At 54.2% G+C, this 57,435-nt stretch carries 52 protein-coding genes and 1 tRNA gene (1 of these 53 only partly in view); 30 read left to right on the top strand and 23 right to left on the bottom strand.

Features of this window, described 5'->3' with window-relative positions; genetic code table 11:
* Nucleotides 1-739 precede the first annotated feature (739 nt).
* The 7 genes from tssB (at nucleotide 740) to dkgB (ending at nucleotide 10,953) form a co-directional block, all read left to right on the top strand.
* A complete protein-coding gene (tssB, locus tag KO1_RS03670; RefSeq protein WP_004099108.1) occupies nucleotides 740-1,228 on the top strand; it encodes a type VI secretion system contractile sheath small subunit in 489 nt (162 codons plus the stop codon).
* A gap of 65 nt (nucleotides 1,229-1,293) precedes the next feature.
* Nucleotides 1,294-2,826 carry a type VI secretion system contractile sheath large subunit gene (tssC, locus tag KO1_RS03675; protein ID WP_004099110.1) on the top strand — a complete coding sequence of 511 codons (1,533 nt, stop codon included), beginning with the start codon at nucleotides 1,294-1,296 and terminating at the stop codon, nucleotides 2,824-2,826.
* A gap of 359 nt (nucleotides 2,827-3,185) precedes the next feature.
* A complete protein-coding gene (locus KO1_RS03680; RefSeq protein WP_004099111.1) occupies nucleotides 3,186-3,677 on the top strand; it encodes an Hcp family type VI secretion system effector in 492 nt (163 codons plus the stop codon).
* Between the two features lie 188 nt (nucleotides 3,678-3,865).
* Nucleotides 3,866-6,499, top strand: coding sequence for a type VI secretion system ATPase TssH (gene tssH / locus KO1_RS03685; RefSeq protein WP_004099113.1), 2,634 nt, complete (start codon nucleotides 3,866-3,868; stop codon nucleotides 6,497-6,499).
* Nucleotides 6,500-6,664: 165 nt separating this feature from the next.
* A complete protein-coding gene (gene tssA / locus KO1_RS03690) occupies nucleotides 6,665-8,269 on the top strand; it encodes a type VI secretion system protein TssA (RefSeq protein ID WP_017146585.1) in 1,605 nt (534 codons plus the stop codon).
* 336 nt (nucleotides 8,270-8,605) lie between these two features.
* On the top strand, nucleotides 8,606-9,967 hold the full coding sequence (locus tag KO1_RS03695) for a VasL domain-containing protein (protein WP_004099130.1): 1,362 nt from the start codon (nucleotides 8,606-8,608) through the stop codon (nucleotides 9,965-9,967).
* A 182-nt stretch (nucleotides 9,968-10,149) separates the two neighbouring features.
* Complete coding sequence (dkgB, locus tag KO1_RS03700) at nucleotides 10,150-10,953, top strand: 2,5-didehydrogluconate reductase DkgB (protein ID WP_004099132.1); 804 nt, start codon at nucleotides 10,150-10,152, stop codon at nucleotides 10,951-10,953.
* A 29-nt stretch (nucleotides 10,954-10,982) separates the two neighbouring features.
* Here the strand turns inward: dkgB and yafC are convergent, their stop codons facing one another.
* Nucleotides 10,983-11,885, bottom strand: a complete 903-nt coding sequence (yafC, locus tag KO1_RS03705) for a DNA-binding transcriptional regulator YafC (RefSeq protein WP_004099134.1) — start codon at nucleotides 11,883-11,885, stop codon at nucleotides 10,983-10,985.
* A gap of 104 nt (nucleotides 11,886-11,989) precedes the next feature.
* On the opposite strand from yafC, the gene KO1_RS03710 reads away from it, so the two are divergent.
* The 3 genes from KO1_RS03710 (at nucleotide 11,990) to KO1_RS03720 (ending at nucleotide 14,937) form a co-directional block, all read left to right on the top strand.
* The gene (locus tag KO1_RS03710) at nucleotides 11,990-13,180 is read left to right on the top strand and encodes an MFS transporter (RefSeq protein WP_064406841.1); all 1,191 of its coding nucleotides are present in this window, start codon (nucleotides 11,990-11,992) and stop codon (nucleotides 13,178-13,180) included.
* A gap of 103 nt (nucleotides 13,181-13,283) precedes the next feature.
* Nucleotides 13,284-14,081, top strand: coding sequence for an endonuclease/exonuclease/phosphatase family protein (locus KO1_RS03715; RefSeq protein WP_024359141.1), 798 nt, complete (start codon nucleotides 13,284-13,286; stop codon nucleotides 14,079-14,081).
* An 85-nt stretch (nucleotides 14,082-14,166) separates the two neighbouring features.
* Nucleotides 14,167-14,937, top strand: a complete 771-nt coding sequence (locus tag KO1_RS03720; RefSeq protein WP_004099138.1) for a class I SAM-dependent methyltransferase — start codon at nucleotides 14,167-14,169, stop codon at nucleotides 14,935-14,937.
* Nucleotides 14,938-14,991: 54 nt separating this feature from the next.
* Here the strand turns inward: KO1_RS03720 and mltD are convergent, their stop codons facing one another.
* Entirely contained in the window at nucleotides 14,992-16,359 is a 1,368-nt protein-coding gene (gene mltD / locus KO1_RS03725; protein WP_004099139.1) for a murein transglycosylase D, read from the bottom strand.
* 71 nt (nucleotides 16,360-16,430) lie between these two features.
* The gene (gene gloB, locus KO1_RS03730) at nucleotides 16,431-17,186 is read right to left on the bottom strand and encodes a hydroxyacylglutathione hydrolase (protein ID WP_004099140.1); all 756 of its coding nucleotides are present in this window, start codon (nucleotides 17,184-17,186) and stop codon (nucleotides 16,431-16,433) included.
* A gap of 32 nt (nucleotides 17,187-17,218) precedes the next feature.
* Here gloB and KO1_RS03735 point away from each other — a divergent pair, with 32 nt between their 5' ends.
* A complete protein-coding gene (locus KO1_RS03735; RefSeq protein WP_004099141.1) occupies nucleotides 17,219-17,941 on the top strand; it encodes a class I SAM-dependent methyltransferase in 723 nt (240 codons plus the stop codon).
* Here the strand turns inward: KO1_RS03735 and rnhA are convergent.
* Complete coding sequence (rnhA, locus tag KO1_RS03740; RefSeq protein ID WP_004099142.1) at nucleotides 17,938-18,405, bottom strand: ribonuclease HI; 468 nt, start codon at nucleotides 18,403-18,405, stop codon at nucleotides 17,938-17,940. The two genes, KO1_RS03735 and rnhA, sit on opposite strands and share 4 nt — an antisense overlap.
* 65 nt (nucleotides 18,406-18,470) lie before the next feature.
* On the opposite strand from rnhA, the gene dnaQ reads away from it, so the two are divergent.
* The gene (dnaQ, locus tag KO1_RS03745; RefSeq protein ID WP_085955793.1) at nucleotides 18,471-19,202 is read left to right on the top strand and encodes a DNA polymerase III subunit epsilon; all 732 of its coding nucleotides are present in this window, start codon (nucleotides 18,471-18,473) and stop codon (nucleotides 19,200-19,202) included.
* Between the two features lie 132 nt (nucleotides 19,203-19,334).
* Nucleotides 19,335-19,411: transfer RNA gene (locus tag KO1_RS03750), tRNA-Asp, on the top strand.
* A 211-nt stretch (nucleotides 19,412-19,622) separates the two neighbouring features.
* Here the strand turns inward: KO1_RS03750 and KO1_RS03755 are convergent.
* Nucleotides 19,623-20,393 carry an amidohydrolase gene (locus tag KO1_RS03755; protein ID WP_004099144.1) on the bottom strand — a complete coding sequence of 257 codons (771 nt, stop codon included), beginning with the start codon at nucleotides 20,391-20,393 and terminating at the stop codon, nucleotides 19,623-19,625.
* Between the two features lie 179 nt (nucleotides 20,394-20,572).
* Entirely contained in the window at nucleotides 20,573-23,017 is a 2,445-nt protein-coding gene (fadE, locus tag KO1_RS03760) for an acyl-CoA dehydrogenase FadE (protein WP_004099146.1), read from the bottom strand.
* A 238-nt stretch (nucleotides 23,018-23,255) separates the two neighbouring features.
* Between fadE and lpcA the strand changes: the two genes are divergently transcribed.
* Together lpcA and KO1_RS03770 are read left to right on the top strand one after the other, a co-directional pair.
* Nucleotides 23,256-23,837, top strand: a complete 582-nt coding sequence (lpcA, locus tag KO1_RS03765; protein WP_004099149.1) for a D-sedoheptulose 7-phosphate isomerase — start codon at nucleotides 23,256-23,258, stop codon at nucleotides 23,835-23,837.
* Nucleotides 23,838-24,046: 209 nt separating this feature from the next.
* Nucleotides 24,047-24,814 carry a class II glutamine amidotransferase gene (locus KO1_RS03770; protein ID WP_004099151.1) on the top strand — a complete coding sequence of 256 codons (768 nt, stop codon included), beginning with the start codon at nucleotides 24,047-24,049 and terminating at the stop codon, nucleotides 24,812-24,814.
* Here the strand turns inward: KO1_RS03770 and dpaA are convergent.
* Entirely contained in the window at nucleotides 24,785-25,525 is a 741-nt protein-coding gene (gene dpaA, locus KO1_RS03775) for a peptidoglycan meso-diaminopimelic acid protein amidase (RefSeq protein ID WP_004099152.1), read from the bottom strand. The genes KO1_RS03770 and dpaA overlap by 30 nt on opposite strands.
* Nucleotides 25,526-25,938: 413 nt before the next feature.
* On the opposite strand from dpaA, the gene KO1_RS03780 reads away from it, so the two are divergent.
* From KO1_RS03780 to nqrM, 7 genes are read left to right on the top strand one after another with little or no spacing between them, the layout of a single operon-like run.
* Entirely contained in the window at nucleotides 25,939-27,282 is a 1,344-nt protein-coding gene (locus KO1_RS03780; RefSeq protein WP_032727843.1) for a Na(+)-translocating NADH-quinone reductase subunit A, read from the top strand.
* Between the two features lie 3 nt (nucleotides 27,283-27,285).
* Nucleotides 27,286-28,524, top strand: coding sequence for an NADH:ubiquinone reductase (Na(+)-transporting) subunit B (locus tag KO1_RS03785; RefSeq protein ID WP_004099158.1), 1,239 nt, complete (start codon nucleotides 27,286-27,288; stop codon nucleotides 28,522-28,524).
* Complete coding sequence (locus KO1_RS03790) at nucleotides 28,517-29,311, top strand: Na(+)-translocating NADH-quinone reductase subunit C (RefSeq protein WP_004099160.1); 795 nt, start codon at nucleotides 28,517-28,519, stop codon at nucleotides 29,309-29,311. The genes KO1_RS03785 and KO1_RS03790 overlap by 8 nt, the downstream gene beginning before the upstream one ends.
* The gene (locus tag KO1_RS03795; protein WP_004099162.1) at nucleotides 29,304-29,942 is read left to right on the top strand and encodes an NADH:ubiquinone reductase (Na(+)-transporting) subunit D; all 639 of its coding nucleotides are present in this window, start codon (nucleotides 29,304-29,306) and stop codon (nucleotides 29,940-29,942) included. The genes KO1_RS03790 and KO1_RS03795 overlap by 8 nt, the downstream gene beginning before the upstream one ends.
* Nucleotides 29,943-29,948: 6 nt before the next feature.
* On the top strand, nucleotides 29,949-30,545 hold the full coding sequence (gene nqrE / locus KO1_RS03800) for an NADH:ubiquinone reductase (Na(+)-transporting) subunit E (RefSeq protein ID WP_004099164.1): 597 nt from the start codon (nucleotides 29,949-29,951) through the stop codon (nucleotides 30,543-30,545).
* A gap of 11 nt (nucleotides 30,546-30,556) precedes the next feature.
* Nucleotides 30,557-31,780: an NADH:ubiquinone reductase (Na(+)-transporting) subunit F gene (gene nqrF / locus KO1_RS03805; protein ID WP_004099166.1), complete on the top strand. Its 1,224-nt coding sequence runs from the start codon at nucleotides 30,557-30,559 to the stop codon at nucleotides 31,778-31,780.
* Between the two features lie 2 nt (nucleotides 31,781-31,782).
* On the top strand, nucleotides 31,783-31,998 hold the full coding sequence (gene nqrM, locus KO1_RS03810) for a (Na+)-NQR maturation NqrM (RefSeq protein ID WP_004099168.1): 216 nt from the start codon (nucleotides 31,783-31,785) through the stop codon (nucleotides 31,996-31,998).
* 32 nt (nucleotides 31,999-32,030) lie between these two features.
* Here the strand turns inward: nqrM and KO1_RS03815 are convergent, their stop codons facing one another.
* Entirely contained in the window at nucleotides 32,031-32,888 is an 858-nt protein-coding gene (locus tag KO1_RS03815) for a glycerophosphodiester phosphodiesterase family protein (protein WP_016809611.1), read from the bottom strand.
* 160 nt (nucleotides 32,889-33,048) lie between these two features.
* Here KO1_RS03815 and dinB point away from each other — a divergent pair, with 160 nt between their 5' ends.
* The 4 genes from dinB to prfH all read left to right on the top strand — a co-directional run bounded on the left by dinB (nucleotide 33,049) and on the right by prfH (nucleotide 36,473).
* Complete coding sequence (dinB, locus tag KO1_RS03820) at nucleotides 33,049-34,104, top strand: DNA polymerase IV (protein WP_017146578.1); 1,056 nt, start codon at nucleotides 33,049-33,051, stop codon at nucleotides 34,102-34,104.
* A gap of 2 nt (nucleotides 34,105-34,106) precedes the next feature.
* Nucleotides 34,107-34,562: a GNAT family N-acetyltransferase gene (locus KO1_RS03825; RefSeq protein ID WP_064406842.1), complete on the top strand. Its 456-nt coding sequence runs from the start codon at nucleotides 34,107-34,109 to the stop codon at nucleotides 34,560-34,562.
* Nucleotides 34,563-34,737: 175 nt separating this feature from the next.
* Nucleotides 34,738-35,877, top strand: coding sequence for an RNA ligase RtcB family protein (locus tag KO1_RS03830; protein ID WP_023320365.1), 1,140 nt, complete (start codon nucleotides 34,738-34,740; stop codon nucleotides 35,875-35,877).
* On the top strand, nucleotides 35,874-36,473 hold the full coding sequence (gene prfH, locus KO1_RS03835) for a peptide chain release factor H (RefSeq protein WP_016809608.1): 600 nt from the start codon (nucleotides 35,874-35,876) through the stop codon (nucleotides 36,471-36,473). Before KO1_RS03830 ends, prfH begins: the two co-directional genes overlap by 4 nt.
* Nucleotides 36,474-36,529: 56 nt before the next feature.
* Here prfH and pepD read toward each other — a convergent pair whose 3' ends face one another.
* Complete coding sequence (gene pepD, locus KO1_RS03840; protein ID WP_004099176.1) at nucleotides 36,530-37,987, bottom strand: cytosol nonspecific dipeptidase; 1,458 nt, start codon at nucleotides 37,985-37,987, stop codon at nucleotides 36,530-36,532.
* Nucleotides 37,988-38,244: 257 nt separating this feature from the next.
* On the opposite strand from pepD, the gene gpt reads away from it, so the two are divergent.
* The 3 genes from gpt (at nucleotide 38,245) to crl (ending at nucleotide 40,510) form a co-directional block, all read left to right on the top strand.
* Nucleotides 38,245-38,703, top strand: coding sequence for a xanthine phosphoribosyltransferase (gene gpt / locus KO1_RS03845; protein ID WP_004099178.1), 459 nt, complete (start codon nucleotides 38,245-38,247; stop codon nucleotides 38,701-38,703).
* Nucleotides 38,704-38,809: 106 nt separating this feature from the next.
* Nucleotides 38,810-40,054 carry an esterase FrsA gene (gene frsA, locus KO1_RS03850; RefSeq protein WP_004099186.1) on the top strand — a complete coding sequence of 415 codons (1,245 nt, stop codon included), beginning with the start codon at nucleotides 38,810-38,812 and terminating at the stop codon, nucleotides 40,052-40,054.
* A 57-nt stretch (nucleotides 40,055-40,111) separates the two neighbouring features.
* A complete protein-coding gene (gene crl / locus KO1_RS03855; RefSeq protein ID WP_004099188.1) occupies nucleotides 40,112-40,510 on the top strand; it encodes a sigma factor-binding protein Crl in 399 nt (132 codons plus the stop codon).
* 82 nt (nucleotides 40,511-40,592) lie between these two features.
* Here the strand turns inward: crl and KO1_RS03860 are convergent, their stop codons facing one another.
* The 13 genes from KO1_RS03860 to gabD all read right to left on the bottom strand — a co-directional run bounded on the left by KO1_RS03860 (nucleotide 40,593) and on the right by gabD (nucleotide 55,957).
* Nucleotides 40,593-41,099: a serine acetyltransferase gene (locus KO1_RS03860; protein ID WP_004099190.1), complete on the bottom strand. Its 507-nt coding sequence runs from the start codon at nucleotides 41,097-41,099 to the stop codon at nucleotides 40,593-40,595.
* A gap of 2 nt (nucleotides 41,100-41,101) precedes the next feature.
* Nucleotides 41,102-42,520 (bottom strand): DUF4832 domain-containing protein, encoded by a 1,419-nt coding sequence (locus tag KO1_RS03865; RefSeq protein WP_004099192.1) that lies wholly within the window; start codon nucleotides 42,518-42,520, stop codon nucleotides 41,102-41,104.
* A gap of 2 nt (nucleotides 42,521-42,522) precedes the next feature.
* Nucleotides 42,523-42,933: a hypothetical protein gene (locus KO1_RS03870; RefSeq protein ID WP_004110797.1), complete on the bottom strand. Its 411-nt coding sequence runs from the start codon at nucleotides 42,931-42,933 to the stop codon at nucleotides 42,523-42,525.
* Complete coding sequence (locus KO1_RS03875) at nucleotides 42,930-44,045, bottom strand: glycosyltransferase family 4 protein (RefSeq protein WP_004099196.1); 1,116 nt, start codon at nucleotides 44,043-44,045, stop codon at nucleotides 42,930-42,932. Before KO1_RS03875 ends, KO1_RS03870 begins: the two co-directional genes overlap by 4 nt.
* Nucleotides 44,042-45,256 (bottom strand): glycosyltransferase family 4 protein, encoded by a 1,215-nt coding sequence (locus KO1_RS03880; protein ID WP_016809607.1) that lies wholly within the window; start codon nucleotides 45,254-45,256, stop codon nucleotides 44,042-44,044. Before KO1_RS03880 ends, KO1_RS03875 begins: the two co-directional genes overlap by 4 nt.
* A complete protein-coding gene (locus KO1_RS03885) occupies nucleotides 45,237-46,262 on the bottom strand; it encodes a glycosyltransferase family 2 protein (RefSeq protein ID WP_004099199.1) in 1,026 nt (341 codons plus the stop codon). The genes KO1_RS03880 and KO1_RS03885 overlap by 20 nt, the downstream gene beginning before the upstream one ends.
* On the bottom strand, nucleotides 46,255-47,637 hold the full coding sequence (locus KO1_RS03890; RefSeq protein ID WP_004099201.1) for a hypothetical protein: 1,383 nt from the start codon (nucleotides 47,635-47,637) through the stop codon (nucleotides 46,255-46,257). Before KO1_RS03890 ends, KO1_RS03885 begins: the two co-directional genes overlap by 8 nt.
* Entirely contained in the window at nucleotides 47,628-48,845 is a 1,218-nt protein-coding gene (locus tag KO1_RS03895; RefSeq protein ID WP_024273758.1) for a lipopolysaccharide biosynthesis protein, read from the bottom strand. The genes KO1_RS03890 and KO1_RS03895 overlap by 10 nt, the downstream gene beginning before the upstream one ends.
* Nucleotides 48,846-48,850: 5 nt before the next feature.
* A complete protein-coding gene (locus KO1_RS03900) occupies nucleotides 48,851-50,938 on the bottom strand; it encodes a GumC family protein (RefSeq protein ID WP_004099205.1) in 2,088 nt (695 codons plus the stop codon).
* A gap of 1 nt (nucleotide 50,939) precedes the next feature.
* A complete protein-coding gene (locus KO1_RS03905; RefSeq protein WP_004110802.1) occupies nucleotides 50,940-51,494 on the bottom strand; it encodes a polysaccharide biosynthesis/export family protein in 555 nt (184 codons plus the stop codon).
* A complete protein-coding gene (locus KO1_RS03910) occupies nucleotides 51,491-52,777 on the bottom strand; it encodes an outer membrane beta-barrel protein (protein WP_004110804.1) in 1,287 nt (428 codons plus the stop codon). Before KO1_RS03910 ends, KO1_RS03905 begins: the two co-directional genes overlap by 4 nt.
* Complete coding sequence (locus KO1_RS03915; RefSeq protein ID WP_004099218.1) at nucleotides 52,767-54,170, bottom strand: undecaprenyl-phosphate glucose phosphotransferase; 1,404 nt, start codon at nucleotides 54,168-54,170, stop codon at nucleotides 52,767-52,769. The genes KO1_RS03910 and KO1_RS03915 overlap by 11 nt, the downstream gene beginning before the upstream one ends.
* Nucleotides 54,171-54,508: 338 nt before the next feature.
* The gene (gene gabD, locus KO1_RS03920) at nucleotides 54,509-55,957 is read right to left on the bottom strand and encodes an NADP-dependent succinate-semialdehyde dehydrogenase (protein ID WP_053064632.1); all 1,449 of its coding nucleotides are present in this window, start codon (nucleotides 55,955-55,957) and stop codon (nucleotides 54,509-54,511) included.
* A gap of 225 nt (nucleotides 55,958-56,182) precedes the next feature.
* Between gabD and KO1_RS03925 the strand changes: the two genes are divergently transcribed.
* Nucleotides 56,183-56,434, top strand: coding sequence for a zinc ribbon domain-containing protein (locus KO1_RS03925; RefSeq protein WP_004099220.1), 252 nt, complete (start codon nucleotides 56,183-56,185; stop codon nucleotides 56,432-56,434).
* 40 nt (nucleotides 56,435-56,474) lie between these two features.
* On the opposite strand, the gene foxA is transcribed toward KO1_RS03925, so the two are convergent.
* Nucleotides 56,475-57,435, bottom strand: the final stretch of a protein-coding gene (gene foxA / locus KO1_RS03930) for a ferrioxamine B receptor FoxA (protein ID WP_126468324.1). The gene runs 1,148 nt beyond the window's last position; 961 of the gene's 2,109 nt are visible here — the last part of the coding sequence; its start codon lies beyond the right edge, outside the window; its stop codon occupies nucleotides 56,475-56,477.

Here is a 57,435-nt window from a genome sequence, read left to right on the forward strand (position 1 = left end):
GCTTAACGCTTAACGCTTAACGCTTAACGCTTAACGCGGGCTGAAAAATTACAGACCCGGCAGTCTGTCAGGCAGACGGATAGCCAATCATAATGTGTCTGTCATCGTACAACGATCGCCGCTTGCAAGGCCGGAGAACACAGATATGTTCTCCGGCCTTTTTACTTTTTGTCGCCGCTTCAGGAGCTCTTTCCGGCGGAACATTCGCGGTCCTCGAGGCTGTTATTTGGTATCAGGCTTCATCATTTTATTCATTTAATACAGAATGATTTAAAATGAAACTATCTTTTCTAATTTTAATAACGTTTGATATATCTATCCCGAGAATATATTTCGCTTAAATGTTTATTATATTACGATGATGAACTGATTCATTAATGTGATTTTTATCATTTATTAGCGTTTATGGTTATTATTTAATGGAGTGAAAATATATTTTTCAGAGTGGTCAGCTAGCATTGAATTTCATGTTAAGAACTTTGAGAATGAGATGAAGTACTATAAATTCATATGAATCATAGTTAATCCCTTTGTTTTTTAAGTGGTATTTTTTAATTGTGAAGGTTTTTGAAGTTTGTTTTAGTTGAGAGCTTTTTGTGAGATATAAAGACTTCTTTGCAAGTATAATATTAATCGAGACCGTAGTGCGTCTATCTTCAATTATTGCAATTTGTATTAGTGAGGTGATATTTTGTTTTTGCTCACCGTCTGGTGGGTATATATCCTGAGGAGGAGTAATATGGGTAATAGTTTTCAAAATGAGGTGCCAAAATCTCGAGTTAATCTTCAATTGGATCTTCACACTGGCGGGGCGGGAAAGAAAAGCGAGTTACCGTTAAAGTTACTTGCGGTAGGCGATTTTAGTAACGGAAAAGAACAACGGTCTTTATCTGAAAGAAATAAAATAAATATCAATAAAAACAATTTTGATAGCGTAATGGCTGAACTCTTACCTACGGTCGATTTGCTGGTCGAAAGCACTCTGTCAGGAGAGGCCCGGATAGAAAATATTAAACTTAACTTTGGTAGCGTCAAAGATTTTGAACCAGAACAGGTTGCTCGCAATATCCCATCGCTTCGTGCATTGATTTCTATGCGTAATTTACTACGCGATCTCAAAGCCAACTTGCTGGATAACGTCGAGTTCCGTCGTGAACTGGAAAAGATTATGAAAGATCCTGCGATGAGTAGTGAACTACGCGCAGAGCTAACGGCACTCGCACCGTAAAAAAGTAATGGACAACGACCGGAATAAATACGGTTCATCAAGGAAATGAAGAGGAGGGCATGCTGATGTCTGTACAAGAACATGACGCACCGGTAGCGCAGGCGCAGGCTGTGACCAGAGAAAATGTTTATCAGTCTCTGTTTAAAAAAATTCACCTGACGCCGGTTTCTTCTCTGAAACAACTCGGAGAGTGGCAGGATAGTGAAGCAATGGCGGAAGCATCAACGGAGGAGAGGGTCTCTGCAGCCATCCAGGTATTGCTTTCCTGCGTGGCGAAATCCGGAAAAAATGTTGAAAAGTTAGATAAATCACTGCTGGATTTTCATATCAGCGAGCTGGATCAAAAAATCAGCCAGCAGCTGGATACCGTGATGCACCACCCGGACTTTCAGGCGCTCGAATCGCTCTGGCGCGGCCTGTGGTTTCTCGTCCAGCGAACCGACCCTCGAAAGAATACCAAAATTGAGCTTCTGGATGTCAGCAAGGAAGACTTACGTCAGGACTTTGATGATGCGCCGGAAATTGTCCAGAGCGGGCTTTATCACCACACTTATGTGCAGGAATATGACACTCCCGGCGGCGAGCCAATAGCCTCAGTGATTTCCAGCTATGAGTTTGATAACAGCCCGCAGGACATCGCGTTGCTGCGTAATATCTCTCGTGTGGCCGCGGCTTCGCATATGCCGTTTATTGGTTCTGTCGGACCTGAATTCTTCCTTAAAAACTCAATGGAAGAGGTGGCTGCCATAAAAGATATCGGTAGTTATTTCGATCGTGCCGAATATATCAAATGGAAAAGTTTTCGCGACACTGATGATTCCCGCTATATCGGTCTTGTAATGCCCCGTGTACTTGGCCGTCTGCCGTATGGCCCGGATACGATTCCCGTCCGCAGTTTCAACTATGTGGAAGAGGTGAAAGGGCCCGATCACGAAAAATATCTCTGGACCAACGCGTCATTCGCCTTTGCGGCGAATATGGTGAAAAGCTTTGTTAACAACGGCTGGTGCGTACAAATTCGCGGACCGCAGGCGGGGGGAGCGGTCACCGATTTACCGATCCATCTTTACGACCTCGGTACCGGCAATCAGATCAAGATCCCCTCGGAGGTGATGATCCCGGAGACCCGTGAATTCGAATTTGCCAACCTTGGATTTATTCCACTCTCTTATTACAAAAATCGTGATTACGCATGCTTCTTTTCGGCTAACTCGGCACAGAAACCGGCGCTGTATGAGACGGCGGATGCCACTGCTAACAGCCGCATTAATGCCCGCCTGCCGTATGTCTTCCTGCTGTCGCGAATTGCGCACTATCTGAAGATTATTCAGCGCGAGAATATTGGTACCACCAAAGACCGACGTTTGCTGGAACTGGAGCTTAATACCTGGCTGCGTAACCTGGTGACGGAAATGACCGATCCTGGTGATGCGCTTCAGGCATCGCATCCGCTGCGCGATGGAAAAGTGGTTGTGGAAGATATTGAGGACAATCCGGGCTTCTTCCGTATCAGGCTTTATGCCGTGCCGCATTTTCAGATTGAAGGAATGGATATCAGCCTGTCGCTGGTATCGCAAATGCCGAAGGCTAAATCGTAAGCCACAGGCGCGATGAAAATCTCTCGTCTGCTGCGGGCTGAGGAGATCGACCTTCCTCTCAGCGGCAATTTCGTTGGGAAACCTTCAGTAATAATGGCTTTGCTCAACTCGCCATCTGCCCTCCCTCGGAGTGGCTGCTGTGGCGTTAGATAGCGCGGTGCTGGCGTTGAAAAAACTAAAGATGCCATTCCTGCGCCTGTGTTTCCCCAACGATACGTTGATGGTACGGAAGTATCAGATGGGCTCTCTTCTGCTTGCGACCTGAATACGCGTGCGGAAGAGAATACGGTGGACGCGGAGCAGAACATACCGTCGGAGGCGGCGGTACCTCAATCACACTAACAAGGAGAGTAATTCTCATGGCAATTCCTGCTTACCTTTGGCTGAAAGATGACGGTGGCGCGGATATCAAAGGTTCCGTAGACGTACAGGGACGTGAGGGCAGCATCGAGGTCGTGGCGCTGGACCACGATGTGTATATCCCGACGGATAACAATACCGGCAAACTGACCGGCACCCGTACCCATAAGCCATTTACCTTCACTAAGGAAATCGACGTATCCAGCCCGTATCTCTACAAGGCCGTCACGACGGGTCAGACTCTGAAAACGGCAGAGTTCAAGTTTTACCGGATAAATGACGCCGGTCAGGAAGTTGAGTATTTCAACATTACGCTGGATAACGTCAAGCTGGTCAGAGTGGCTCCGCTGATGCACGACATTAAGGATCCTGCGCGCGAGAGGCACAATCATCTGGAGCGTATCGAATTCCGTTACGAAAAGATTACCTGGACCTACAAGGACGGAAACATCATTCATTCCGATGCATGGAATGAACGTCCTTCGGCCTGATAACCGCGGCAGACAGGCAACTGTCTGCTTTTTTATGCGTATTTGCTGATAAGCCGGTCCTTCCGGTGGGGCAAACCCTATCACATTCTGACAGAAACCTGCCAGGCACAGGGTTACGGCTACGGGCGGTAGCGTGCCTGAACAGGATTCAGTAAAGGAAAAATCACTACATTGAAGAAGGGATATCTATGACCGTAAACCAGCCAGCTGCACTGCTACGCCGCCTCAACCCGTTCTGCGCCCGCGCGCTGGACTCCGCCGCATCGCTGTGCCAGACCCGCGCTCACGCCGAGATTACTATTGAGCACTGGTTATTGAAGCTGCTGGAACAGGGAGAAGGGGATATCACCGTCATTGCCCGGCGCTATGAGTGGGATATGGAGATTCTCTGGCAAGCGTTGCTGGGGCATCTTGAAACGCTTCCACGCTCGGTACGTGAGCGTCCGCAGCTTTCTAAACGCCTGACGGCGCTGATGACGCAGGCATGGTTGTTCGCTTCGCTGGAGAGCAACGAGCCGCAGATCCGTAGTCAGCACTTGCTGATGGCGCTGACGGAGAAGTCCGAACTGCTGGCTTGCGACGATCTGTGGGTGTTGTTGAGCGTGGGTCGCGTCCAGTTAGGGCGGCTGCGCGCGCTACTGGACGAGCAGTCGGAAGAGTGTCCGGTGCGGCAAAGGCAGGCAGGCGAACCGCTGGTGGAAGATATAAGTACAAATTCTTCTGCGCTTGCGGCGGATGATAGACAAGATGATGCGCATCGAGCTGTCCTTAAACGTTTCACTTCGAATATTACAGAAAAGGCCCGGATGGGCCAGATCGATCCGGTGTTTGGCCGCGATGTTGAGATCCGCCAGATGGTGGATATTCTGTCGCGCCGTCGCAAGAACAATCCGCTGCTTGTGGGCGAGCCTGGCGTCGGCAAAACCGCGCTGGTGGAAGGGCTGGCGCTGCGTATTGTAGATGGCAACGTGCCGGATAGCCTGAAAATCGTGCATATTCACTCGCTGGATCTGGGGCTGCTACAGGCAGGGGCTGGCGTTAAGGGGGAATTCGAGCAGCGGCTAAAAAACGTCATCGACGCGGTGCAGGCATCGCCGGAGCCGGTGCTGCTGTTTATCGATGAAGCCCATACTATCATCGGCGCGGGAAATCCTGCGGGCGGCGCAGATGCGGCTAATTTACTGAAACCTGCTTTGGCCCGCGGTGAGCTACGCACTATCGCAGCGACGACCTGGAGCGAGTACAAACAATATTTTGAGCGCGATGCCGCTCTGGACCGCCGTTTTCAATTGGTCAAAGTGGACGAGCCTGATGAGGACACGGCCTGCCTGATGCTGCGCGGGCTGAAGACCTACTACGCGGAGCACCATGGGGTGCACATCCAGGATAGCGCCATTCAGGCCGCGGTACGTCTGTCACGGCGTTATTTGTCCGGACGCCAGCTGCCTGACAAGGCGGTAGATCTGCTGGACACTGCCGGGGCGCGTGTCCGGATGAGTCTTGATACCCTGCCGGAGCCGTTAACTCAGCTTCAGGGACATCTGGCCGCGCTGGATATTGAGCAGAAGGCGCTTGAAAAGGATCGCGCGTTTTATCCTGCATCCGCGCAGGCTCGACTGGCAGAGCTCGCCGACCAGCGGGATCAACTCCAGCAAAAGGCGGATCAGCTGGAGTATCAGTACCAACAAGAAAAAGCGCTGGTGCAGCAGATTATAGCGCTACGCCGGGAAAGTCCGGACAGTGAACGGTTACCTCAACTACAACAGCAGCTGCTACAGCAACAGGGATTAACGCCATTGCTGGCGCTGGATGTGGATGCCCGGGCCGTCGCTACCGTCGTAGCTGACTGGACCGGCGTACCGCTCACTTCCCTGCTGAAAGATGAGCAGAGCGAGCTGCTGAATATGGAACAGATGCTCGCCAGGCGGGTGGTAGGCCAGGATGGTGCGCTAAAGGCTATTGCGCAGCGGTTGCGGGCGGCAAAAACCGGGCTCACGCCGGAAAATGGCCCGCAGGGCGTATTTCTGCTGACCGGTCCTGGCGGCACCGGTAAGACCGAAACTGCGCTGGCGATGGCGGATGCGCTGTTCGGCGGCGAAAAGTCGCTTATTACCATCAATCTCTCAGAGTATCAGGAACCACATACGGTTTCTCAGCTCAAGGGAGCGCCGCCGGGTTATGTTGGCTTCGGCCAGGGTGGCGTATTGACGGAAGCCGTCAGAAAACGTCCGTATAGTCTGGTTCTGCTCGACGAGGTAGAAAAGGCGCACCGCGACGTCATGAACCTTTTTTACCAGGTGTTCGATCGCGGTTTTATGCGCGATGGGGAAGGCAGGGAAATCGACTTTCGCAACACCATTATCCTGATGACCGCTAATCTCGGAAGCGATCACATTATACAACTGCTGGAAAAGAGGCCGGCGGCCACGGACGGGGATCTGCAGGAACTGCTGTATCCGCTGTTGCGGGAGCACTTCCAGCCTGCGCTGCTGGCGCGTTTCCAAACGGTAATTTACCGCCCTCTCGGGTGGGAGGCGATGCGGTCCATTGTGGAAATGAAGCTGGCGGCAGTGAGCCGCCGCCTGCGCGAACATTACGGTATGGAGACGGTGATCGGGGCCAGTCTTTACGATCAACTGGCCTCCTCCTGTCTGCTGCCGGATACCGGGGCGCGTAATATCGACAGCTTACTGAACCAGCAGATTCTGCCTGTACTGAGCCAGCAGCTGCTGGCGAATCAGGCGGCGCGACGGCAACCCAGGCTGCTGGCGCTCGGCTGGAGTCAAGAGGACGGTATCGTACTGGAATTAGATACGGAATAACGGGGATGGCGATGAATGCGCTGTGCTCTGGGCGTTACGACTGCCGTTTCCCGTTCATCCCGAAACCCGTCATGGCCGATAGTGATGCAAGCCTTCCCCTCGCCGGGAAAATATTCCGGACCGGAAAAAATCATAACCGATAGCCTAAGTGAGGGGGCGATGCGAATGAGTGAATTACTGCAGCAGTTAACCCGCAGCTGTTTTCCCGATCGGAATGCGCTTGAGGCGGGACAACAACAGGCGGCGCTGTGGCAGACGTGGCTGCTGCCAGTGACGACGGAGTCTCCGGTCGGGAGAGACCCCGTCTACCACGACGATTTCCAGCTGATGCGCGACGAGCTGAATAAGCTTTCCGGCGCGGATACCGCTCTGATTTGTCAGCTTGCGGAATCCCTGCTGCTCACTCAGGCAAAAGATGTACGCATCGCCACCTGCTATATCTGGGCGCGATTGCACCGCGACGGCGAACGCGGATTAGCGGAAGGTCTCGCCCTACTGGCCGGGCTGGTGCAGCGCTTCGGGACGCAACTGCTTCCCTCTCGTCCGGCGGGCCGGAAAATGGCGCTGGAATGGTTAACTGGCGAAAAGATACTCGACAGCCTGGCGCGTTACCCGGAAGTGGCAAAAGAAGACTTTGCCAATATTGTCGCGGCTCTCAATCTGCTGGACGCTTCTTTTTCTACATGGCCGGAAGAACAACAGCCGCCGTCCCTGATACCGCTGATCCAGGCGCTGGAGTCGCGGCTGGCGCAGTCGGGCGGGATGAGCGCGGTGGTGCCGCAGAACAGCGCGGCAACCGCTTCACCTCCGACAAATTCGCTACAGATACAGTCCATCAGTTCCGGGCGCGACCTGCTGGATCAGGCAAAAGCGCTGGCCCGCTACCTGAACGCGCAGCCGCAGGGCTGGCTGGCGGCGCATCGGTTGATGAAAACTCTGCGCTGGGACACCGTGCATGAACTGCCGCCTGATGTGGATGGCAGAACCCGACTGGCTCCGCCGCGTAGCGAGTCACGTACTCAGCTTAAACGGTTGTACTCGCAACAGAACTGGACCGAGCTGCTGGAACAGGCCGACCTGATGTTCAGCGCCGGGGTCAATCATTTCTGGTTTGATATTCAATGGTATTTGTATCAGGCGCTGGGCAAAGCGGGCGCGCCGTGGGACAAGTGGACGGCAATTATCCGCCAGGACCTGATGCTGTTGCTTGAGCGTTTACCTGGGCTGGAGAGCCTGGCGTGGAACGACGGCACGCCGTTTGCCGATGAGGTGACCCGCAGTTGGATTACCCGGCAGGTGCTGCCGCAAGATGAGGGGAACTGGCTTAGCAGGACGCCAACGGCCCCGGTGGAAGAGCCGGACAACGATGTGCTGGCGCTGGAACCGGAGGCGCTGGCGCTGGCGGACCGCGAGGGCGTTGATGCTGCGCTGGGCTGGCTCCAGTCCCGTGCGGGGATCGTCACGGCACGCCAGCGTTTGCTGTTGCGTCTGTTGATGGCTCGCATAGCGGAGCAGTACGGTAAAAGCGAAATGGCGCTGCTGCTGCTGGAAGAGCTGCATGGCGCTGCGCAGGGGCTGACGTTGACACAATGGGAGCCGGAGTTAATTTTCGAAGTCACGGCACGACAGCTGAAGCTGCTGCGCCTGCGGGCGCACCGCTATGCAGATAAAGCCCATCTGGCGCGGAAAATGGAAAATCTGCTGGCGGCGCTGGTGGCGATGGATCCTGCGCGGGCGGCAGTACTTTGTGATACGCAATATAAAGACTGAGAACTCACCCGGTATCGAGTTTAAAGGCGCCAATCCTGACGTTATTGCAAAGCCGAAATACGCTACCGATAAGAAGCCGACAGAGACTATGCCCGGCTTACCCTGACCGCGCGCCATTGAGAAGATAAATAGCAAGCAGCGGCTGTTTCCGCTAAAGGATAAAAATAGTATGGAAATCGCTTCGTTAAACCCAATGCCGACGTTTAATTTCAATCATGAATGGCCGCGAGCTCAGGGCAGTGAAAAGGATCGGCGGCTTCTTTCAGGGAGTCATAATATGCAATGTACTCACTATTGCCGGGCGATTATGCATTATTTGCAGCAACAGGAGCGTATATGAAGACGCCGCACTCTTCATTTATCAGCCCGTTCCGCACGGGCGGCGATCCCTGTACCTTTCGGGAGGCCGGCGAACTGCAGGCCGAAATAGGCAAACTTACGCATCCGGCGCGGCCGGATGTGGACTGGGGCAGGGTAGAGAGCCTGAGTCTGGCTCTGTTTCGGCAAAACGGCGTGGAGTTGCAAACGCTGGTCTGTTACGCGCTGGCGAGGACCCGGCAGTATGGGATAGCAGGAATGGTGGACGCTCTGGATGCCCTCGCGGCATTGATAAACCAGCGCTGGGGAGATTTCTGGCCGCTGCAGGTCCATTCAAGGATCGCGCTGCTGGCGTGGCTTGCCGAGAAGATGAAGCAGGCGCTGCGCGCGCAGGATCTTCAGTATCAGGATCTGGCGCAGATTAACCACTGCAGCCAGCACCTGACGGAAATAGAGAACGTGCTGCGGCGGTGCGAGGTCTGGCATATGTCAAAACTGGAGCAACTGGCCGTTCAGTTGCGAAATGCGGCGATGCGCCTGGAGCGGCTGGCGCCGCAGGGCGAAAAAACGGCGGCGAAGAAAATCGCCAGGGAGCGCCCCTGGCCGAGAGATGTAAAAAATGGGGCCAAAAAAACCGCTGAAGCGCAGGCATCGCGAAAGCATGACGAAAGCTTGTTATTGAAGAAAACTACGGAGAGTCCTCGCCAGCGGCGGGTATGGCCCGGCTTTATCGCCGGGATGCTGACGATGGTTTGCCTGGGAGGTTGCGGTTTCTGGGGTTGGTCATGGCTGAACCCGCCAGAAATGGGCCTACGTGAGGCACAGACCGCGACGTCGGTGTTGGCGTTGCCCTCAGCGCCGGGGAGGGATGGCAACAAGATGCTGAGCTGGGCGCAGGGAATGGCGACGACCCGCGCGCAGCTGAAGAGGCTGAATGACCTGCCGCCGCTGTGGCCCCTGCGCCAGGAAGAGGCGCTGCTCCTGGCCCTTGAACGCCGCTGGCCGAATAATTCGCAAATTAAGGCGATGAGCGCCGAGTGGCGTAAGCAGCGGGAAGCCAGCGCGCTGCCGGTGCCTGACTTACAGCGCTATGCCCAGGCGCAGGCGAAGCTACGGCAGCTTTCGCTAAGGCTGGATGCGCTGGATGAACGCAAGGGGCGGTATATGACTGCTTCTGAGTTGAAATCGGCAATTTTCAGCATCCGGCAGCTGTTACAGACGCCGCCGCTGGAAGAACAGCTCAGGCAACTGGAGGCTCAGGTACGAGCCGGAAGTCTCTCACCGGTGCTGCAAATGCAGATTGATTTTCATTTTAAGCAGTTGCTAAGCCGCTACGCTATTTTGCTGGATAGCACGGAAGTGAAACCGAACCCTCAGTAGTAGGATGTCGGCTGCGGTAGAGTAAAAACAGACGGGAAAAGTTGGCCCAGGATTTTTTCAGCCCGCCATTTGATTATTGCTGTTTTAGCAAAAATCCTCTGCGTTAAACGATCTTTTTCTCGATCCTCTCGTTGGTCATAATGTTTCTCATTAACCGCTATTGATAAATAATGAGGAAAATCATGACAATCCCTGCATTTGGTCTTGGGACCTTCCGTCTGAAAGATGACGTAGTGATCGCATCTGTAAAAACAGCGCTTGAGCTGGGCTATCGCGCCATTGATACCGCGCAAATCTATGACAATGAAGCGGCCGTGGGCCAGGCTATCGCAGAAAGCGGCGTCGCGCGCGATGAACTGTTCATCACCACCAAGATCTGGATTGAAAATTTAAGCAAAGATAAGCTCATCGCAAGCCTGAAAGAGAGTCTGCAGAAGCTGCGCACCGAATATGTCGATCTCACGCTGATCCACTGGCCGTCGCCAAACGATGCGGTTGCCGTGGAAGAGTACATGGCTGCTCTGCTGGAGGCGAAACGCCAGGGACTAACTCGCCAGATGGGTATCTCTAACTTCACTATTCCGCTGATGGAGCGCGCCATTGCTGCCGTTGGGGTAGAGAATATCGCGACCAACCAGATTGAACTGTCGCCTTATTTGCAAAATCGTAAGGTCGTCGATTGGGCCTCTGAGCATGGCATTCACATTACCTCTTATATGACTCTGGCTTATGGTAAAGCGTTAAAAGATGAAGCCATTGCCCGGATTGCGGCGAAACACAATGCCACTCCGGCGCAGGTTATCCTCGCGTGGGCAATGGGTGAAGGCTATGCGGTGATCCCATCTTCGACCAGGCGCGAAAACCTGGCAAGCAACCTGAAAGCTCAGGAGCTGCAGCTTGATGAAGACGATCGCCTGGCGATCGCCGCGCTGGACTGTCACGATCGTCTGGTTAGCCCCGAAGGTCTGGCGCCTGAATGGGATTAAGCTAACCCCCTCTGTACTCTACAACCCTCTTACAGCTCCTGCGGGAGCTGTTTTACATGCTCACTAAGAAAGTCGATAAAAGCCCTGATCCGCGTGCTTACCGCCCTGTCGCTGTAGTACACCGCGCTAAACGGCATTTCAATCGGCAGCCGTTTGTCAGCCAGCAGTTCGACAAACGCCCCTTCAGCAATTTCTTTATCCACCATATAGTCCGACAGACAGGCTATACCGTTACCGGCCAGACACAGCTGCTTGAGCGTTTCCCCGCTATTGGAAGATATCTCGCTTTCGATTTCCAGCAGTTGGCCATCGCAGCAGGAAACTGGCCAGGTATTCAGGGATACGGGCTCGCTAAAGCCGAGGCACTGATGATGTTTTAGCTCGGCGACGCTTTGCGGCGTTCCGTGCCGGGCAAGATAGTCCGGCGAGGCGATAATTTTGCGGTAGCTATTGAACAGCGGCCGGGCGCGCAGGCTGGAATCGGTTAGCGTGCCGGCGCGGATCGCGACGTCCACTTTCCGCTCAATCAGATTGATAAAGGTCTCTGACGAGACCAGCGAAAGGCTCATTTCCGGGTAGCGCTCACGGAAGGGCCTGATCAAAGGCATCAGAAAATGCAATATCACCGGCGTCGCGGCATCAACGCGAAGTAATCCTCTTGGCGTCGTTCGGCTCTCCAGAAGCTCATTTTCGGCGGCGGCCATCTCCTGAAGCACAACCTGCACTCGGCGGAAATAACGCTCGCCCTCTTCGGTCAGGCTTAGCTGGCGGGTAGTACGGTTAAGCAGGCTGACGCCGAGCTTTGACTCCAGCTTTTTTACCGCCCGGCTGACGGCGGAATTAGCCTGACCAAGCTGTTCGGCAGCGCGACTAAAACTGCCGCTCTCTACCACGGCGACAAAAATGGCGATTTCTTCTGAGGTAGCTCTCATTGTTGCACCTGTGGCAAAATTATATTGATACTTTGGCTATTTTTGTCATTAAAACATCTCTTCATACTACGTGTCATCTTAATCCTGTTGATACGGAGTACATTATGCCGCTGGCGCTACTTGCCTTAACTATCGGTGCCTTTGCGATTGGCACGACTGAATTTGTCATTGTGGGCCTGGTGCCTGACATCGCTGAGCAACTAGCTATTTCGCTACCCTCTGCAGGGCTGCTGGTTTCTATCTATGCGTTGGGCGTAGCGATAGGTGCTCCTGTGCTCACCGCGCTGACCGGGCGTATGCCGCGTAAGCAGCTACTGCTGGCGTTAATGGCGCTGTTTACCGCTGGCAATCTGCTGGCATGGCAGGCGCCGGGTTACGAGACTCTGGTTCTGGCGCGCCTGCTGACCGGGCTGGCGCATGGGGTATTCTTTTCGATCGGTTCGACAATTGCGACCAGCCTGGTCGCGAAGGAGAAAGCGGCCTCGGCGATTGCGATGATGTTCGGCGGGTTAACCGTTGCGCTGGTGACCGGCGTGCCGCTAGGCACCTTCATTGGCCAACACTTTGGCTGGCGTGAAACATTCCTGGCCGTGTCTATTCTTGGCGTAATCGCGTTAATGAGCAGCCTTATTCTGGTGCCTGGTAACATTCCGGGCCGCGTCAGCGCGGGTCTGCGCGCTCAGCTTAAGGTTCTGACCCATCCGCGTTTACTGATTATCTACGCGATCACTGCTCTGGGGTATGGCGGCGTATTTACGGCATTTACCTTCCTGGCGCCGATGATGCAGGATCTTGCCGGATTTAGCCCATCGGCCGTCAGCTGGATCCTTCTGGGCTACGGTGTTTCAGTGGCGATAGGTAACGTATGGGGCGGAAGGCTGGCGGATAAACATGGCGCCGTGCCCGCGCTGAAGCTGATTTTTGCCGCCCTGGCTGCGCTACTGGCGATCTTTCAATTTACGGCCAGTGTGCATTATGCTGCTCTGGCGACGGTTTTGGTGATGGGGATCTTTGCTTTTGGTAACGTTCCGGGACTGCAGGTGTACGTGGTGCAGAACGCGGAGCAATACACTCCTGGCGCGGTTGACGTTGCCTCTGGCCTGAATATTGCAGCATTTAACATTGGCATTGCGTTAGGTTCGGTGATTGGCGGGCAGATCGTAGCGCATTATGGTCTGGCCCAGACGCCGTGGATCGGCGCTCTGATTGTGCTGGTGGCGCTCTTACTGGTCGGAATTAGCGGCCGGCTTGATAAGCCAGGGCTTCGCGCTAACGGCCCTGGCGTAGAAGGCTAAAGGTTTCTGGCAAATTGCATTGAAAGTGTCTACAAAAATCCCTATAACAGAAGAACCAGCTGCAGTCGGGCTGGTTTCCTGTTATCGAGGTTTGATGCCTAAATTGCGAAAGAATACCTATGCCATGCGCTATGTCGCCGGACAGCCTGCGGAGAGAATTTTACCTCCGGGGTCGTTTGCAGGCATGACTCCGGCTTTTCCGGCGGGAGTACCGTTAAGTTCGGATGAAAAAATCCGCGTACTGGTGTGGAACATCTTCAAGCAGCAGCGCGCCGAGTGGAAATCAGTTCTTAACAACTTTGGTAAAGATGCGCACCTGGTGTTGTTACAGGAAGCGCAAACTACACCTGAATTAGTGAAGTTTGCCACGTCCAACTACCTTGCAGCGGATCAGGTTCCGGCGCTGGTGCTGCCCCAGCATCCTTCCGGCGTGATGACGTTAGCCTCTGCGCATCCTATCTACTGTTGTCCTCTGCGTGAACGCGAGCCTATCCTGCGGTTGGCGAAGTCGGCATTAGTGACCGTGTATCCGTTACCGGATTCCCGCCTGCTGATGGTGGTCAATATTCATGCGGTTAACTTCAGCCTTGGCGTCGATGTCTACAGCAAGCAGCTGCTGCCGATTGGCGATCAGATCGCCCATCACAGCGGGCCGGTGATTATGGCAGGCGACTTTAATGCCTGGAGCCGCCCGCGAATGAATGCCCTGTACCGCTTTGCGCGCGAAATGTCGCTGCGCGAAGTTCGTTTCTCTGACGATCAGCGCCGCCGTACGTTTGGCCGCCCGCTTGATTTTGTCTTCTATCGTGGGTTAAGCGTACACGATGCTTCCGTACTGGTGACGCGTGCCTCCGACCACAACCCTCTACTAGTCGAATTCAGTCCCGGCAAGCCTGATTAATTAAGGTATGTCAGGCCTGCCACGGGGCAGGCCTGCGTATGCATGGTGCTGCCTTTATTACTCAAAAAAACCGAAGGACAATGCAATGACAACACGCTCTCATCATGACCATGTAGAAATGCAGTTTGGCTCACAGGCCAGCGCCTACCTGACCAGCGCCGTACACGCCTCCGGGCGCGATCTGCAACGTCTGGCCGAAAGGCTGGCGGATTTTCCTCAGGCGCACGTGCTGGATATGGGATGCGGCGCCGGCCACGCCAGCTTTGCGGCGGCAGGGCAGGTTGCACAGGTGACGGCGTATGATTTATCCAGCCAGATGCTGGACGTTGTGGCTCAGGCCGCACGTGATAAAGGTTTTGCTAATATTACCACTCAGCAGGGATATGCCGAGTCTTTGCCTTTCGCTGACGCCAGCTTTGATGTAGCGATCAGTCGTTATTCTGCGCATCACTGGCACGATGTCGGTCTGGCGCTGCGTGAAGTGAAGCGAGTGCTGAAGCCGGGCGGAGTAATGATTATTATGGATGTGATGTCGCCCGGGCATCCGGTTCGCGACGTCTGGCTGCAGACCGTTGAGGCCCTGCGCGATACTTCCCATGTCCGCAACTATTCCAGCGGCGAATGGCTGGCAATGACGAGTGAGGCGGGTCTGGTGATTAATCATCTGCTGACCGACCGCTTGCCGCTGGAGTTTGGCTCATGGATTGCGCGCATGCGAACGCCAGCGGCGCTGGCGGAAGCGATTCGCTTATATCAGGAGAGCGCATCGGCTGAGGTTAAGGCCTATTTTGCCCTGCAGCACGATGGTTCGTTCACCAGCGATACGATTATGTTTGAGGCCCACAAGGCGGCCTGACGCCGGGATAAAAAAAGGCACCGCATGGGTGCCTTTATCATGCCTGATGAATCATCAGGATTCTGGTCTGTCGCTGTTTTTCACGAACAGCGTCAGCTGATCGCCGGGCTTCAGGTTGCCAGTATCGCTATTCCAGCGCATGACATCACGAATGTTGACGCCATGGCGTTTCGCAATGCTCGACAGGGAGTCGCCTTTGCGCACGCGATAAGTGATGCTATCGCTGTTGTTAGCCAGACGCTCGGCGCTGCTGCCTGCGCCAATCACCAGATTCTGACCAACCTTCAGGTTAGAACCGCGAATACCGTTCCACTGCTGCAGATCTTTGGTTGATACGCCGAGACGCGACGCAATGCCGGAAATCGTATCGCCGGAACGCACCTTGTAGCTACGGCTGGTTAACGGCTTGTTGTCAGCCAGCAGCGTCGGCTGCACGGCTGCAATATCGCCGGAAGCCAACGATTCGCGCAGCTGTGCGGCGTGCTTCTGCGGCACCAGCACGTAGTTTGGCCCATTCGCGCCCAGGGTTGATCCTTTGACGCCAGCATTGAAGGTCTTCAGCTTGCTGACCGGCATTCCTGCCATATCGGCTAACTGTGAAATCTCAACCGGGCTGTCGAGACGTACGCGCGCCAGAGCCCGGCTTTCGTCTGCCGTCGGCAGCCTCACGCCGTAGCGCTTGCTGTTCTTGAGGATATCGCTCAGGGCCAGCATTTTCGGTACGTATATTTTGGTTTCATGCGGCAAAGACAGCGACCAGAAATCGGTGGGTTTACCACGCGCTTTGTTCGCTTTGATCGCCTTCATGACCCGGCCTTCGCCGCTGTTATACGCCGCAACGGTTAACAACCAGTCGCCGTCGAACATTTTGTTCAGACGTTGCATCATGTTTAACGCTGCCGTGGTTGAGGCAACGATGTCACGACGCGCATCGTAACTGCGGGTCTGTTTCAAACCATAATTGCGCCCGGTGCTCGGAATGATCTGCCAGATGCCTGCGGCATTGGCGCCAGACGTTGCGTGCGGGTCAAAAGCGCTCTCCACTATGGGTAGTAATACCAGTTCCATCGGCATGTTACGTTTCTTAACTTGCCCGGCTATCCAGTACATATACGGCTCTGCCCGTAAAGTTACATCGTGGAGATAGCTCTTATTTCTTAAATACTTCTGTTTTTGTTCGCGAATCCGGACGTTTTCCGGAATTCCCATCTTTAGCTCGTCGCCTATCGAAGTCCACAGATCCTGGTCTTGCGCGTAGAAGGTTCCATCATCTAACCAGCGCGCTCGACTTGTGAACTTGCTTGCTTCCCCTTGACTCGCTGCAGAAAGGCTCTGTGCGTGCTGTTGTACGGTGCCATCGTTCTTAGACGCCTGGCACCCCACCAGCAGGACAGAGGCGAGTAAAATCGCTCGTGCCTTCATGTGTGTGTCAATAGTTGCTTAAAAGACGAGCAAGGATAACGGTGAAGTCCCCCGAAGACAAGAATTAAATCTCAGAAGTCGTCTTTCTTTGACCTTAACCACGCAAATCTCTGAACAGAGTGTTGCAAATTTGTTTCTTTGTTTATTTCTTCAATTAAATCATGATCATCTGTACGTAAAAATAAATTTATACGACGTTCATTTTTCAGAGTTACGGGTAGTGTCTTTTGTTTTTTTGCGCGTAACTCATTAACTTTGCGATAGTAATCATTTATATCCTTATCATGGGGCAAGATGCTCATTGCAAACTTCATATTTGCTAAAGTGTACTCATGTGCGCAACATATTAACGTTTCATCAGGAAGGGCGTTAATCTTTTTAAATGATTGATACATCTGGTCTGGTGTGCCTTCAAAGAGTCTGCCGCAGCCGCCGGAAAACATTGTATCGCCACAAAATAGATAAGGTTTACTGTAGAAACAGATGTGTCCTAAAGTGTGACCTGGCGTAGCAAAAATAGAAAATTCGCGGCCCAAAACGGACAGGCTTTCTCCGTCCTTTACGATGCAGGTTGCTCCCTTATCCTGGGTTTCTGCCGGTCCGTAAACCGCTATTGCCGGGAATTTTTCACATAGTTGTTTTACGCCGCCAACGTGGTCGTGATGGTGATGCGTTAAGAAGATGGCTTCCGGCTGCCAGCGGTTTTGTTCTATCGCGGCGAGCACCGGCGCGGCTTCTCCCGGGTCGACTATCAGACAGCGGCCGCTATCTTCACTGAGAACCCAGATGTAGTTGTCCTGAAATGCGGGAATACTGATAAGATTCATAAATTACCTCTAAAGCGTAGCGGAAGGTTGCGATGAAGCCGGCAAGGATACCTCAGACAGTTACAGCGCCAGAGCACTGGTCCAGCATGCCCTGGGGCGAATACTACCGCGAATCGCTGGAACGGCAGATGAAACCGTGGCTGGCTAAATTATATGGCTTTCATTTACTTAAGATTGGCAATCTGAGCGCGGAAATCAATACGGAGTCCTGCGCGATTTCCCATCAGGTGAATGTCTCTTTACAGGGTAATCCCGTGCAGGTAAAGGCCGATCCGCTGCATTTGCCTTTTGCCGAGAAGTCGGTTGATGCCTGCCTGCTGGCGCATACCTTACCCTGGTGTAGCGATCCGCATCGACTGCTGCGGGAAGCAGACCGAGTGCTGATTGACGATGGCTGGATCATTTTGACCAGTTTTAACCCCATGAGCCTGATGGGATTACGCAAGCTGGTGCCGGTCTTGCGCAATAAGCCCCCCTATAACAGCCGCATGTTTACTTTAACGCGTCAGATGGACTGGCTGGCGCTGCTGAATTTTGAAGTGATGCATCACGGTTGCTACCAGGTCCTTCCCTGGTCTCGTCACGGGGGGAAAATGCTCAGCACCCATTTACCTGCTTTAGGATGTTTACAGCTCATTATTGCCCGTAAACGTACGATCCCCTTGACGCTAAACCCGATGAAATCGGGCAAAGCAAAAAAACGGATACCGCAGGCGGTGGGCGCCACACGTCAGTGGCGCAAGGGGCAAAATTAGCGCTCTGCCAGATAACCGGTATCATCCCGGGTGGGATGAGAGGCGGCCGCGCGCGCCAGTTCGTCGCAGCGTTCGTTTTCCGGATGCCCCGCGTGGCCTTTGACCCACTCCCATTTTATTTTGTGTTGACCCAGCGCAGCGTCCAGGCGCTGCCAGAGATCGACATTTTTGACCGGTTTTTTATCCGCCGTTTTCCAGCCGCGCTTTTTCCAGTTGTGGATCCACTGAGTAATACCCTGACGCACATACTGGCTGTCGGTACTGAGGATCACTTCGCAATGTTCTTTCAGCGCTTCGAGGGCGACGATGGCGGCCATCATCTCCATGCGGTTATTCGTCGTGAGGTTAAAGCCTTCGCTAAAGGTTTTTTCTTTTCCGCGATAGCGTAAAATTGCACCGTAGCCGCCGGGGCCTGGATTGCCCAGGCAGGAACCATCGGTGAAAATTTCTACCTGTTTGAGCATCTCTGGTAGACTTCCTGTAATTGAAATCGATACGTAAAACGGTAAGTCTGACATAAATGACCGCTATGAGCACTGCAATTACACGACAGATCGTTCTCGATACCGAAACCACCGGTATGAATCAGATTGGTGCGCACTATGAGGGGCATAAGATAATCGAGATCGGCGCGGTAGAGGTGATCAACCGCCGCCTGACCGGGAACAACTTCCACGTCTATCTTAAGCCGGATCGCCTGGTGGACCCTGAAGCTTTTGGCGTCCACGGTATTGCGGACGAATTCCTCATGGATAAGCCCGTGTTTGGCGATGTTGTCGATGAGTTTCTCGATTACATCCGCGGCGCGGAGCTGGTCATCCATAACGCATCGTTCGATATCGGCTTTATGGACTATGAATTTAGCAAGCTGAATCGCGGCATTCCGAAGACCGATACTTTTTGCAAGGTGACCGACAGCCTGGCCCTGGCGCGTAAGATGTTCCCGGGCAAGCGCAATAGCCTTGATGCTCTTTGCTCGCGTTATGAAATAGATAACAGCAAGCGAACGCTCCATGGGGCTCTGCTCGATGCCCAGATTCTGGCCGATGTTTATCTGATGATGACCGGCGGTCAGACGACGATGGCTTTCTCTATGGAAGGGGAAGGGCAGCGGCAGGCCGGAGATACGGGAATACAGCGCGTTGTCCGGGCAGCCAGTAAGCTACGCGTAGTTTATGCCACTGATGAAGAGCTGGTGAACCATGAATCCCGCCTCGATCTGGTACAAAAGAAAGGCGGAAGCTGCCTGTGGCGGGCATGATTGTGCAGTAAACGCGTTAAAAATAATCTGATGGGTGATTTTTGCAGCAAGCGATTCAAAAATGAAGAAAAAGCGTTGACGGAGTAGAGGGGAAACCGTAATATTCGCCTCGTTCCCAACGGAACAGTATGTGGAGCGGTAGTTCAGTCGGTTAGAATACCTGCCTGTCACGCAGGGGGTCGCGGGTTCGAGTCCCGTCCGTTCCGCCACTATTCAGAAAGCCTGAATCAGAAATGATTCAGGCTTTCGTCGTTTTAGCCTGCTGAATCATTACTCTTCCCTCTTTTCGCCAGCGAGCGGTATGCCGCATTAACGCTTTTGCTCTGAGCAGCGTGAGTTTTCTCTGGGGTCTCAGGGGCGCGTTATCGCGGGGGTTTAAGGCATAAAGAAAGGGAGCACAGGCTCCCTGATATGCGGTCTTTAATTGAGCGTGAAGGGGTCGGCATCCTGCCAGGCTGGAAACTTCTCGCGATACTCGTTCAGCGCCGTCAATGAAAGCTCTGCGTCAAGGCGAGTGGCCTGATGCGGCTCGGCGGTGGCGATAATTTCGCCCTGCGGCGTAATTATCCGACTGTCGCCCCGGTAATGGTGGCCATTGCCGTCGGTACCGACGCGATTGCATCCGGCAACATAAGCCTGATTTTCGATAGCCCTGGCCACCAGTAGCGACTGCCAGTGCGTTGAGCGTGGTGCGGGCCAGTTGGCAACATACAGCGCTAAATCGTAGTCGTTATGATTGCGCGACCAGACCGGGAAGCGCAGGTCGTAGCACACCAGCGGCAGGATCCTCCAGCCGCGCCATGCAAAAATGACCCGTTCGTTACCCGCCTGGTAATGGTGATGTTCATCCGCCATGCGGAACAGATGTCGTTTATCATAGAAATGGATTTTACCCTCGGGCTCCACCAGCAAAAAACGGTTAACGGGCCCGCGTTCCGTTTGCAGCGCCGCGCTGCCGGCAATCAGCGCATTGGTTTGCGCGGCTTTAGCTCCCATCCAGGCAACCACTTCCTCTTGCGATAGCGACTGTTTTGCCGCCTCCATCGCGAAACCGGTGGTGAACATTTCGGGTAAAACAATGAGGTCCCGCCCGGTAATCCCTTCCAGTTGACGATCGAAATGACGCAGGTTGGCGGGACCGTCCATCCACACCAGCGGTTGTTGTAAAAGGGTAATTTTCAGTCCGGGCACGGTGGTAACTCCAGCGTTGTGAAAGGAATGATAAATACTTTAACACCATATCAGCAGGCGGAGGGCTCACGGAATAGTTTGTCAAAGAAATGACAGGACGGGATATCGCTTATGGAGAACTGCCAGAAAAAAGAGAGGCGGGAGGCCCGCCTCGATCGTGATGTGATTATTTTTTAGTTTTAGGCCGCTTCAATCTTGCGAACCTTCTCCGGCAGCTTTACCGGTCGGGTCGCCAGTTCATCCGGGGCGAAGTCGTCGACGTTGATGCTGCGCAGACGGCTGGTTTCAGCACGGACCAGGATGTCCGCCTCGTCCTGATTGATTAACCCTTTTGCCAGCGCGTTACGGGCCAGTTCATCAAGTCGGGTAAAGGACAGATTCTTGCCCAGCTCTTTACAGATACGCTGGTGGATAGGATCTGCCGCCATCACATCAAGCAGCGCTTCCTCCAGCAGACCGACCGGGTTATGCTCGCTCGGCGTCAGATACTGACCGCGGCCGATACGAGAACGCGTCGCGCTCGGAACCTGCAGGATTTTCGCGACTTTATGATCCAGCTTGTCTGAAGGCGCCAGGTAATGACGTCCGGTCGGGAAGATAGCCACGCGAAGCGCGCCCGCTACCAGACGATTCGGGAAGTTCACCAACAGATCGTCAATCGCCTGCTCGGCCTGATACAGCGCATCCTGCACCCCCCAGTGCACCAGCGGTAAGTCCGCTTCGTTACGCCCCTCATCGTCATAGCGTTTCAGGACCGCCGACGCCAGGTAGAGCTGGCTCAGCACATCGCCCAGACGCGCAGAAATTCTTTCACGACGCTTCAGACTACCGCCCAGTACCGCCATTGAGACATCGGACAGCAGAGCCAGGTTGGCGCTCAGGCGGTTCATATGCTGATAGTAGCGACGAGTGGCATCGCGGGTCGGCGAGCTGCTGGTAAGGCCGCGAGTCAGGCCCAGCCAGAAACTGCGTACCTTGTTGCTTCCTACGTGGCCGATGTGTTTAAACAGCAGCTTATCGAAAGCGTTAACGTCGTTATTCTGCGCCGCCGCCATTTCATCCAGCACGTATGGATGGCAACGAATCGCCCCCTGGCCGAAGATCATCATGCTGCGGGTAAGAATATTCGCGCCTTCAACGGTGATGGCGATTGGCGCGCCCTGATAAGCCCGCGCCAGGAAGTTTCCGCTGCCGAGCATAATGCCTTTACCACCGGTAATATCCATTGCATCGATGATCGAGCGCTGGCCGCGGTGGGTACAGTGGTACTTCACGATTGCCGACAGTACCGCAGGTTTTTCGCCAAGCATAATGCCGTAGGTTATCAACGAGGCGGCAGCATCCATTACGTAGGCGTTGCCTGCAATACGCGCCAGCGGTTCTTCGATCCCTTCCATTTTACCGATGGAGATTTTGAACTGGCGGCGAATGTGCGCATAGGCGCCGGTGGCCATGGCGACAGACTTCAGGCCCCCGGTGGCGTTCGATGGCAGGGTGATACCGCGACCTACGGATAAGCACTCAACGAGCATCCGCCAGCCCTGGCCGGCCATGGTCGGGCCACCGATAATGTAGTCGATAGGAACGAAAATATCTTTACCCTGGGTCGGACCATTCTGGAATGGAACGTTCAGCGGGAAATGACGACGACCGATCTCAACGCCCGGCGTGGTTGTCGGGATGAGGGCGCAGGTAATACCCAGCTCTTCTTCACCTCCCAGCAGACGGTCGGGGTCGGAGAGTTTAAATGCCAGCCCCAGCACGGTGGCGATAGGGGCAAGCGTAATATAGCGTTTGTTCCAGGTCAGACGCATACCCAGCACCTGCTGGCCTTGCCATTCGCCCATGCAGACCACGCCGGTATCCGGAATCGCGCCGGCATCTGAACCCGCTTCCGGGCTGGTCAGCGCGAAGCAGGGAATTTCCTGGCCGCGAGCCAGGCGTGGCAGATAGTGATTTTTCTGTTCTTCCGTACCGTAATGCTGCAGCAGCTCGCCCGGGCCTAATGAGTTAGGCACGCCGACGGTAATCGCCAGAATACCGGAGACGCCCGACAACTTTTGCAGAACGCGAGCCTGTGCATAAGCGGAGAACTCCAGCCCGCCGTACTCTTTCTTAATGATCATCGCAAAGAAGCGATGCTCTTTCAGATAAGCCCACAGCTCCGGCGGCAGATCCGCCATTTCGTGAGTGATTTCGAAGTCGTTCGCCATTCGGCAGGCTTCTTCAACCGGGCCGTCAATAAAGGCTTGTTCTTCGGCAGTCAGGCGCGGCTGCGGGTAGTTGTGCAGTTTCTGCCAGTCGGGATTGCCGCGGAACAGATCGCCTTCCCACCATGTTGTCCCGGCATCAATTGCTTCTTTCTCGGTACGCGACATCGGCGGCATGACCTTACGGAAAGCGCGGAAGGCTGGCACTGAAATCATAGATTTGCGCATCGGCGCAAAATTGAACGGCAGTAAAAGGATTGCCAGCGGGACCAGCAGCCAGATATTCCACAGCCCTGCAATGCCGAGCGCGGCGGTCCAGAGCAGCAAAATCGCGCTGCTGAGCAGCAGACTGATTCGGTGATAGAAGAGCGCACCGAGTAAAACAACGGTTGCAACAATACTCAAAATCATCATAGAGAAATGCTCCCTGTCTTGTAGGAGGTCTGACCACTTGTGATGATATGGTTGTAGTGGATGTAATTTGTTTTAGCAATGTGTTTACAAAATAATTACAACCTTGCTCACATTGTTGTACGGAATTGCGGCACATAAAAGCAAAACGCCAGAGGATAACCGCGCCTGCGGCTTCTCGCTTCGCCGGCTATCCGGTAAACTGCCTGGGTTATCCCACCCATACTGAAGGATTATCCTCATGTACCAGGATCTTATTCGTAACGAACTGAACGAAGCCGCCGAAACGCTGGCCAATTTTCTGCAGGACGAAGCCAATATCCATGCGATTCAGCGCGCAGCGGTGCTGCTGGCGGATAGCTTTAAGGCCGGCGGTAAGGTGCTCTCCTGCGGTAATGGCGGTTCGCACTGCGATGCGATGCACTTTGCGGAAGAGCTGACCGGGCGCTATCGTGAAAATCGCCCCGGCTATCCGGCCATTGCGATTTCAGACGTGAGCCACCTTTCTTGCGTGAGTAATGATTTTGGCTATGAATATGTTTTCTCGCGCTATGTGGAATCTGTGGGGCGTGCAGGGGACGTACTGCTGGGGATCTCCACTTCCGGAAATTCTGGTAACGTCATCAAAGCGATCGAAGCTGCCCGCGCTCAGGGCATGAAAGTTATTACCCTGACCGGTAAAGACGGCGGTAAAATGGCAGGCTCTGCGGACGTTGAAATCCGCGTACCGCATTTTGGCTATGCCGACCGCATTCAGGAAATCCATATTAAAGTGATACATATCCTGATTATGCTGATCGAAAAAGAGATGGTTAAAGCTTAAAAGGCTATTTTGTTAGCCATTTTGAACCCGGTCAGTGCTCAGACAAAACTCACCGAGTTTTGAACGCCCTTCAGGGCGGCCCGGAGGGTGAGCGTAGCGAATCATCCTCACGTACATGAAGTACGCTCCGGTTTCTGTGCGCTGGCCGTGTCCAAACTGACAGCACCAGTAACGCCTTTTATGTTTCAGTAAGTGGTATGAGGTGATCTATGTGCGAACTGCTCGGGATGAGCGCGAATGTGCCAACTGATATTTGTTTCAGCTTTACCGGGCTGGTTCAGCGCGGTGGCGGAACCGGGCCGCATAAGGACGGCTGGGGAATTACCTTTTATGAAGGTAAAGGCTGTCGCACATTTAAAGATCCGCAGCCTAGCTTTCAATCGCCCATCGCTAAGCTGGTGCAGGAATACCCCATTAAATCCTGCTCGGTTATCGCCCATATTCGTCAGGCCAACCGCGGTATTGTCGCGCTGGAAAATACTCATCCCTTTACCCGCGAACTCTGGGGACGTAACTGGACCTATGCGCATAACGGCCAGCTGGAGGGGTATGAGTCTCTCGAGACGGGAAATCTGTATCCTGTCGGGGAAACCGATAGCGAAAAGGCGTTCTGCTGGCTGCTACATAGCATCACCGAACGCTATCCGGAAATGCCGGGAGACATGGTTGAGGTTTTCCGGTTTATCGCCACGCTCGCCGGGGAGCTGCGTGAAAAAGGCGTGTTTAACATGCTGCTCTCCGATGGGCGCTACGTCATGGCGTTTTGCTCAACGAATTTATACTGGATTACGCGACGGGCACCGTTTGGCGTAGCGACGCTGCTGGATCAGGATGTCGAGATTGACTTTCAACGCGAGACCACACCGAATGATGTGGTCACCGTTATCGCCACCCAGCCGCTGACCGGTAACGAAACCTGGCATAAAATCATGCCAGGCGAGTGGGCGCTATTTTGCCTCGGGGACCGTGTAGTTTGAAGCAAGCTGTGGCTGAACGACTTCGTGGCTGAGCGGTTTGCTCACTACGTAGCGGCCATCGACTACGGAAACCACCGGCGGCTTGTGCGTCAGGCGGAAGTAATCATACCCGGGTTTCAGCTGCTTCCAGAAATCCGCGAAGTAGGAAAACTTGTGGCGCGCCATGTTGGCATCGGTCATGCGGAAAGGATAAATACTCACCTGAACGTTGGGCTGACCAAAAACTAAGGCGCCGGTGACGAACTGGAAAATCTCGTCAATGCCGGTATCGGTCATGGCGTAGCAGCCGACCGATACGCAGGCGCCGTGAATCATCAGATATTTGCCTTCGTAACCATGCGCCCGATCGTAGGCGTTCGGAAAGCCGATATTGATCGCTTTATAGAAACGACTATCGGGTTTTAACTGGTTACGGGAAACATTGTAAAAACCTTCCGGGCTTTTGAAGTCGCCCTGACGCTGCTTTGGCCCGAGACCGCCGGAGTAGTTACAAATGCGGTAGCTGTCGAGAAGCTGCCAGGTTTCGCCCATCTTGACGTAAAGATCGAGCATGCGCTCTTCTTTAAAGATCTCAATGTAGACCGGCGAGCCCATGAGCTGCTGCTTATACTCTTTGCTCATCGGCGTTGTCGAGCTGTTACTGCTAAGTAGCCCTGCGAATGAAACGCATGGCAACAGAAGCATCGCAATAAATAATGCGATTTTGCGCATACTACTTGTTCCTTGATAAAACAAATAACCACATTGCCAGGACGGCAAGAGAGACCCGAAATCAGAGTATTCTGGTTTTAGAGCGCTCACATTAGCATCACGGCATTTTTTCGCAAGCACGACGTGCTGCGTTTACGTCTGAGTTTTCCGTTATAGCGAATCCTGGGGCAAAGCGCAGTCAGAACTTTGCGTAATAGCTCGCATTTTAGAACCACTTAGTGGCGGTTTGTCTACAGGCGCCGCTCACGAAATGTTACACTTGGCCCGCTAACTGTTCAGGGTAAGAAAGGATGCTTCTCTCCCGTCTTGTGAATCACCAGGACTATGATGTTCCTTTCTTCCTCATATATTCCATTAATTATGCTGGCCTCGGCCCGAAACCGGGGTTTAAGTAACGGATACCTGCTAACGATATGATTAAAATCACGAAAGGGCTGAATTTGCCCATAGCTGGCATGCCATCACAGCAGATTTCTTCGAAGACTGCGGTCAAGCGCGTTGCGCTGTTGGGTGAAGAGTACGTCGGTATGCGCCCATCAATGGCGGTGCGTGAAGGGGACCGGGTGCAAAAAGGTCAACTTCTGTTCGAAGATAAAAAAAATCCTGGCGTGCGTTTTACTGCACCTGCGAGTGGAACCGTCAGCGCCATTCATCGCGGCGAGCGCCGGGTTCTGCAGTCGGTCGTTATTGATGTGGATGGCGAAGAGTCCGTTCATTTTCCCCGCTATGAATTAGCCGAACTTGCCGGATTGACGCGCGAGAGCGTTCAGCAGCAGCTGCTGGAGTCCGGGCTGTGGACGGCATTTCGCACCCGCCCTTTCAGTAAAATACCTGCGCCGGGCAGCGTTCCTGCGGCCATTTTTGTCACCGCGATAGACACGAATCCGCTGGCGGCCGATCCTCAGCCAATCATTCTGGCCCAGCGCGAAGCGTTTGACGCCGGTTTGACGCTGTTGACGCGGTTGACCGACGGTAAAGTTCACGTGTGTCAGGCTGGCGGCGGCAAGCTTGGCGGGCATCCTGTCGGCCAGGTGACCTTTAATCAGTTTGCCGGTCCGCATCCGGCCGGGCTGGTGGGGACTCACATTCATTTTCTTGAGCCGGTCAGCCTGAAAAAGCAGGTCTGGCATCTTAACTATCAGGATGTTATCGCCGTCGGCAAAGTGTTCCTTGAAGGGGAGTTGTACAACGAACGCATCGTTGCTCTTGGCGGCCCGCAGGTCAAAGAGCCTCGTTTGTTAAAGACCTGCTTAGGCGCCAGCCTTGATGAACTGCTTGAAGATGAGCTGCTGGACGATGAAAACCGCATTATCTCTGGTTCAGTCCTCAGCGGAACCCATGCGTGCGGGCCTCATGCTTTCCTTGGGCGCTTTCATTTACAGATAAGCGTTGTGAAAGAGGGGCGCGAGAAAGAGCTATTCGGCTGGGTGATGCCGGGGAAAGATAAATTCTCCATTACCCGTACCACCGTCGGTCACTTTCTGAAGCGTAAGCTATTTAATTTCTCGACGGATACCAACGGCGGCGAGCGGGCTATGGTACCGATTGGCAACTATGAGCGAGTGATGCCGCTGGATATTCTGCCCACCATACTGCTGCGCGATTTGCTGGCGGGAGATACCGACAGCGCGCAGGCGCTGGGCTGTCTGGAACTGGATGAAGAAGACCTGGCGCTTTGCACCTACGTTTGTCCCGGCAAGTATGAATATGGTCCGGCATTGCGCAGCGTGTTAACCCAGATTGAGCAGGAAGGATAAGTGATGGGCTTAAAGCAACTGTTTGACAAACTTGAGCCGCACTTTACGCACGGCGGCAAGCTGGAAAAATACTACCCGTTGTTCGAAGCGACGGCGACCCTGTTCTATACACCCGGTCAGGTGACGCGCGGAGCGGCGCACGTCAGAGACGCCATCGACCTTAAGCGGATGATGATACTGGTGTGGTTCGCCGTTTTCCCGGCGATGTTCTGGGGAATGTATAACGTTGGTCTGCAGACCATACCGGCGCTGGCTAAATTATATAGCGCTGAACAGCTGCAGCAGGTCATCGCCGGGAACTGGCACTACAGCATTGCCCAGTGGCTGGGGGTAAACTTCACCGCTGATGCCGGCTGGCTCAGTATGATGACGCTGGGTGCGGTATTTTTCCTGCCTATCTACATCACCGTGTTTCTTGTCGGTGGGTTCTGGGAAGTCCTGTTTGCTATCGTGCGTAAGCACGAAATAAACGAAGGCTTCTTCGTGACCTCAATCCTGTTCGCGCTGATTGTACCGCCATCGCTGCCGCTATGGCAGGCTGCGCTCGGGATCACGTTTGGCGTCGTCATGGCCAAGGAGATCTTTGGCGGAACCGGGCGTAACTTTCTCAACCCGGCGCTGGCGGGGCGGGCCTTTCTGTTCTTTGCCTGGCCGGCGCAAATTTCCGGCGATCTGGTGTGGACCGCAGCGGATGGTTTTTCCGGCGCGACGCCGCTGTCCCAGTGGGCTAGCGGCGGCGGTGAATCGCTGGTTAATGTCACAAGCGGACAGCCGGTAAGCTGGATGGATGCCTTCCTCGGCAATATTCCGGGCTCGATTGGCGAGGTTTCGACGCTGATGATTCTGATCGGCGGCGCCATCATCATTTTCGGTCGCGTGGCTTCCTGGCGCATTGTCGCTGGGGTATTCCTCGGCATGGTGGCTACCGCGACGCTGTTTAACTTCATTGGCTCTGATACCAACCCGATGTTTGCCATGCCGTGGTACTGGCATCTGGTTCTCGGCGGTTTTGCTTTCGGCATGATGTTTATGGCGACGGATCCGGTGTCCGCGTCGTTTACGGATAAGGGTAAATGGAGCTACGGCCTGCTGATCGGCGTGATGTGCGTCCTGATTCGCGTCGTCAACCCGGCCTATCCGGAAGGGATGATGCTGGCGATCCTCTTCGCCAACCTCTTTGCGCCGCTGTTCGATTACCTGGTGGTGCGGGCCAATATTAAGCGGAGGAAGTCGCGTGGCTGAGAATAAAAGTAACGATAGCATCGGCAAAACGCTGCTGGTGGTGCTGGTGCTTTGCCTGGTCTGCTCAATCGTGGTCGCCGGTTCTGCCGTCGGGCTAAAATCGCGCCAGCAGGAGCAGCGCGCGCTTGATAAACAGCGCAATATCCTGGCGGTTGCCGGTCTGATGAAGCAGGGAATGAGCGCAGATGAAGTGGCCGATATTTTTAAGGCCCGCATCTCTCCACGATTAGTCGATCTCGCTAGCGGGGAGCTGCTGGATAAAGACCCGAGCAAATTTAATCAGGCCCAGGCCCTGAAAGATCCGCAGCAGAGCTTGCAGCTGGAAGCCAGCCAGGATCCGGCGGGTATTAAACGCCGCAGTAATATCGCCGAAATATATCTGGTGCGTGATGAAAAACAGCAGATTCAGGAAGTCGTACTCCCTATTTACGGCAACGGTCTGTGGTCGGTGATGTACGCGTTTGTGGCGCTGGAAACCGATGGCCGTACGGTAAAAGGGATCACTTATTACGATCATGGCGAAACGCCGGGGCTGGGCGGGGAAATTGAAAACCCCAACTGGCGCCAGCAGTTCGTCGGTAAACAGGTGCTTGATGATAAAGGGATGCCTGCGCTGAGAATCGTCAAAGGCGGCGCGCGTCCTGGCGACCTGCACGCCGTTGATGGCCTGTCGGGCGCAACGCTGACATCAAACGGCGTGCAGCATAGCTTTGATTTCTGGATGGGCAAACTGGGCTTTGGCCCATTCCTGCAAAAGGTGCGAGAAGGGGAGCTGAATAATGGCTGATTTGGGCGACATGAAAGAAATGAAGCGCGTGCTGGTGGGGCCGCTTATCGCTAATAACCCTATCACTCTGCAGGTACTGGGCGTCTGCTCCGCGCTGGCGGTGACCACCAAGCTGGAGACCGCTTTTGTAATGACCATTGCGGTGACGCTGGTTACGGCATTCTCCAGCATGTTTATCTCCATGATTCGCCACCACATTCCGAATAGCGTGCGCATCATTGTACAGATGGCGATTATCGCTTCGCTGGTTATCGTCGTCGATCAGGTGCTACGCGCGTTTGCCTATGAGATCTCGAAACAGCTTTCGGTTTTCGTCGGTTTGATCATCACTAACTGTATCGTGATGGGGCGCGCCGAAGCCTATGCCATGAAGTCGCCGCCGTTGGCGAGCTTTATGGACGGTATTGGCAACGGTCTGGGATACGGGGCGATCCTAATCATCGTCGGTTTCCTGAGAGAGCTGATCGGCAGTGGTAAGCTATTCGGTATTACTGTGCTGGAAACGGTGCAGAACGGCGGCTGGTATCAGCCAAATGGTCTGTTTCTTCTGGCACCCAGTGCGTTCTTCATTATCGGTTTGTTGATTTGGGCGGTGCGCAGCTGGAAGCCTGAACAGCAGGAAAAGGAGTAACCGACCATGGCTCACTACATTAGCCTGTTTGTCCGCGCCGTGTTTGTTGAAAACATGGCGCTGGCCTTCTTCCTGGGAATGTGTACCTTCCTCGCCGTGTCGAAAAAGGTCTCAACCGCTTTCGGTCTCGGCGTTGCGGTAACGGTCGTACTCGGACTGGCGGTACCGATCAATAACCTCGTGTATAACCTCGTGCTGCGCGACGGCGCGCTGGTGGAAGGCGTTGACTTAAGCTTTCTGAACTTCATCACCTTTATTGGCGTGATTGCCGCGCTGGTACAAATTCTGGAGATGATCCTCGATAAGTACTTCCCGACGCTTTATAACGCGCTGGGGATCTTTCTGCCGCTGATTGCCGTTAACTGTGCGATTTTTGGCGGCGTCTCCTTCATGGTACAGCGCGACTATAACTTCACCGAATCCATCGTTTACGGCTTTGGTTCCGGCGTCGGCTGGCTGCTGGCGATTGTGGCGATGGCGGGTATTCGCGAAAAAATGAAATACGCAAACGTGCCTGCGGGTCTGCGCGGGTTAGGGATCACCTTTATTACCACGGGTCTGATGGCGCTGGGCTTTATGTCATTCTCCGGTGTGCAGCTATAAGGGCGGAAAGTATGGAAATAATTCTTGGCGTAGTGATGTTCACGCTGATCGTCCTGGTGCTATCCGGGCTGATATTGGCCGCGCGTTCGAAGCTGGTGAATGCGGGCGATGTGGTCATTGAAATCAATAACGAAGCGGATAAACAGATCCGTACTCCGGCGGGTGACAAGCTGCTGAATACGCTCTCCAGCAACGGAATCTTCGTCTCGTCGGCCTGCGGTGGGGGCGGCTCCTGCGGCCAATGCCGGGTGACGGTGAAAGAGGGCGGCGGTGATATCCTGCCTACCGAACTTTCTCATATCACCAAGCGTGAGGCGAGAGAGGGCTGCCGCCTGGCCTGCCAGGTCGCGGTGAAGCAGAACATGAAAATTGAGCTGCCGGAGGAGATTTTTGGCGTTAAGAAGTGGGAATGTGAAGTTATCTCGAACGATAACAAAGCCACTTTTATCAAAGAGCTGAAGCTGCGCGTGCCGGACGGCGACGCGGTTCCGTTCCGCGCAGGCGGGTATATTCAGATCGAATGTCCATCGCACAAGGTCGCTTATGCTGACTTTGACGTTCCGGATGAGTATCGCGGCGATTGGGATAAATTTAATCTCTTCCGCTATGTCTCGGATGTAAAAGAGCCTACGTTGCGCGCCTACTCCATGGCTAACTATCCGGAAGAGAGGGGCATCATCATGCTCAACGTGCGTATCGCAACCCCGCCGCCGCAGGTACCTGATGCGCCTCCGGGAATTATGTCTTCCTATATCTGGTCGTTGAAGCCGGGCGATAAAGTGACGATTTCCGGGCCGTTTGGGGAATTTTTTGCCAAAGAAACGGACGCTGAAATGGTCTTTATCGGCGGCGGAGCCGGAATGGCGCCGATGCGCTCGCATATTTTTGATCAGCTTAAGCGCCTGCACAGTAAGCGTAAAATCAGCTTCTGGTACGGCGCGCGCTCTCTGCGAGAAATGTTCTATGATGACGAATTCGAGCAGCTGGCACGTGAAAATCCGAACTTTACCTTCCACGTGGCGCTCTCCGATCCGCAGCCTGAAGATAACTGGACCGGTCATACCGGCTTTATTCACAATGTCCTGTATGAAAACTATCTGCGCGATCACCCGGCGCCGGAAGATTGTGAATTCTATATGTGCGGGCCGCCGGTGATGAACGCCGCGGTCATCAAAATGCTGAAAGATCTCGGCGTTGAGGATGAAAACATCATGCTCGACGATTTTGGAGGCTAATGATGCTGACGGTATTTGTCGCGACCTTTGTGATTTTCGCGCTGGTTATTCTGGGAATGTCGCTCGGGTATCTGATCAAGCGAAAAACTATCCAGGGCAGCTGCGGGGGGATCTCATCGCTGGGTCTGGAAAAGGTCTGCGACTGCCCTGAGCCCTGCGATGCGCGTAAAAAACGCATGGCACGCGAAGCGCAGCGCAATCAGGATCGCATCATTTAACTAGCAGGCCGCACCATGCGGCCTTTTTTGATTTACCACGTTTTCGCTTTTGCCGGTGAGTCAACCATTACGCCGTCGGCGCCAAGCTCGCTTGCCGTACGAAAATCATCAGCATTATTAATGCCGAAGAATATGATATGGGCTTTGCCCTGTGAGCGGAAACAGTCCATCGCTTCTTTATCCCAGGTGAGCGTGGCCGGCGATACGCCTTCGCCCAGGGTGAACTTCTCGATGACTTCTACTTTGCGTTTCAGCTCAAGGCCGTACCAGTACTCGTCCCCTGGTGAGTTGGTGGGCTGACACTGGTGGCTAAGAGAAATGGTCGCCAGCTTTGTTCGCGTTTCGTCCCGGCTGACGAAATGGGGAATTGACTCTGGTAGCGCTGCGATATAGCGAGCGTCCGTTGAATACACGCGTACGCGGGCGAGGCTATGGGTTTTATTTAACACATCGCCAAGCCGAGCCGCCATTATCGCAGGGTCGGCATCAGGCGATTTGATATCGATATAAAAGAAGGTCTCCGGCCACTGTTCCAGCACCGATTGTAGCGTGGGAATCGTTGCATTTTTACCGCGCCAGGGGTGAGTTTCATCGCCCCATTTCCACCCCGCGTCCATGCGTGCCAGTTCGGCTGCGCTATAGCTTGAGATTTTCCCTGTATGATTAGTCAGCGCGGAAAGATCGCCAGGACGATATAAAACCGGGACGCCATCCTGGCTTAATTGCACCGTTATCCAGATCGCCTCGGCCTTATTTTCCAGGGCGAGTTTTATTGCTGGAAGTGTATTTTCCGGGGCATCGCCGGTACCTCCGCGATGAGCAATAAGCTGAGGTGCTGCGCAGGCGCTGCTGGCAATAAGTAAACCGAGCGCAGTTACTATTGATTTCATGATTGGGTTTTACCTTATTTATTAATATAACTATATGAAAAATAAATCATATTTGTTGCATTTTTATGTTGTAGCACGTTTTTTAAGGTTGTGGATTTAAAAAGATTAAATTTCGCCATAGTTTGCTATACTGTATGCATGTACAGTCTAAGGTTTGGCTATGCGTAAAATCATCCATGTAGATATGGACTGCTTCTTCGCAGCGGTTGAAATGCGTGATAACCCGGCGCTGCGCGATATCCCTATCGCCATTGGCGGCAGTCGGGTACAGCGCGGCGTTATCAGTACGGCTAACTATCCGGCGCGTAAGTTCGGCGTGCGCAGCGCTATGCCTACCGCCACCGCCCTGAAACTTTGCCCACACCTGACGCTCCTTCCCGGTCGTTTCGACGCTTACAAAGAGGCCTCGAACCATATCCGGGAGATTTTTTCCCGCTATACCTCGTTAATCGAACCCCTATCGCTGGATGAAGCCTATCTTGACGTCAGCGACAGCGTCCATTGTCAGGGGTCAGCAACGCTGATGGCGCAGGAGATCCGTGAGACCATCCATCGCGAGCTCAATCTGACTGCTTCTGCCGGCATTGCGCCGGTAAAATTTTTGGCAAAAATCGCCTCGGATCTGAATAAACCTGACGGCCAGTTTGTCATTGCGCCGCACCAGGTAGCGGAGTTTGTCAAAACGCTGTCGCTGTCGAAGATCCCGGGCGTCGGCAAAGTCTCCGCCGCGAAGCTGGAAAGCATGGGCCTGAGAACCTGCGAAGATGTACAGAACAGCGATCTGGCAATGTTGCTCAAGCGCTTTGGTAAATTCGGGCGAATATTGTGGGAACGCAGCCACGGCATTGATGAACGAGAAATCAGCAGCGAGCGCCAGCGCAAATCGGTGGGGGTTGAGCGAACCCTGATAGAGGATATCCACGAATGGGCGGAGTGTGAGTCGATTATTGAGAACCTCTATCCAGAACTTGAACGGCGCCTGGCGAAAGTTAAACCGGATTTGCGGATTGCTCGCCAGGGGGTCAAGCTGAAGTTTAATGATTTCCAGCTCACGACCCAGGAGCATGTCTGGCCCCGGCTGAATAAAGATGATTTGATTTCTACCGCGCATAAAGCCTGGCACGAGCGGCGCGGAGGTCGGGGAGTCAGGCTGGTGGGGCTGCACGTGACGCTGCTTGATCCGCAGCTGGAGCGGCAACTCGTTTTGGGACTGTAACAATGTTAACAATAAGAATGTACGAAGAGGGGGATTTTCCAGCGCTATGCGCACTCTTTTTACGCGCCGTTAAAGAGACAGCCAGCGCCGATTATTCCCCCCGGCAAATTGCCGCCTGGGCACAGGTTGATGAAGAACGCTGGCGACAAAAACTAGCGGCGTCATGCGTACTGATTGCGATAAAAGATGCCTCGCCGGTCGGGTTTATCACTGCCGTAGATGATTATATCGATTTACTCTTCGTTTCTCCCGACTATAGCCGCCAGGGCGTCGCCAGCGCGCTGCTCAATACGCTATTGAGGCAGCTTCCTGAGCGCATTTATACGGTAGAGGCCAGTATTACGGCAAAGCCCTTTTTTGCGCGTCATGGCTTCACGGTTATTCAGCCACAGGAAGTGGAGGCGCGGGGTGAACGTTTTCTTAATTATTTGATGCGGCGGCAAATCGGCTTGCAATAGATTTAACGCCTGATTACTATACGCGCACTTTCACCTATTTATTAACTGCAAAGGAGGTTCACCATGAATACAGATTTCCAGAACGCACTTTGCAGGCCTTCCCAGGAATAACTCTCTTTTTTGCCCTGGTAACGTCTGCCACATCCTTTATTTATTTTTTAATATGGATTGGTATATGGGCAATAATGTTCATTATACGTCTGAATCTATTTCTTATATTCGTTCAGACGATCTGTGGATCGAAGGTTTAGCGATCCAACAATTACACACGACGGCAAATTTACCCCACATGCAGCGCGTGGTGGGAATGCCAGACTTACATCCCGGGCGTGGCTATCCCATCGGCGCAGCCTTCTTCTCGCTGGGCCATCTCTACCCGGCACTGGTGGGTAACGATATCGGTTGCGGCATGGCGCTGTGGCAAACGGATATCCTCGCGCGAAAATACAATGCGGATAAGTTTGAGAAGAAACTGTCCGCTATGGGGGACGTTGCGCAAGCAAGCTGGCTGGACGAGCATCTGCCGGAAAATTTGTTGACCCATCCCTGGCGCAGCGCCCTGGGATCGATTGGCGGCGGTAACCATTTCGCTGAACTGCAGCAGGTGGAGCAGGTTGTGGATAACGACCGTTTCCAGCAGGCCGGCCTTGATGCTCAGCGCCTGCTGCTGCTGGCGCACAGCGGATCGCGCGGCCTCGGGCAATCCATACTGCAGCACCATATTGCGGCTTTTTCGCACGATGGCCTGGCGGAAGGTAGCGCTGCGGCTCGGGATTATCTGGCAGAACATGATGATGCGCTGGCTTTTGCCCGCGTGAATCGTTATCTGATTGCCACCCGCATCCTGCAACAGATACGGGCCGACGGACGGAGCGTACTGGATATCGCGCATAACTTTGTCGAGTCCTGTTCTGTTGACGGGCTGCAGGGTTGGCTGCATCGCAAAGGGGCTACGCCGGACGACCGGGGCCTGGTGATAATCCCGGGCTCTCGCGGCGACCACAGCTGGCTGGTGCAGCCTGTTACCCGCGAGGAGACCCTGCATTCGCTGGCGCATGGCGCCGGGCGGAAATGGATGCGAACCGAATGCAAAGGGCGCCTGTCCGGCAAATATACGCCGGCTCAGCTGGCGCGCACCGAGCTGGGAAGCAGGGTGATCTGCCGCGATCGTCAGCTGATCTATGAAGAAGCGCCGCAGGCGTATAAATCCGTTGAAAGCGTACTTAACTGTCTGGTGCAGGCCGGGCTGGTCGAACCGATCGCCCGTCTGCGTCCGCTGCTGACGCTGAAAACCAGCGGAGGGAAAAGCGCATGATTTTATTGCAACTCTCTTCCGCTCAGGGGCCGGATGAATGCTGTCTGGCGGTGAAACTGACGTTGGAGCGGCTCATAAAGGAAGCCGCAGAGCGGCGGCTTTCCCTGACGCTGTTGGAAAGTGAGCCAGGACGTCATGCCGGCACCCTGCGTTCTGTTCTGCTTTCGCTGGATGGTGACGGCGCGTTTGCTTTCAGCGAAAGCTGGTGCGGCACTTTACAATGGGTCTTTTCCAGTCCGTTCAGGCCGCATCACGGGCGCAAAAACTGGTATGTTGGCGTAGGGCGCTTTTCCTGCGATGAACAGATGCTCTCCAGCGAGATCCGCTTTGAAACGCTGCGCTCTTCCGGACCTGGCGGGCAGCACGTGAACAAGACCGATTCCGCGGTGCGCGCCATTCATACGGCAAGCGGCATCAGCGTAAAGGTGCAGTCGGAGCGGAGTCAGCATGCGAACAAACGGCTGGCGCGTCTGCTGATTGCCTGGAAGCTGGAACAGCAGCGGCAGAATGAGAGTGCGGCGTTGAAGTCTGAGCGGAGAATGTTCCATCATCAGATTGAGCGCGGTAATCCGCTGCGAACGTTTAGCGGGCGTTAATGAGCGAGTCGTTATAAAGAAAAGGCCCACTTCCTGAGGAGTGGGCCTTTGTTGTCTTACTTCGCCGGAATGGATTTCAGCAGCTCAGTCAGCAGCGTCCAGTACTGGCCCACGCTTTCGATATGCACCTGTTCATCCGGAGAGTGAGGGCCAGTAATGGTTGGCCCGATGGAAACCATATCCAGTTCCGGATACGGTTTCTTGAACAGACCGCACTCCAGGCCCGCGTGGATAATCTGGATATTCGGCGTTTTGTTGAACAGACGCTGATAGGTTTCACGTACCAGATGCATCACCGGAGAGTTGGCGTCCGGCTGCCAGCCTGGATAGGCGCCTTTGGCTTCGGTTTTCGCACCGGCCAGCTTGCCCAGAGAGTCCAGCATGCTCACGACGTAATCTTTACCGCTGTCAATCAGCGAACGAATCAGGCAGTGAATCTGCACGTTGTCGCTGGTCATGGTCACCACGCCGACGTTCAGAGAGGTTTCCACCACCCCTTTTGCCACGTCAGAGTTGCGGATGACGCCGTTCGGCGTGGCGTTAAGCAGGCGCACAAAGGTATCACGAGATTGAGTCGTAAGCGCAGGCTGGCCATTTTCCGCCGACTCCAGCAGCACAGCGAGATTTTTCTCTTTAGCCGCCAGCTCGTTTTGCAGGATCTCCTGGTACTCATTCGCTCGCGCTTTCAGCGTTTCCGCTTTGTCCGCGGCTACGGCTACCGTCGCGAACGCTTCGCGCGGGATGGCGTTGCGCAGGGTGCCGCCATTGAAATCGACCAGGCGCAGATCGAGCTCTTCAGCATGGCCCGCCAGGAAGCGTGCCAGCAGTTTGTTCGCATTGCCTAAACCGACGTGGATCTCGCCGCCGGAGTGGCCGCCTTTCAGCCCTTTAAGGGTCAGTTTAAAGCTCTGGAAACCGGCCGGAACGGCTTCACGGGTCAGCGCCAGGTCAGAGGTGAAGTCGATCCCACCCGCGCAGCCCATGTAAATTTCACCCTCTTCTTCGGAGTCGGTGTTGATCAGGATATCCGCCTGCAGCCAGTTGGGCTGCAGGCCAAAGGCGCCGTCCATACCGGCTTCTTCCGTCATGGTCAGCAGCACTTCCAGCGGGCCATGAACAACGTTGTCGTCAGCCAGCACCGCCAGCGCGGAAGCCATGCCGATACCGTTATCGGCGCCCAGAGTCGTGCCGCGCGCTTTGACCCACTCGCCGTCGATGTAAGGTTGAATCGGGTCCTGAGTGAAGTCGTGAACGGTATCGTTGTTTTTCTGCGGCACCATATCGAGGTGCGCCTGCAGCACTACCGGTTTGCGGTTTTCCATACCGGCAGTGGCGCCTTTACGAATCAGAATGTTGCCAACCTGGTCGCGTTCCGCGTGTAAGCCTTTTTCTTTTGCCCAGCCCATAATGTGCTCAGCGAGCTGTTCTTCGTGATAGGACGGGTGGGGAATAGAGCAGATTTTGGCAAAAATATCCCACAGCGGCTGAGGGGATAATTGAGACAGTTCAGACACGATGAGTCTCCTTACAATCATCTGCAAAAGTCGTTTGCAGATCGAGGGTTAGCAATCAAATACACTACAAGCCCGGGCTTGCGCGATGGGGTTGAGAATACCACTTTCCGCGTACTCTGGTAGTGTAAACCACGTAAAAAGAGTCGTCGTGGCCGCTTAACGCTGGTTTTTAGCGCGTCAGATCTCTATAATCTCGCGCAACCATTTTCCCCCTCGAACATTATTTAAGCCGTATTACACAGGCTGGGACACTTCACATGAGCGAAAAATACGTCGTCACCTGGGACATGTTGCAGATTCACGCCCGCAAGCTGGCAACCCGCCTGCTGCCGGTTGAACAGTGGAAAGGCATTATTGCCGTTAGCCGCGGCGGTCTGGTACCGGGAGCACTACTGGCGCGTGAACTGGGTATTCGTCATGTTGACACCGTTTGCATCTCAAGCTACGACCACGATAACCAGCGTGAGCTGACGGTTCTGAAACGTGCAGAAGGCGACGGCGAAGGCTTCATCGTTATCGATGACCTGGTCGATACCGGCGGTACCGCCGTTGCTATCCGCGAAATGTATCCTAAAGCGCATTTTGTCACTATTTTCGCAAAACCGGCCGGCCGTCCGCTGGTTGACGATTATGTTATTGATATTCCGCAGGATACCTGGATTGAACAGCCGTGGGATATGGGCGTGGTGTTCGTACCGCCTATCGCAGGCCGTTAATTTCCCGCATAAATGCTAATTACCACGCCCGGTTTTGCCGGGCGTGGTTTTTTTTACCCTTGCGCAGGTTACAATAGCTTCAGTGGCAACATGATGGAGGCTGCACATGTCCCAGGCTAACCTTAGCGAAACGCTGTTTAAACCCCGATTCAAACATCCGGAAACCTCTACGCTGGTGCGCCGGTTCAATACCGGAGCGCAGCAACCGATCCAGTCCGCGCTCAGCGGCAATAACGTTGATCACTGGTATCGATTGATTAATCGCCTGATGTGGATCTGGCGTGGCGTGACGCCGCAGGAAATCCTCGACGTGCAGGCGCGCATCGTCATGAGCGATGCGGAGCGAACCGATCCGGAGCTTTACGATACGGTTGTCGGCTATCGCGGTGGCAACTGGATCTTTGAATGGGCGAAACAGGCGATGGACTGGCAGCAAAAGGCCGGCCAGGAAGAGGATCTGCTCATCAGCGGCCGCCACTGGCTGCATGCGGCAAACCTGTACAGCATTGCCGCCTATCCGCACATTAAAGGCGATGAGCTGGCGGAACAGGCGCAGGTGCTGGCATACCGGGCTTACGAAGAGGCGGCTCAGCGGCTGCCCGGCAAGCTGCGCGAGCTGGAGTTTTCCATCCCTGGCGCGGCGCCGATCACCGGGTTCCTGCATATGCCGCCAGGCGAGGGGCCGTTCCCGACGGTGCTGATGTGCGGCGGCCTTGACGCGCTCCAGACCGATTATTACAACCTGTATGAGAACTATTTTGCGCCATTGGGCATCGCTATGCTGACCGTGGATATGCCTTCAATTGGTTTCTCGTCAAAATGCAAGCTGACCCAGGATACCAGTATGCTGCACCAGTATGTGCTGCAGCATCTGGCCAATGTGCCATGGGTCGATCATACCCGCGTGGCCGCCTTTGGTTTCCGTTTTGGCGCCAACATTGCCGTACGGCTGGGCTATCTGGAATCTCAGCGCCTGAAGGCGGTTGCCTGCCTGGGCCCGGTGGTGCACGGCCTGCTGGTGGATCCGCTGCATCAGGGACGGGTGCCGGAAATGTATCTTGACGTTCTGGCTTCGCGTCTGGGAATGCACGATGCTTCCGACGAAGCGCTGCGCGTGGAGCTTAACCGCTACTCCCTGAAGGTTCAGGGACTGCTGGGGCGCCGCTGCCCTACGCCAATGCTTTCGGGCTTCTGGAAAGACGATCCGTTCAGCCCGGAAGAGGAGTCGCGATTGATCACTTCATCCTCATCCGACGGCAAGCTGCTGGAGATCCCGTTCAATCCGGTTTATCGCAATTTCGATCACGCCCTGCGGCAGATCGCCCGCTGGATTAGCCATAGATTTAGTTAATATATTGCTAAATTCTATCGATTTGGTAACGTCATGGCATCACCAAAGGAGATTGCAATGACGTTACCGAGTGGACACCTAAAGAGTAAGCTGATTAAGAAATTCACGGCGCTAGGCCCTTACATCCGTGAGGAGCAATGTGAAGACAACCGCTTCTTTTTCGATTGCCTGGCAGTTTGCGTCAACGTAAAACCGGCGCCTGAAAAACGCGAGTTCTGGGGATGGTGGATGGAGATGGAAGCGCAGGCATCGCGCTTCACCTATAGCTACCAGTTTGGATTATTCGATAAAGAAGGCGACTGGCGTCCGGTCGCGATTGACGATCCTGAAGTCACCGAAAAGCTCGAAAAGACGCTGCGCGATTTTCACCAACGAGCCGAAGCGCTATTGGCAACGTTTAACCTTAAGCTGGAACCTGCTGATGATTTTAGCGAGCCGGTTAAGCTGAGAGCCTAAGAGTCAACCTTCTGTTGCCATCCGGCTAGCAATAAAACCCGCGTTTCTACCAGCGTGGGTTTTGTCCCCAGGCAAACCCACACTAATTGCCGTTTAATACCCGATAGGGTTGACCGACGGCAATCATGCCTGCGGCCAGATCTTTGGTCACTACCGTGCCTGCCCCGACTTTGACGTTATCGCCTAGCGTGACCGCGCCGATCACCACGGCGTGGGCGCCAAATTCTACGTTATCGCCGATTCGCGGGCTGTTGCCTTCCTGACCCTGGCTATCGGTCACGCTGCCAATAGTGACCCCCTGGCGCAGAGTACAATTTTGGCCGATGATCGTTCCCCGATTAATAACGATGCAGTGCGGATGAAACAGCTTCAGCCCATATCCAATGCGCGCTCGCCACGGCAGCTCAATGCAAAATAAACACTCGTTAATCACGATATTGAGAATAACGAAGGGAATTGCGCAGATCTTCCACAGCGGGTTACGACTGCGGTAGAGCGTTGCCAGACGATAGAGCAGAAGCGCGATTTTCGCTTTAATGCCGCCGCAGGATTTGATTTCCCGGCCGACCAGCCTGATAGCCTCAAACATGGTTATTCCTTAAGGTTAAACGAAGCCAGTGAATACCATCCGTCACCGGTTTGACCTTCGTTAGCAAGTTGTATACGCGGTAGATTTTGATGGTTGGTCAGCGCCGCTTCCAGGCGGTACTGGCCGTCAGGCAGGCCCGCAGGCAGCGGCAGCGTGACGTTGCTTTGATGGTCGCCGGGCAGCCACTGGCGAACATCGTCCGACGTACGGACTTGCGTCATCGTCGTACCCGCATCATTCACTATTCGCCACTGTACAAGCCACGGGAGATAGGCTGGAGCGACGCCGTCGTTACGCCAGGTAACATTCAGCGTAAGCGGAGTGCCGCTACGCACGGGCGTATCAAATTCCAGCCGGCTCACCCGGTAGCGATAGCCGATACGCAATAATGCGTTATCAACGATATCGCGATAGGCGGCCGGTACCGGACGCGATTTCAGATTCAGGGTACTGGCGTGCTGCGCTAATGCCCAGTCAAAGCTGGCCTGAACCTCCTCGCGGGTATAGTGCTGAACGCTTTCCCACTCCGCCATATAACCGCAAATTTCAAGACTAACGGGAGCGTGCTGCCAGCCAGTGTTAAAACCGGCCCACGCCTTCTGCGCTGCGGCCAGGCGTTGAGGATAGTCATCGCGCATATGGCTCCACTCCGGGGAAAAGTTATGCCAGTCTCCCCAGCAGTCCGCGCGCCATCCGGCGCCCTTTTGGCTGGCCCAGGCCAGCGAGTCGCCGCCGCTGATTAACATAATTTTGGGCGTTTTCGGGAAACTGCTGAAGTGCATATCAATGTAGCGATTGAGCTGTTGCGGAGTGTACTTTTCCATCAACGGCGCGACGTCAGGGAAATTGGAGTTATGCCATTCGCCCCAGGAACCCACCATGCCGATATCGACAAACGCCAGTTCAGGATTGCCGTCATAACGCGCGCCGAGGGCGTTAAGCAGCTTTTGCGCATAGGCGATAAAAGTCGGATCGCTGAGATCCGGGACAAAGGTTTTGCCATTTTCGACCCATTGTCCCTGAATGCCTTTGGCGATAAGCCAGGCGGGGATTTTCGAGCCTGATTGTGGCTCATCGAGCGCCATGAAACGTAATCCGACGTTCATTGCCGGCTGATGTTGGGCGGCGACGCTGAAGGCATGATCGATCGGCGCAAAATTATAGACGCCTTCTTCAGGCTCCAGATCGCTCCAGTAAAAGCGATCGTATTCAAATCCGGTGTCCGGATACTCTTTCAGAGAGGGCTTCTGACCATAACCATCGTGGAAACTGGCCACGCCGATCCCAGGATTCGTTAACAGACCGGTGAAGGCCGGCGGGGTGACAACCGTACGTTCAGCCAGTACCGCTGCAGAGGGTATGACTCCGGCCAGCAGTAGCGCCAAAAGCAGCGCGGCGCGGCGCAGTGAAAAAGAGCTCATCGTTAATTCACTTTATCGTGGAGGTTTACAAACCACGTCCAGATACCCACGTGGAAGTTCTTAAACACATCGATACCCAGCGCAGATTTAAGCATATAGAGCGCCAGCAGCACGGCAAGAATGGCAAACAGTACGGCAAACGTAATCGCCAGGGTGGAAAATATACGCCCGAGCAGCGTGCTTTCTCGCGGAATTTTGCGCAGATCGCGACCGCATAAAAAGACTACAAAATAGCGACGATGCAGAAACGGAAAGCTATGGCGAAAGTCGATACGATGGCGCGACGCCAGGCTCGATCTCACCAGCGCCTGTTCGATACCGCGTTTCTGCTCCGGCGTTAATGAGGCTTCTGTTTCCGGGTCAAGCGCGGAATAAAAGCGCTCGATGACCAGGTCGGATGTTGATTTTGTCACGGTTGACTCTTATTCGTTAATCGCTGATAGACCTGAGCCGTTTTCGCTGCAATGTCCGGCCAGCGGTATTTGGGCATTAACTGGCTGTAATCCACGGTCTCCTCGCCGCTCCAGGACTGCAACTTTTGCGCCAGCGCGGCGACATCACCTGCCGGGAAATAGTCCCCGGCAGGCAGGCCAATCTCCAGGTTAGCGGGGATATCGCTGACGATAACCGGCAGTGACCAGGACATGGCCTCCAGCAGGGCAATAGGCAGCCCTTCATGGTAAGACGGTAGAACAAAAAGCCCGGCCTGTGAGAACAGGGTATGCAACGGATCGCCGCTAATAAAACCGGTCATGATCACCCCCGGGGTAGCGGCCGCCTGTTTCTTCAGCCGCTCGCTATACTCATCCGGATGATCGGCATCGCCAATCAGCACCAGCGGCTGCGAGCAGTTGGCGGCTTTGTGGGCGGCAATCAGATCGTGCAGCCCTTTTTCTTCAACAAAGCGGGCGACGGCGACAACGTATTGCCCGGCTTTGAGAGAGTACTGATCCAACGTGGCCTGCCGGGCCTCTTCGGCGGGAAGCTGCGGCTGGCGCACGCCGTTATAGATCACGTTCGCGTTATAACGGCCATGTTTGGTCTGAATCAACGTATTAATCACTTCCGAGATAACAATGACCTCGTTGGCATATTTCACCGCCCATTTTTCACCGAGGCGCAGCATCTCCTTCGCCATTTTCCCCCATTTCTGCCGGTCATAGTCCGGGCCGTGGTGGGTAAAAACGACGCGTTTGCCGAGCAGGCGCAGCAGCGGGACCACCAGGCCAGGCCCGACCGCGTGAACGTGCACGACATTTGAACCGTCGAACAGGGTACTGAAGGCGGCCAGCGTAGAGTGAATAATGGCTTCGAACTTGCGGCTTTTGGGCGCCCACAGGCTTTTCAGCTGTACGCCTTTATATTCGCTACGGCGGTAGTCGACGTACGGCGAGCGGGCAATGACGCAGATATCAGCATGATTCTGTTGATAGATTTCGGGATACAAATTCTGGCAATGGGTCTCCACGCCGCCCTGGACGTTCGGTATACCGCGGGTGCCGAGCACCGTCACTTTAAGCTTCATTTCGCTTCCCCCACAAGCTGCTGATAGAGTTCCTGCAGAACCTGCATATGTCGGGCGAGATCGTATTTATCCTCTAACCGCTGGCGTGCGTTAATGCCCATTTCACGCGCCTGCTGAGGATTGGCGGCCAGGCTATCCATGATGCGCGCCAGCGCGTCGGCATCTCCTGGTTCCACCAGATAGCCATCAATGCCATCGCGAATTTGCTCCGGAATACCGCCGATATTGCCGCCGACGACGGGGCGGCCGAACGCCATCGCCTCCAGCACCGACATCGAGCAGTTTTCATAATATTCGGAAGGGACGATCACCGCTCGCGCGCCGCGAATCAGCGCGTTGAGCGCTTCTCCATGGCGCATATAGCCGAGAAATTCCGGACCGCTAAAGCGGGCGCGCAGGTCGCTGCCGAGAGGGCCATCGCCGACGATTTTCAGCGGCATGGACTGCTGCATTTTTTGCTGCGCCAGCGCCAGGGTAGCCACGCCTTTCTCACGGCTCAAGCGGCCGATATAGAGGAAATAATCCCCCGCAGTATCGCCCGGGACCGTGGTGCTGGCATCAATACCGTTGACGATCACATCGATCCGCGACCTGGGTAATTTACGCAGCAGCGTCTGACGCATAAATTCGCTGGGAGCGATAATGCAATCGAGCATGGCGTAATTTTGCGCGAACTTTTGCCAGTAGGCCTCAAGCGAGAGCAGCAGGCTTTTAAAGGTGTCTCCCTGCTGGCAGCGATGGCGAAAGGCATTGCTCACCGAACCGGTAAGACAGTCATCGCAGACGTGGCCATCGCGCAGCATGGTGTAAGATGGACAAACGATTTTATAATCGTGCGCCGTCAGTACCGTTTTGCAGCCAAAGCGTTTAGCGACGCCAATCAATGCGGGCGTCAGCTGATGATAGATATTGTGAAAGTGCACAATATCCGGGCGCTGTTCCAGCAGCAGCGTATTGAGTTTATTGCAGGCCTCGGCGTTGTAGATAAAATCGATACCCGCTTTGAGCTTACCCGTCAGGCCATGGCTTTGATGATAATCCACGTTATGTACGAAGAAATTCTCCCAGGGCGAAGGCTTATTTTCCGCATGCTGCATGCTAAAGTCGACAACCTGATAGCCGGCTTGCAGCATGGCGTCTCGTTCCTGAAAAAAAACGGTTTCCGCTCCGCCCTTAATAAAGAAGAATTTATTAACGAATAATATTTTCATGTTCTGTCTGGATATGTTTTGGGTTAGAGACGGTCACGGCGGGCTGTTTCAGCGGATCGCGAACGGGGTTAATGACGCCTCGCACCATGCCTGCGGAAAATAACGATAAGTTGATCACGCTCTGGACGCCGTCGCGCAGCGATTTATTTTTAATCGCCTTCAGCGCGATAAACGCCAGCAGCGGAAGCAGGGCGATGATAATCACCCCGGGATTGAACGTCAGCAGGCAAATAATCAATATCAGGATATACAGCGTGAATATCAGTTCGTTGCGAACAATCTTAAGCGCGGCGGGGAAATGCTTTTTTCCCCAGCAGTTGCGTAATAGTTCACCCGGCGCCCATAAAAAGCCGTTCTTCCAGCGATAGGCCAGCATTTTGAAGGTCGGCATGGTATAGGATGCATGGCTAAAATAGGGTGCGGCAAGACGATGGAGCTTATAGCCCGCGGCCTGCAAACGGATCCCCAGTTCAGCTTCTTCATAACCGTGAAGGTTCAGATTAGTCAGATAGCCTATTTTCTCGATTGCTGAACGGCGATAGAGTCCGCCGCCGCCAAGATGATCGGTATCGCCCTGCGGATAGATAAGATGCAGACGCTGCTTGCGCGATTTAAACTCATAGTTAGCGGCGTCATCCATCTCGACGCTGCCCGCCACGCCCGCATACTCGGGATGCGTTTCGAGAAAAGCCACAGCGGTGTCGAGAAAACCCGGCTCCAGCTCCATATCGCCATCCAGCAGCAGCAGGTAATCCCCTTCGCTGAACAACCAGCCCAGCTGATGACCCACGCCGCAGCAGCGATCTTTCGCGTTATCGAGGCAGACCACCATCGCGTCTTTGGCGACGGCCAGCTCCCGGGTATTGTCGGTCGACAGGCTATCGGCGACGATAATTTGATGCGGATAAGGCTGCAATTGCTTGCGGACGCTGTCGATCGTTTTTTCAATACCCTGCGCTTCGTTGAGGGTTTTAATGCTGACGGTAATTGATGGCGTTTTATTCATATTGGGTACCGGAATTCAGACGGACAGAACGATGAATGACAATAAGCGCCCCGAGGGCCAGCCATAATAAAAACTGTAGCATGGGAATGATCATCAGGATCTGGCTGTAGGGAAGACTGAGCAAACAGCCAATGGCAAAGACGTAAAATGCAGGCGCGGAGCTGAGCAGCTGTAAATCTTCACGTTTAAGATCGTAGCGGGAAAAGGTCTCTTTCGGCCGCATACCGACGAGAATAGAAGCAATCATGGCGATAAATAAGATCACGCCGATAATACCGACTTCCCACAGCAGCATGCTCAGCGCGGTGGAATCGAGAATAAGGTGATACCAGGCGCCAATATAGCCGGGGGAGACGGTACTGCCGCTGTTGGTGGCGTTCAGACCGTAACCAAACAGCATTCCGCCCGGGCCAAAAAGTTCGTTATGCTGGAGCCAGAAGAAAATAGTGGTAAATCGGCCGAGCTCGCCGCTTTCCATAATGTAGTTGGTATCAAAGATATAGCCGAGGGAATCGATAAATACCGAGAGCGCGCTTTTTGTCGGATCTCCGCCGAAGGCCGACGAGTAGTTGGACGCCAGAATAGTGATAGCGGCAAAAATTAATACCACCATGCCGGCGGCGATAATCATCAATGAGCGCAGGGTGACTTTACTGATACCGCTAACGTAAGCGGGCATGATCCACAGCAGCGCCAGTAAGAACGGCGACAGCAGAATCACGAATTTTACCTCGCCGACCACGCAGAGGAAAAAGGCCAGCACGATATGCGTCGCCATCGACTTGAACGAGCAGATACCGTGCTTAAATTCGGACACCTTCAGCAGCATAATCAGCAGGCAGAACATCCCCATTGCTGCGGTATTGCCGCCGCCCATCGGGTCGCCGCCAAACGTGCCGACCACCGAATCCCACTTTTCATCCTCACCGCGTAGCGCCACGCGTTTTGGCACCACTACCAGCACCTGATAGATAGCCAGCGGGAACTGGACGTAGAATAGCCAGTAAAAAAGCTGTGTCAGGCGATGCAGCTGCGACTCGCGAAACATGCCGAGCAGCATGCAAAACATCACCAGCGACAGAGCCAGTTCGTTTTTAAAGCCGACGATAGCGGTGACGATGCCGGATTGTAAAACCGTGGCGCAGAGGCTGAGGATGATAAAAGTCAGGTACAGCGCCAGCACCACCTTCTCGCGCGCGCTAAGCGCCAGCGGCTGCGCCCGGCTTTGCATCATCAGCAGAATCACCATCACCAGCACCATGAAAAAAGGAAGCCACAGTACGGCTGCCACGCCGGTGAAATACTGAATCGTGCCGCAGAAGACGATGGTCGTCAGCGCGAATGCTTCCAGATAGCGGCCGGTATTTAGCTGCATATTTTCTGCTCCTGCCGGGAGAGCTGTAGCGCCCGTTTGTTCATTTTCAGCAGGATGAACAGATAGCGAATGCTGGTCAGAAGAGAGAACGTCAGCAGGGCTATCTCATAGCTCTGGCCCAACTTAGGCAGAACGACAAAAGCGACGGCGATGATTAGCAACTGCTCTATCTGAATACGTAAAAAATAGCGTTTAGAACCAAAGATAAGCTCAATAACGGTCAGCGGACTGACGGCCAGCGCGGCGAACAGATAGGGCAACATATAGCGTGAGGTCGGAATGGAATTGAGCCACTCCTGGCTAAAGCCGAGGCGCATAACCAGCGGATAGAAAATCCAGATCCCAAGGATACAGATCAGCGCCGCGGCCATCAGCAGCAGGCGAATCTTTTTGTACTCCGGATAGTTAAAGGTGCTGTTGCGAAAATCCATCGACCATTTTGAAAAGATGGAGTTGCGCACCGCGTTACCGACAATCATCACCGGAGATAAACAGAAGCGGCTTACCACCGAGAAATAGCCCGCGACCAGCGGTGAAAACCAGACATTTATCAACATCGTCGGCAGGTTATTGCTGGCCATCGCCAGCACTTCCGCGCTGCCGACGCGACTGAGATGCTGCCAGTGCTGACGCGCAAAAAGAGCGTTCGCGCGCGGAGAAAAATGCGCTGGCGTCAGGGTACTGAAGCGGAACAAGCGCAGCAGACAGAGGCTGAGCAGCAGCAAAATACCGGCCATCCAGGCGATATAGAACAGCGTGGTATTCGGCATCGCCAGCAGGGCTATCGCTACGACCAGCGACACGGCGATGCGCTGAAAGGTCAGAAACTGATAGTTGCCGCCGCGCAGCGAGAGGTTCTCGGCAATCAAAACCAGCGCATAGCCGAAGGTGAGCAGATAGAGAAACGCAATATTGAGATGGAAAATCAGCCCGGTGATGACCGCCCAGGGCAGCGCCAGAATCAGGCTTTGTAGCAGGCAAAACACTACGTTCTGCCCCAGCTCATGCTCCTCCTGGCGCGGGATAAGCAGCTGCGACGCAAAGGTGCAAACCTGAGCGCCAATCAGCACGTTGCTGTAGATCATCGCATAGTGTCCGACTTCCGCCATGCCGTAGCGATGGGAAATCAGCCACACGGAAAATGCGCCGATCGCCTGCGAAAGAACCGAGGAGCTGGCGATTGAAGAAATACTCTTAATTAAATTCATAATCGCTACTTCGGTGAAATCAGTTCGCCCATGCCGCGCTCGGGCAGGCGTTTGCCTTCCTGAGTCTCCAGATTCTCTTCTTGAACCCGGTTAAGCATGGTGGCGACTGGCGTAGGCGCGGCGGTTTGCAGACGATTCTGCGCGTCGCGAATGCGCGACGCCTGCTCGCCAGCGTTGATCGCCAGCAGGGTAATATCGACGTGCGGCGCCAGCAGCAGGGCGTCCTGCGCCAGCCCGAGCGAAGGCGCGTTAATAATCAGATAATCGTAGGTCTGCCGCAGCGTCGTCAGCAGCGCCGGGAGCCGCTCAGAGGTGAACAGCAGCAGCGCGGAGTCGCTCAGCTCGCCTCGCGGCATAAAATCAAGCGTGTCGGCCAGGGGGACCACCGCCTGAGGCGCGGCGCTGCGGCCATCAAGACGCTCGCTAAAGCCCGTTTTATGCTGCGGATAGCGCGCGGAGAGCCCATCGCTTGCCAGGTAGTCCACATCAATGAGCAGCGTTTTACCTGACTTAGCGGCGGACCACGCCAGCATTTCGGCAATCAGGCTGCTGCCGGCATCGGCCTGCGCCGAGGTCACCAGTATCATCCCGCCATGATTATTCTGACCGAGCAGCGCCAGGCGCAGGCTGTGGATCATGTCGGCATACAGCAGGTTCTGGAACGTCAGCTTCGCGCTGTTCGCCTGAGGCAATTGCGGGAATTCACCGCTGGCATCAAGGCCCGTTTTAGCTTTAAGTTCGCTGATGCTGTTGACCGTTTTATCCAGCGCGGTGCTGACAATCAGGTACATAATGTACAGCGCCAGCGCCATCAGGGTCGCCATCACGATAAGCAGACCGCGCTGCGGTTTAGACGGTTGATTTGGCGGCACGGCGGCATCGTAGATCACTTCATCAGGAACCGAAAAGCTCTCGGAGAGCTTCTGCTCGTTCGCCCGCTGATACAGCGATTTATACAGCTCTTCGGTTTTGTTCAGCGCGGTCATCATGGTGTTGTATTTATCGCGCTTAGCGCCCAGTGCCTGGAAGTCGGCTTTCTGATCGTTGAGCATCTGCTGATAGTGCTGCTCATCGTCCAGCGCAATCTGATACTGCTGACGTAACCCATTGAGCAGTTCACCCAGCACCTGGCCTATTTGTCCGTTAACGACCTGCAGCTGGGCCTGAGCCTGGAGGTATTTCGGATGCTTAGGGCCATAGTGTTTTGCCGCTTCCGATAAGTTACGTCGCGTCTGGATCAGCGCGATCCGCAGATCCTGAATCTGCGGATGACCGGAAATTTCCGGCAGTGAGATGATCGCTTCCGGCGCTTTTCCCTGCTGGCGGCGCACTTTGTCCCATACCGTTTGCGCTTTCAAACGGCGCTGGGTCGCGTCAGCCAGATGGTTAATCACGATCCCCAGGCGCTCGGTTTCGTAGCCATCCATGCTGCGAAAAGTCAGCAGACCGTTCTGTTTGAGAAAATCATCGATATCGGCTTTCTGGCGATCGAGTTTATTGCGCAGATCGTCCATCATTTTTTCGTTCCAGCCCTGGGCCTGAAGTAATATTTTCTGCTTCTGCGCCAGGCTGTAATCGATAAAGGCCTGCGCCACGCCGTTGGCAATATCGGCGGCTTTTTGCGGCGATTTCGCCTCCATCGAAACGGATACCAGCTGCGTGGTGCGCACGCCGGAGATGGTCAGGTTTTTTTGCAGGGCGCGCACGGCATTATTGACGCGCGCGGCCTCATCAAGCTTATCCCCGCCGTTAAATTCCGGGTCCTGATCCAGCTTTAGCGCTTTCACTGCGGCTTCCAGTACCACGCGGGAGCCCATCAGCGCGTATTTGGTTTCATAGTAATCGCTGCGGGTGGAATCGTAGTTTTCCAGCCGCGGCAGGGGGGTTACATCCTGCGACTGCGCTTTAAACAGCACCGTTGCGGTTGCGGTGTAGCTGGATGACATAAAGCGCGTCAGGATCCACGACGCCGCCGCAGCCACCACGACCACCACCAGGCACCAAATCAGCTTGTGCTTGATTTTGTTGAAATAAGGCGTGAAGTCGATAAAGCCTTCTTTCTTCTTTCCATTTTCAACTAATGAAATAGCCATATCAGAAGAAACTCATGCCAATGATGATGGTATCTCCGGCCTGTACGGCGGAGTCGGCGGCGACGTTTTCCAGCAGTTTACCGCTGCGAAACTGGCGAATGCGGATGTCATGGCGATCGGCGCGGTCGGTGAACCCTCCAGCCAGCGCAATGGCTTTTTCCGCCGTTAAGCCGGGCTCCCAGGCGTAGCCGTCCGGTTTTTTGACTTCGCCTAACAGATAAATTTTACGGTATTCGGCAATACTCACGGTCACCATTGGCGCCTGCAGATAGTTACCGCGCAGCTTATCGGCAATTTCATTGCTGACCTGTTCGGGCGTTTTTCCTTTCAGCATCAGGGAGCCTATATAAGGATAATCAACGCTGCCGCTATTATCGATTTTTACGCGCATAGTGAGATCCTGCTCGCCGGAAACCGCGATATTGATCTCATCCCCCTGGTCCAGATGATAAACGGCATCCGGCGACGTTCGGATCGTCTGCGGCGGCGCCGAACAGCCCGCCAGCCATAGCGCCAGAAGAGAAACCACCGCCCGTTTTCCATAGCTAAGGATCATATTTGTACCTGCGTCATAAAAATAATGGCCGAGTCGTTGTAGCCCAGCGTGCGCTCGACCTCATGGTCATAGTTTGGCCCAATATAAAAGGCATCTTTTTCTTTATTCGAATGCATCGTGTTCCATTGCAGCTTCAGCTGAAAATTAACGGATGGTCGATAGTCGTAGTTGAAGGTCAGCGATACGAGGTTTGATCGATCTTTACGTCCGTTGGTCTGGTGCTTGTAATCCTCTGTAATATAAGAGTAATCAACCAGGGTGGAGAATCTGTCGACCAGCCAGTGGTGCTCGTAGCCCAGGCCAAAATTGGATACCAGAATATAGCCGCCGGAGTCGGTAGGATCTTTTATCCGTTGTGAGCTGTGTAAGTTGAGTTTTATCTGTTCAAGCGGTTTCCAGTCGGCATTAATATCCCAGTTCAGGCCGTTGAACCCCTGTGAGTCGGGGTTATGGATAAAATCTTTATACAGCCATGCGACGTTGCCGTTGATCTCGGTCTTGCCGGAAAGGCGGTTTTTCATACCCACCAGCAGATAGTATTCATTACTGTCCTTTAACGGGTTGAGCTCATAGCGACGCTGGTTGGTAATAAAACTGTAGCGGTAGCGCAGCGTTTTGGCTTTTTGATCAAAAAGCTCGGCGACCAGGCTGTTTTCATGCCACTCCTGATCGTGCATGTAGTAATGGAAGTCGGCGCTGGCGTCCTCAATGCTGTCAAGATTGCGAAAGCGCAGCTGTTTATGCATCAGCGCAACTTCTGCTTTGCCGCGCCCTTCCGGCGCCCCGTAGCTATAGCGTAGTTCACTGTTAAAGAAGCGCGTGGCGATGGGCTTGTTAATGCCAAACTCTTTGAACTGCTCGGGCAGAAACCCCTCGGTGGTATCGCGGCCGCGCTCTTCATGGCCGAACGTTTCATCAAGATCCAATGACAGGCCATGCATACTGCCGAAGCGCCACTTGCCGTTAAACATAAAAAAATGATTATCACGGTTATCAGCGCTATCGCTGGCGTAGCGGCGGTAATCGCCCGAGTACATCAGTAAATAGCGGTCTTCATAGCGCTCGCCGATCGCTTTAAAAATCGGCTTAATACCCTGCCAGGAGGAAGCAATTTCGTTGCCGCCGTAGCGTTGCCAGGTCACGTTGTCATTGTAACCGACGTCATAACCCACCTGGCTCTCGAAATCGATGCCAGCCACGCCGGTATGTGGTTTTGCCTGCAGGTCCGCCCATGCGCAAGGTATCGCCAGCAGACCCGCGAGGAAAGTGAGTTCAGAACGCATTTTTGCCCACAAATCCGCGGAAAAACGTTAAAAATACGATTTTGATATCCAGCAGCAGCGACCACGACTGAATATATTCCAGATCGTACTGAATGCGTTTTTCCATTTTATCAATCGTGTCAGTTTCGCCGCGAAAGCCGTGAATTTGCGCCAGCCCGGTAATGCCGGGCTTCACTTTATGGCGAATCATGTAGTTTTCCACCAGCACGCGATATTGCTCATTGTGCGCGACCGCGTGCGGGCGGGGACCCACTATCGACATGGTTCCCTGCAGCACGTTAAAAAACTGCGGCAGTTCATCAAGCGATGTTTTGCGTAGAAAGGCGCCGAAGCGGGTAATACGCGGATCGTTACGCGTGGCCTGGGTGACGACCGCGCTGTTTTCCATCACGCGCATGGTTCTGAACTTCCATACCGCGATCTGCTTACCGTTCAGACCATAACGACTTTGTTTAAACAGCACCGGGCCTGGCGACGTCAGCTTGATGCCGATGGCCACCGCGAGCATTACCGGCAGGCTGACGAGGGTGAACAAGGTGCCGAGAACAATATCTTCGATACGCTTGAGCACCGCGCCTTCGCCTTCAAACGGCGACGTAAAAATGCTGATGGTCTGGATATTGCCAAACATCCGCAGCTGCGAAATATGTGAGCTATAGGAAAACAGGTCCGGTACCAGAAACACATCTACGGTGGTATCGGAAAATTCGTTTAAGAACTGGCGAATGCGCTGCTGGGCGACCATCGGCAGGGCGATATAGACTTCATCTATCTCGCCTGCTTTTGCCAGCGCCAGCAGGTCGCGCGAGTTGCCTTTTTTCTCAATGCTGAGCAGGCGGCTGTCGCGCTGTACGGCGCGGTCCTCAAAGAAGGTAATTTCAATACCGTTATGGGTATACTCCTTAAACAGCGCCTGCTCAATGGCCAACCCGGCTGGCGTAATACCTAAAATAGCCACCTTGAGTCTGGATTTGAAAAAATAGCGGCTGGAGATAATACGAATAAGAAACATACTAATGAATATGGCCAGCGAGCATAGTGCAATCACTTCAGCCAGCAGCAGCGCGTTCGTACTGGCATGATTGTTCATTAATAGTTCAGCAATCACAAACAATAAAAACGTCAGCAGTCCGCTAATACAGACGCTAAAAAAAAGCTTCGTTAATTTTTTAAAATACTGACCTTTAAACTGGCCTGAATATAACTGAAAGTGCTCGTTGGCCCGGATAAAAATCAGGGAATATATTATTCCGAGGAACAGAGAGGCCGTAGATGGTTCGACGAGAAAGTATTTTAAATAAGCAAAAATGAACAGGTTAACGGCAAAAAAATCCAGTAGCTTCATTAGCTTACTGTAGCGGGCGTTATAAATTTTAATTGTGCTATCCGTCATCTTTTTGCTCGTTTTATAGTCAATAAAATGATGTCATATCCCGCTGAAAAGCAAAATTTATCTCTATGAATCTATTAAGAAATTAAGCTTCAGACCGGCGTTGATTATTGTAGCCTACGATTAATCCTATGTCGAACCTGCCCGGAATGGATGATTGATAACTTTTTCTTATAGCCAACGCCCTTTTTCGCATTGTTATTAAGCATAATGAATGGCGCTGAGACGGGCAGGATATCGGGATGTCCTCATGAACCCAGCCGCGAAACGTATTTCCAGCTATTACCGAGGGAAATGACCGCTAAATAAGCTGCGCCAGCAGAAGCTGGCGCGAGGGTAGATTAAATCCCAATACACATGTATTTGATTTCTAAGTAATCTTCTATGCCATACTTCGAACCTTCGCGACCGAGGCCGGAGGATTTCACGCCGCCGAAGGGAGCCACCTCGGTGGAGATAAGGCCGGTATTAATACCGATAATGCCGTATTCCAGCGCTTCGCCAACGCGAAAGACGCGGCCCAGATCGCGGGCGTAGAAATAAGCCGCCAGGCCGAACTCGGTATCGTTGGCCTGAGCGATAACATCTGCCTCATCTTTAAAGCGGAAGAGCGGGGCGAGGGGCCCAAAGGTCTCTTCTTTCGCTACTTTCGCATCGCTGGGGACGTCCACCAGAATCGTGGGCTGAAAGAAGTTTCCGCCCAGCTCATGGGGTTTCCCGCCGGTAGCCACCCGCGCGCCTTTGTCCAGCGCATCGGCAATATGTTCCTGCACTTTGGCGATCGCTTTCTCGTCAATCAGCGGCCCGATGGTGACGTTCGGCTGCAGGCCATCGCCGATTTGCAGCTTACTGACCGCCTGCTGAAGCTTTTCGGCGAAGCGATCGTAGACGCCATCCTGAATGTACAGGCGGTTGGCGCAGACGCAGGTCTGTCCGGCGTTGCGGAACTTGGAGGCCAACGCGCCTTCGACAGCTTTATCCAGATCGGCGTCATCAAAAACGATAAACGGCGCGTTGCCGCCCAGCTCCAGCGAGACCTTCTTGATATCTTTCGCGCACTGTTCCATCAGCTGGCGACCTATTTCCGTCGAGCCGGTAAAGGAGAGTTTGCGCACCAGCGGGTTACCGGTGAGCTCGTTACCCACTTCGCTGGCCGAACCGGTCACCACGTTAAATACGCCTTCGGGGATCCCGGCGCGGTTAGCGAGCTCCGCCAGCGCCAGCGCGGAGAACGGCGTCTGGCTGGCGGGCTTGAGCACCATCGTGCAGCCTGCGGCCAGCGCCGGGCCCGCCTTACGGGTGATCATCGCCGAGGGGAAATTCCACGGAGTGATAGCGGCGGTTACGCCAATCGGTTGTTTAATCACCAGCAGCCGTTTGTCGGCCTGATGACCGGGAATGGTGTCGCCGTAAATGCGTTTACCCTCTTCGGCAAACCACTCGATAAAGGAGGCGGCGTAGCCGATCTCGCCTTTTGCTTCCGCCAGCGGTTTCCCCTGCTCCAGCGTCATCAGGCGCGCTAAATCGTCCTGATGCTCCATCATCAAATCAAACCAGCGGCGCAGGATAGTGGCGCGCTCCCTGGCGGTAAGGGCTCGCCACGCGGGCAGCGCGCGAGCGGCGGCATCGATAGCCTCGCGAGTTTCCTCGGCGCCCATTTTGGGCACGCTGCCCAGCTGCTGACCGTTGGCGGGGTTAGCAACCCCGAGGGTTTCTCCGCTGCTGGCGTCGCGCCAGCGTCCGTCAATGAATGCCTGCTGGCGAAAAAGGGTAGGGTCGTTAAGTTGCATGATTGCGTCCTGTCTTAATCTGTTTTAAACCGTGGATGCGCCTGAATCAGCTGCGTCAAACACCTGTCCCTGTTTAGTGTAGTCGAACACGTTCAGAGAACCGGGAGCAGTACTGGGTGATACAACAATAACCCTCAATAATTTACGGATATTTGAACTGGCAGAACGTTATTGTGCAAACAATGCTGTATTTTTTATACTCAATTTGCGAGAAAGGAGCGCCCTATGTCACAGCAAGAACGGTTTTGTCAGGCCTGCGGAATGCCGATGTCCGCCGAGGAGGCGAAAAGCGCAAGCGACGATTACTGCGCCTGGTGCTGCGATAGCGAGGGGAAGCTTAAGTCCTGGGAGGATGCCGTTTCCGGCCTGGCTGAGTTCCTCGATTCCTGGCAGAAAGTTGGGCCTGCGGAATCGCGCAAGCGAGCGATGCGCTATTTAACGGCCATGCCCGCGTGGGCTCATAAAGCGGAAGATTAACCTGCAGCCCGGAGCAAAAACTCCGGGCTTTTTAGCGCGATCAGAACTTCCAGGAGACGCTGCCGACGATACTGCGCTCTGCGCCAAAGTAGCAGTAAGAGAGCGAGTTACAGGCGGCAACGTAGCTCTTATCGGTCAGATTATTGACGTTCAGCTGCGCGCTAAGGCCTTTAATCCCGACCTGCGACAGGTCATAGCCAATCGTCATATCCACCAGCGTATAGGATGGAAGGGTATGCGTATTCAAGCGGTCGCTGGTAATACCGTTGACGTAACGCACGCCGGAACCCAGCGTCAGACCATCCAGCGGGCCGCTTTTCACATCATAGCTCAGCCAGGCGCTGGCCTGATTGCGCGGCGCGTAAACGGCGCGCTTGCCTTGCTCTTCCGGGCTGCTTTTCTTATAGCGGATGTCGGTCCAGGTATAGGCCGCCTGCAGACGGAGGCTGTCGGTTAGCTGACTGATGGCCTCCAGCTCCACCCCTTTCGACTCAATTTCGCCAATCGAGCGGTACGGATCGGTCGGCTCTTCTTTGGTGGCGATATTGGTCTGATTGATGCGGAATACCGAGGCGCTGAACTGGCTGTTCATTCCTTCTGGCTCATACTTCAGCCCGGCTTCCCACTGCTTGCCTTTCATCGGATCGAGCACGTTGCCGTTTTCGTCGGCGAAGCTGGTGGGCGTAAAGGCGGTAGAGTAGCTGATGTACGGGGCAAACCCGTTGTCGAACAGATACAGCAGGGCGGCACGTGTGCTGAAATTGTTCTTATCCAGATCGCTGCGCGTTTGATTCAGCTTATCGATATTCGACACGCTGACCTGGTCGTAGCGCCCGCCCAGGGTGAAGCGCCAGCGGTCCCAGGACATCTGGTCCTGAAGATAGTAGCCGGTCTGGCGCAGCTTGTGTTTTTCACGGCTGTACATGGTGATGTAATCCGGCTTCGCGCCGTAAACCGGATTAAACGCGTCGATGGCCGGGAATGCGCCATAGTAGCCGGTG

The organism is Klebsiella oxytoca NBRC 105695, from assembly GCF_001598695.1.
Taxonomy (GTDB): domain Bacteria; phylum Pseudomonadota; class Gammaproteobacteria; order Enterobacterales; family Enterobacteriaceae; genus Klebsiella; species Klebsiella oxytoca.

Bases quoted from the DNA above. Each gene is read 5' to 3' on its own strand.
- gpt (WP_004099178.1), top strand. From the start codon at position 38,245: ATGAGCGAAAAATACGTCGTCACCTGGGACATGTTGCAGATTCACGCC.
- KO1_RS03890 (WP_004099201.1), bottom strand. From the start codon at position 47,637: ATGCAGCTAAATACCGGCCGCTATCTGGAAGCATTCGCGCTGACGACC.
- KO1_RS03915 (WP_004099218.1), bottom strand. From the start codon at position 54,170: ATGACGGATAGCACAATTAAAATTTATAACGCCCGCTACAGTAAGCTA.
- KO1_RS03925 (WP_004099220.1), top strand. From the start codon at position 56,183: ATGTCACAGCAAGAACGGTTTTGTCAGGCCTGCGGAATGCCGATGTCC.
- KO1_RS03780 (WP_032727843.1), top strand. From the start codon at position 25,939: ATGATTAAAATCACGAAAGGGCTGAATTTGCCCATAGCTGGCATGCCA.
- KO1_RS03900 (WP_004099205.1), bottom strand. From the start codon at position 50,938: ATGGCTATTTCATTAGTTGAAAATGGAAAGAAGAAAGAAGGCTTTATC.
- KO1_RS03710 (WP_064406841.1), top strand. From the start codon at position 11,990: ATGCCGCTGGCGCTACTTGCCTTAACTATCGGTGCCTTTGCGATTGGC.
- KO1_RS03860 (WP_004099190.1), bottom strand. From the start codon at position 41,099: ATGTTTGAGGCTATCAGGCTGGTCGGCCGGGAAATCAAATCCTGCGGC.
- KO1_RS03865 (WP_004099192.1), bottom strand. From the start codon at position 42,520: ATGAGCTCTTTTTCACTGCGCCGCGCCGCGCTGCTTTTGGCGCTACTG.
- gloB (WP_004099140.1), bottom strand. From the start codon at position 17,186: ATGAATCTTATCAGTATTCCCGCATTTCAGGACAACTACATCTGGGTT.
- nqrF (WP_004099166.1), top strand. From the start codon at position 30,557: ATGGAAATAATTCTTGGCGTAGTGATGTTCACGCTGATCGTCCTGGTG.
- tssB (WP_004099108.1), top strand. From the start codon at position 740: ATGGGTAATAGTTTTCAAAATGAGGTGCCAAAATCTCGAGTTAATCTT.
- yafC (WP_004099134.1), bottom strand. From the start codon at position 11,885: ATGAGAGCTACCTCAGAAGAAATCGCCATTTTTGTCGCCGTGGTAGAG.
- KO1_RS03770 (WP_004099151.1), top strand. From the start codon at position 24,047: ATGTGCGAACTGCTCGGGATGAGCGCGAATGTGCCAACTGATATTTGT.
- nqrM (WP_004099168.1), top strand. From the start codon at position 31,783: ATGCTGACGGTATTTGTCGCGACCTTTGTGATTTTCGCGCTGGTTATT.
- KO1_RS03695 (WP_004099130.1), top strand. From the start codon at position 8,606: ATGAAGACGCCGCACTCTTCATTTATCAGCCCGTTCCGCACGGGCGGC.
- KO1_RS03830 (WP_023320365.1), top strand. From the start codon at position 34,738: ATGGGCAATAATGTTCATTATACGTCTGAATCTATTTCTTATATTCGT.
- KO1_RS03735 (WP_004099141.1), top strand. From the start codon at position 17,219: ATGAAGCCGGCAAGGATACCTCAGACAGTTACAGCGCCAGAGCACTGG.
- KO1_RS03880 (WP_016809607.1), bottom strand. From the start codon at position 45,256: ATGAAAATATTATTCGTTAATAAATTCTTCTTTATTAAGGGCGGAGCG.
- KO1_RS03815 (WP_016809611.1), bottom strand. From the start codon at position 32,888: ATGAAATCAATAGTAACTGCGCTCGGTTTACTTATTGCCAGCAGCGCC.
- KO1_RS03910 (WP_004110804.1), bottom strand. From the start codon at position 52,777: ATGCGTTCTGAACTCACTTTCCTCGCGGGTCTGCTGGCGATACCTTGC.
- nqrE (WP_004099164.1), top strand. From the start codon at position 29,949: ATGGCTCACTACATTAGCCTGTTTGTCCGCGCCGTGTTTGTTGAAAAC.
- dinB (WP_017146578.1), top strand. From the start codon at position 33,049: ATGCGTAAAATCATCCATGTAGATATGGACTGCTTCTTCGCAGCGGTT.
- KO1_RS03885 (WP_004099199.1), bottom strand. From the start codon at position 46,262: ATGAATAAAACGCCATCAATTACCGTCAGCATTAAAACCCTCAACGAA.
- KO1_RS03720 (WP_004099138.1), top strand. From the start codon at position 14,167: ATGACAACACGCTCTCATCATGACCATGTAGAAATGCAGTTTGGCTCA.
- KO1_RS03895 (WP_024273758.1), bottom strand. From the start codon at position 48,845: ATGAATTTAATTAAGAGTATTTCTTCAATCGCCAGCTCCTCGGTTCTT.
- KO1_RS03875 (WP_004099196.1), bottom strand. From the start codon at position 44,045: ATGAAGCTTAAAGTGACGGTGCTCGGCACCCGCGGTATACCGAACGTC.
- KO1_RS03785 (WP_004099158.1), top strand. From the start codon at position 27,286: ATGGGCTTAAAGCAACTGTTTGACAAACTTGAGCCGCACTTTACGCAC.
- mltD (WP_004099139.1), bottom strand. From the start codon at position 16,359: ATGAAGGCACGAGCGATTTTACTCGCCTCTGTCCTGCTGGTGGGGTGC.
- KO1_RS03680 (WP_004099111.1), top strand. From the start codon at position 3,186: ATGGCAATTCCTGCTTACCTTTGGCTGAAAGATGACGGTGGCGCGGAT.
- KO1_RS03825 (WP_064406842.1), top strand. From the start codon at position 34,107: ATGTTAACAATAAGAATGTACGAAGAGGGGGATTTTCCAGCGCTATGC.
- rnhA (WP_004099142.1), bottom strand. From the start codon at position 18,405: ATGCTCAAACAGGTAGAAATTTTCACCGATGGTTCCTGCCTGGGCAAT.
- tssA (WP_017146585.1), top strand. From the start codon at position 6,665: ATGAGTGAATTACTGCAGCAGTTAACCCGCAGCTGTTTTCCCGATCGG.
- fadE (WP_004099146.1), bottom strand. From the start codon at position 23,017: ATGATGATTTTGAGTATTGTTGCAACCGTTGTTTTACTCGGTGCGCTC.
- prfH (WP_016809608.1), top strand. From the start codon at position 35,874: ATGATTTTATTGCAACTCTCTTCCGCTCAGGGGCCGGATGAATGCTGT.
- dkgB (WP_004099132.1), top strand. From the start codon at position 10,150: ATGACAATCCCTGCATTTGGTCTTGGGACCTTCCGTCTGAAAGATGAC.
- lpcA (WP_004099149.1), top strand. From the start codon at position 23,256: ATGTACCAGGATCTTATTCGTAACGAACTGAACGAAGCCGCCGAAACG.
- tssH (WP_004099113.1), top strand. From the start codon at position 3,866: ATGACCGTAAACCAGCCAGCTGCACTGCTACGCCGCCTCAACCCGTTC.
- dpaA (WP_004099152.1), bottom strand. From the start codon at position 25,525: ATGCGCAAAATCGCATTATTTATTGCGATGCTTCTGTTGCCATGCGTT.
- gabD (WP_053064632.1), bottom strand. From the start codon at position 55,957: ATGCAACTTAACGACCCTACCCTTTTTCGCCAGCAGGCATTCATTGAC.
- KO1_RS03905 (WP_004110802.1), bottom strand. From the start codon at position 51,494: ATGATCCTTAGCTATGGAAAACGGGCGGTGGTTTCTCTTCTGGCGCTA.
- KO1_RS03795 (WP_004099162.1), top strand. From the start codon at position 29,304: ATGGCTGATTTGGGCGACATGAAAGAAATGAAGCGCGTGCTGGTGGGG.
- tssC (WP_004099110.1), top strand. From the start codon at position 1,294: ATGTCTGTACAAGAACATGACGCACCGGTAGCGCAGGCGCAGGCTGTG.
- crl (WP_004099188.1), top strand. From the start codon at position 40,112: ATGACGTTACCGAGTGGACACCTAAAGAGTAAGCTGATTAAGAAATTC.
- frsA (WP_004099186.1), top strand. From the start codon at position 38,810: ATGTCCCAGGCTAACCTTAGCGAAACGCTGTTTAAACCCCGATTCAAA.
- dnaQ (WP_085955793.1), top strand. From the start codon at position 18,471: ATGAGCACTGCAATTACACGACAGATCGTTCTCGATACCGAAACCACC.